At 54.2% G+C, this 57,671-nt stretch carries 40 protein-coding genes, 1 tRNA gene and 1 pseudogene (2 of these 42 only partly in view); 10 read left to right on the top strand and 32 right to left on the bottom strand.

From position 1 onward, the window contains the following. The 17 genes from AC4G46_RS01185 to AC4G46_RS01105 form a co-directional block, all read right to left on the bottom strand. Positions 1-599, bottom strand: partial view of an MATE family efflux transporter gene (locus AC4G46_RS01185; protein WP_491126321.1) — the 5' end (the start) only. It extends 805 nt beyond the left edge of the window; only the first 599 of its 1,404 coding nucleotides appear in the window; it begins with the start codon at positions 597-599; its stop codon lies beyond the left edge, outside the window. A gap of 63 nt (positions 600-662) precedes the next feature. Then, the gene (locus AC4G46_RS01180; protein ID WP_491126320.1) at positions 663-2,438 is read right to left on the bottom strand and encodes a hypothetical protein; all 1,776 of its coding nucleotides are present in this window, start codon (positions 2,436-2,438) and stop codon (positions 663-665) included. A gap of 54 nt (positions 2,439-2,492) precedes the next feature. Further along, complete coding sequence (locus AC4G46_RS01175) at positions 2,493-3,197, bottom strand: hypothetical protein (protein WP_491126319.1); 705 nt, start codon at positions 3,195-3,197, stop codon at positions 2,493-2,495. Further along, positions 3,197-4,108, bottom strand: coding sequence for a sugar phosphate isomerase/epimerase family protein (locus tag AC4G46_RS01170; protein ID WP_491128761.1), 912 nt, complete (start codon positions 4,106-4,108; stop codon positions 3,197-3,199). The genes AC4G46_RS01175 and AC4G46_RS01170 overlap by 1 nt, the downstream gene beginning before the upstream one ends. An 87-nt stretch (positions 4,109-4,195) precedes the next feature. Continuing rightward, complete coding sequence (locus tag AC4G46_RS01165) at positions 4,196-5,068, bottom strand: carbohydrate ABC transporter permease (RefSeq protein WP_491126318.1); 873 nt, start codon at positions 5,066-5,068, stop codon at positions 4,196-4,198. A 24-nt stretch (positions 5,069-5,092) separates the two neighbouring features. After that, positions 5,093-5,995 (bottom strand): ABC transporter permease, encoded by a 903-nt coding sequence (locus tag AC4G46_RS01160; RefSeq protein WP_491126317.1) that lies wholly within the window; start codon positions 5,993-5,995, stop codon positions 5,093-5,095. 84 nt (positions 5,996-6,079) lie between these two features. Then, positions 6,080-7,687 carry an extracellular solute-binding protein gene (locus tag AC4G46_RS01155; RefSeq protein ID WP_491126316.1) on the bottom strand — a complete coding sequence of 536 codons (1,608 nt, stop codon included), beginning with the start codon at positions 7,685-7,687 and terminating at the stop codon, positions 6,080-6,082. Positions 7,688-8,119: 432 nt separating this feature from the next. Further along, positions 8,120-10,369, bottom strand: a complete 2,250-nt coding sequence (locus AC4G46_RS01150; protein WP_491126315.1) for a helix-turn-helix domain-containing protein — start codon at positions 10,367-10,369, stop codon at positions 8,120-8,122. 746 nt (positions 10,370-11,115) lie between these two features. Continuing rightward, the gene (gene iolE, locus AC4G46_RS01145; RefSeq protein ID WP_491126314.1) at positions 11,116-12,012 is read right to left on the bottom strand and encodes a myo-inosose-2 dehydratase; all 897 of its coding nucleotides are present in this window, start codon (positions 12,010-12,012) and stop codon (positions 11,116-11,118) included. Between the two features lie 77 nt (positions 12,013-12,089). Then, on the bottom strand, positions 12,090-14,057 hold the full coding sequence (iolD, locus tag AC4G46_RS01140; RefSeq protein ID WP_491126313.1) for a 3D-(3,5/4)-trihydroxycyclohexane-1,2-dione acylhydrolase (decyclizing): 1,968 nt from the start codon (positions 14,055-14,057) through the stop codon (positions 12,090-12,092). A 24-nt stretch (positions 14,058-14,081) separates the two neighbouring features. Next, entirely contained in the window at positions 14,082-15,542 is a 1,461-nt protein-coding gene (locus AC4G46_RS01135) for a CoA-acylating methylmalonate-semialdehyde dehydrogenase (RefSeq protein WP_491126312.1), read from the bottom strand. Positions 15,543-15,631: 89 nt separating this feature from the next. Continuing rightward, complete coding sequence (gene iolC / locus AC4G46_RS01130) at positions 15,632-16,639, bottom strand: 5-dehydro-2-deoxygluconokinase (protein ID WP_491126311.1); 1,008 nt, start codon at positions 16,637-16,639, stop codon at positions 15,632-15,634. A gap of 532 nt (positions 16,640-17,171) precedes the next feature. Continuing rightward, complete coding sequence (locus tag AC4G46_RS01125) at positions 17,172-18,182, bottom strand: LacI family DNA-binding transcriptional regulator (protein WP_491126310.1); 1,011 nt, start codon at positions 18,180-18,182, stop codon at positions 17,172-17,174. A gap of 241 nt (positions 18,183-18,423) precedes the next feature. Then, a complete protein-coding gene (gene iolB / locus AC4G46_RS01120; RefSeq protein ID WP_491126309.1) occupies positions 18,424-19,257 on the bottom strand; it encodes a 5-deoxy-glucuronate isomerase in 834 nt (277 codons plus the stop codon). Positions 19,258-19,294: 37 nt separating this feature from the next. Beyond that, positions 19,295-20,341 carry an inositol 2-dehydrogenase gene (gene iolG / locus AC4G46_RS01115; protein WP_491126308.1) on the bottom strand — a complete coding sequence of 349 codons (1,047 nt, stop codon included), beginning with the start codon at positions 20,339-20,341 and terminating at the stop codon, positions 19,295-19,297. 623 nt (positions 20,342-20,964) lie between these two features. Beyond that, positions 20,965-22,089, bottom strand: a complete 1,125-nt coding sequence (locus AC4G46_RS01110; RefSeq protein ID WP_491126307.1) for a glycoside hydrolase family 88/105 protein — start codon at positions 22,087-22,089, stop codon at positions 20,965-20,967. After that, positions 22,089-25,253 carry an alpha-mannosidase gene (locus AC4G46_RS01105; RefSeq protein ID WP_491126306.1) on the bottom strand — a complete coding sequence of 1,055 codons (3,165 nt, stop codon included), beginning with the start codon at positions 25,251-25,253 and terminating at the stop codon, positions 22,089-22,091. The genes AC4G46_RS01110 and AC4G46_RS01105 overlap by 1 nt, the downstream gene beginning before the upstream one ends. A 156-nt stretch (positions 25,254-25,409) precedes the next feature. Between AC4G46_RS01105 and AC4G46_RS01100 the strand changes: the two genes are divergently transcribed. Next, positions 25,410-26,324: a helix-turn-helix domain-containing protein gene (locus AC4G46_RS01100; protein ID WP_491126305.1), complete on the top strand. Its 915-nt coding sequence runs from the start codon at positions 25,410-25,412 to the stop codon at positions 26,322-26,324. A gap of 294 nt (positions 26,325-26,618) precedes the next feature. On the opposite strand, the gene AC4G46_RS01095 is transcribed toward AC4G46_RS01100, so the two are convergent. Beyond that, positions 26,619-26,702: transfer RNA gene (locus tag AC4G46_RS01095), tRNA-Leu, on the bottom strand. Positions 26,703-26,835: 133 nt separating this feature from the next. Here AC4G46_RS01095 and AC4G46_RS01090 point away from each other — a divergent pair. The 3 genes from AC4G46_RS01090 to AC4G46_RS01080 all read left to right on the top strand — a co-directional run bounded on the left by AC4G46_RS01090 (position 26,836) and on the right by AC4G46_RS01080 (position 30,402). Further along, on the top strand, positions 26,836-27,855 hold the full coding sequence (locus AC4G46_RS01090; protein WP_491126304.1) for a hypothetical protein: 1,020 nt from the start codon (positions 26,836-26,838) through the stop codon (positions 27,853-27,855). Positions 27,856-27,972: 117 nt separating this feature from the next. Then, positions 27,973-29,754, top strand: coding sequence for a helix-turn-helix domain-containing protein (locus AC4G46_RS01085; protein ID WP_491126303.1), 1,782 nt, complete (start codon positions 27,973-27,975; stop codon positions 29,752-29,754). 36 nt (positions 29,755-29,790) lie between these two features. Further along, positions 29,791-30,402 (top strand): hypothetical protein, encoded by a 612-nt coding sequence (locus tag AC4G46_RS01080; RefSeq protein WP_491126302.1) that lies wholly within the window; start codon positions 29,791-29,793, stop codon positions 30,400-30,402. Here the strand turns inward: AC4G46_RS01080 and AC4G46_RS01075 are convergent. The 3 genes from AC4G46_RS01075 to AC4G46_RS01065 all read right to left on the bottom strand — a co-directional run bounded on the left by AC4G46_RS01075 (position 30,360) and on the right by AC4G46_RS01065 (position 37,716). Further along, the gene (locus tag AC4G46_RS01075) at positions 30,360-31,271 is read right to left on the bottom strand and encodes a helix-turn-helix transcriptional regulator (RefSeq protein ID WP_491126301.1); all 912 of its coding nucleotides are present in this window, start codon (positions 31,269-31,271) and stop codon (positions 30,360-30,362) included. The genes AC4G46_RS01080 and AC4G46_RS01075 overlap by 43 nt on opposite strands. Before the next feature lie 72 nt (positions 31,272-31,343). Further along, positions 31,344-33,719 carry a bifunctional diguanylate cyclase/phosphodiesterase gene (locus AC4G46_RS01070; RefSeq protein ID WP_491126300.1) on the bottom strand — a complete coding sequence of 792 codons (2,376 nt, stop codon included), beginning with the start codon at positions 33,717-33,719 and terminating at the stop codon, positions 31,344-31,346. 250 nt (positions 33,720-33,969) lie between these two features. After that, on the bottom strand, positions 33,970-37,716 hold the full coding sequence (locus tag AC4G46_RS01065; RefSeq protein ID WP_491126299.1) for an alpha-L-arabinofuranosidase family protein: 3,747 nt from the start codon (positions 37,714-37,716) through the stop codon (positions 33,970-33,972). A gap of 235 nt (positions 37,717-37,951) precedes the next feature. On the opposite strand from AC4G46_RS01065, the gene AC4G46_RS01060 reads away from it, so the two are divergent. Then, positions 37,952-38,368: a hypothetical protein gene (locus AC4G46_RS01060; RefSeq protein WP_491126298.1), complete on the top strand. Its 417-nt coding sequence runs from the start codon at positions 37,952-37,954 to the stop codon at positions 38,366-38,368. Positions 38,369-38,458: 90 nt separating this feature from the next. Here the strand turns inward: AC4G46_RS01060 and AC4G46_RS01055 are convergent, their stop codons facing one another. The 4 genes from AC4G46_RS01055 to AC4G46_RS01040 form a co-directional block, all read right to left on the bottom strand. Beyond that, entirely contained in the window at positions 38,459-39,052 is a 594-nt protein-coding gene (locus AC4G46_RS01055) for a lysozyme inhibitor LprI family protein (RefSeq protein ID WP_491126297.1), read from the bottom strand. Between the two features lie 182 nt (positions 39,053-39,234). Further along, positions 39,235-42,021, bottom strand: a complete 2,787-nt coding sequence (locus tag AC4G46_RS01050) for a glycoside hydrolase family 3 C-terminal domain-containing protein (protein WP_491126296.1) — start codon at positions 42,019-42,021, stop codon at positions 39,235-39,237. A gap of 138 nt (positions 42,022-42,159) precedes the next feature. Continuing rightward, a complete protein-coding gene (locus AC4G46_RS01045) occupies positions 42,160-43,281 on the bottom strand; it encodes a saccharopine dehydrogenase family protein (RefSeq protein ID WP_491126295.1) in 1,122 nt (373 codons plus the stop codon). Positions 43,282-43,361: 80 nt separating this feature from the next. Beyond that, complete coding sequence (locus tag AC4G46_RS01040; protein WP_491126294.1) at positions 43,362-44,075, bottom strand: class I SAM-dependent methyltransferase; 714 nt, start codon at positions 44,073-44,075, stop codon at positions 43,362-43,364. A 178-nt stretch (positions 44,076-44,253) separates the two neighbouring features. Between AC4G46_RS01040 and AC4G46_RS01035 the strand changes: the two genes are divergently transcribed. Beyond that, positions 44,254-45,465 carry a helix-turn-helix transcriptional regulator gene (locus AC4G46_RS01035; RefSeq protein WP_491126293.1) on the top strand — a complete coding sequence of 404 codons (1,212 nt, stop codon included), beginning with the start codon at positions 44,254-44,256 and terminating at the stop codon, positions 45,463-45,465. Between the two features lie 257 nt (positions 45,466-45,722). Here AC4G46_RS01035 and AC4G46_RS01030 read toward each other — a convergent pair whose 3' ends face one another. Continuing rightward, positions 45,723-45,914 carry a hypothetical protein gene (locus tag AC4G46_RS01030; RefSeq protein WP_068722900.1) on the bottom strand — a complete coding sequence of 64 codons (192 nt, stop codon included), beginning with the start codon at positions 45,912-45,914 and terminating at the stop codon, positions 45,723-45,725. 271 nt (positions 45,915-46,185) lie between these two features. Here AC4G46_RS01030 and AC4G46_RS01025 point away from each other — a divergent pair, with 271 nt between their 5' ends. Together AC4G46_RS01025 and AC4G46_RS01020 are read left to right on the top strand one after the other, a co-directional pair. Then, on the top strand, positions 46,186-47,502 hold the full coding sequence (locus AC4G46_RS01025) for a putative DNA modification/repair radical SAM protein (RefSeq protein ID WP_491126292.1): 1,317 nt from the start codon (positions 46,186-46,188) through the stop codon (positions 47,500-47,502). Positions 47,503-47,507: 5 nt separating this feature from the next. Further along, a complete protein-coding gene (locus tag AC4G46_RS01020) occupies positions 47,508-48,326 on the top strand; it encodes a TIGR03915 family putative DNA repair protein (RefSeq protein ID WP_491126291.1) in 819 nt (272 codons plus the stop codon). A 52-nt stretch (positions 48,327-48,378) separates the two neighbouring features. Here AC4G46_RS01020 and AC4G46_RS01015 read toward each other — a convergent pair whose 3' ends face one another. After that, positions 48,379-49,221: an aldo/keto reductase gene (locus tag AC4G46_RS01015; RefSeq protein WP_491126290.1), complete on the bottom strand. Its 843-nt coding sequence runs from the start codon at positions 49,219-49,221 to the stop codon at positions 48,379-48,381. Positions 49,222-49,379: 158 nt separating this feature from the next. Between AC4G46_RS01015 and AC4G46_RS01010 the strand changes: the two genes are divergently transcribed. Further along, positions 49,380-50,564, top strand: coding sequence for a PQQ-binding-like beta-propeller repeat protein (locus tag AC4G46_RS01010; protein ID WP_491126289.1), 1,185 nt, complete (start codon positions 49,380-49,382; stop codon positions 50,562-50,564). Between the two features lie 124 nt (positions 50,565-50,688). Here the strand turns inward: AC4G46_RS01010 and AC4G46_RS01005 are convergent. From AC4G46_RS01005 to AC4G46_RS00990, 4 genes and pseudogenes are all read right to left on the bottom strand, one after another. After that, a pseudogene (locus AC4G46_RS01005) lies at positions 50,689-51,165 on the bottom strand (SDR family NAD(P)-dependent oxidoreductase); the annotation flags it as partial. Continuing rightward, the gene (locus AC4G46_RS01000; protein ID WP_491126288.1) at positions 51,131-51,274 is read right to left on the bottom strand and encodes a MerR family DNA-binding transcriptional regulator; all 144 of its coding nucleotides are present in this window, start codon (positions 51,272-51,274) and stop codon (positions 51,131-51,133) included. The gene AC4G46_RS01000 and the pseudogene AC4G46_RS01005, both read right to left, overlap by 35 nt. Before the next feature lie 124 nt (positions 51,275-51,398). Beyond that, the gene (locus AC4G46_RS00995; protein WP_491126287.1) at positions 51,399-53,519 is read right to left on the bottom strand and encodes a pectate lyase family protein; all 2,121 of its coding nucleotides are present in this window, start codon (positions 53,517-53,519) and stop codon (positions 51,399-51,401) included. A 304-nt stretch (positions 53,520-53,823) separates the two neighbouring features. Beyond that, complete coding sequence (locus tag AC4G46_RS00990) at positions 53,824-55,077, bottom strand: mechanosensitive ion channel family protein (protein ID WP_491126286.1); 1,254 nt, start codon at positions 55,075-55,077, stop codon at positions 53,824-53,826. A 192-nt stretch (positions 55,078-55,269) separates the two neighbouring features. Between AC4G46_RS00990 and AC4G46_RS00985 the strand changes: the two genes are divergently transcribed. Further along, positions 55,270-55,665, top strand: coding sequence for a VOC family protein (locus tag AC4G46_RS00985; protein WP_491126285.1), 396 nt, complete (start codon positions 55,270-55,272; stop codon positions 55,663-55,665). 311 nt (positions 55,666-55,976) lie between these two features. Here AC4G46_RS00985 and AC4G46_RS00980 read toward each other — a convergent pair whose 3' ends face one another. Further along, positions 55,977-57,671, bottom strand: the 3' portion of a protein-coding gene (locus tag AC4G46_RS00980; RefSeq protein WP_491126284.1) for a rhamnogalacturonan lyase family protein. Its footprint extends 3,567 nt past the window's final position; only the last 1,695 of its 5,262 coding nucleotides appear in the window; the start codon falls outside the window, past its right edge; it ends in the stop codon at positions 55,977-55,979.

The raw sequence follows: 57,671 nt of genomic DNA, 5'->3' as shown, positions 1-57,671 counted from the left end.
AAGTTCAGCAGCACATAGATCAGGTTCATAATCAGGGACAGCACCAGCGAAGCCCTCGCCCTGCCGATCCCGCGAAGCGCACCGCAGACCGCCTCCACAACCGCAATCCCCAGATAGGACAGGCTGCTGCCAATCAGATACGTCCGGGCATTGGCCATAACGTCGGGTGAGGCCGCTCCAAACAGCAGATGCAGCAGCGGACCGTGAAACGCAATTCCGAACAAACCGATAAATAAGGCCATCAGGGAGACGGACGACACCGCCCCCGCTGTGGCCTTGGAAACCATAAGATCATTGCCGCTCCCCTTGTACTGGGCAACTACAACCGTTCCCCCGGTAGATACCGCAATGAACACACTGATCAGAAAAATATTAAGCGAATCTATCATATTCACCGCGCTGACCGCCGCCACACCGGACGAGCTGATCATCGCTGTGTTCACCAGATTCAGGCCGACAACAAAGGCCTGATCGACCAAAATCGGAATAAATAATGAGATCATCTGGCGGTAATCCATCGTATCTCCGGAAAAATACTTATCGAGCAGCAGGCTGCCCCGCTTCACCTTTACCTTACCCTTTACTCCAGGCTCTGGCATAACCGTTCACTTCTTTATATTAGAATTTTGAATCTTGTCATTCTAACATACGAGGCTCAGGAGTCAAGGCTGTTCACCATTTTTACAGGTTTTCCCCCTTTGCAGGGAAGGAGACAGGGTTATGGTAATCTCTTTATCAAACGGAGTCATCAGGTTGACCAGCACCGCTTTGCAGTTGTTCCGCAGCTTCGCCTCACGTACTGAAGTCGCCAGATGCCCTGCCTCACCCCCGGTCAGCTCAATCCAGTCCTCCCCGCATTCATAGCGGAGAGTACCGCCGCTCCAGAGATAACAATCTTCCTCTACAGCCTCCAGTTCGCCTGAGGTGAAGCTGCCTTCCTTGCCAAAAATAAAGGACAGCTGGCTCATGACCTCACCCGGCTCCTCACAATGCAGGCGAATCGTCCAGCCGGTACCGGTACGGACTGCCTCTGTCTCTGCGCGGAATGTCTGCTCATGGGTAAGCGGGCGGATATGGTGCGGAAGCAGATACCATGGACTGACCGGCGCGCCGGCCGTTTCAGGCAGCCGCTCCGTTTCCACTGGTCCGTAGTATCCCTTCTTCTGCTCTCCTGTAAGCCGGTAGCCATGAGGCAGCCTGCTCAGCTCCTGCATGGGCACAAAGCCCGGATTGAAATAGGAAGCCAGCTGCACAGCCAGGAGCCGCACCTCACCATGGCGCATCGCGAAGAAGGATGGAGTCTCTGTCATGAGCGTTACGCTGGTATCCCCGTCCCGGTAGCGGGCCACCGGAGCCCCGAAATCGGTATGCAGCCGGCTGTGTGAAATCTGCCCCTGATGGCCTGCTGCCTCCATGCCTGCAAGGTATCCGTGCCGCAGAAACTCACCGTTCAGAACGGTCTCGTACCGCTCAGGGAGGACAGCCTCCGCCGCTGGCGGCTGCTGCAGCTCAGGCTCCAGCAGCATCCGTACCAGCGCGTTCACCGAGCAGACGCCTGGATTGCTGAGCGCCCGCCCAGCCCATTCGGCCATGCCGGCGAATACCGGATCATTATCCTGCCGGGCAAGAATCGCGTACGGCAAATAATACGGGGACAGGTCATGCACATGCCCCAGATCCTGCCGCCCGGAATAATCGGTCACGACCTCGCCCGACGGATGGACGAGGTAGACCATCATCCGCAGGTTCAGGCGGACCGGGTCCAGCAGCTGCGGGCGGTCCAGCAGGCGGGCGGCATGAATCAGCATAATATCGCTGACTGCGCTGTAAATACCGTTGCTTCGCTCGGTCCACTCGCCGTCCGGCGTAATATCCATGCCTTCGGCCAGCCACTGCTCGGCGCGCTGGACAGCCTCCGGCAGTCCGAACAGCTCATGCAGATAGGCCAGCGCAGCGCTGATTACCCAGCGGTGATTCGGCGTATGGCCGCCGCCTGTAAGCATAGCCGGAATGGTGCGCTCCAGAAACAGCCGCATATTGCCAAGCACAGGCGCAAGCGGCGCCCAGTCCTGCCGGGCCAGCAGCTGATACAGCTGGGCATAGCCGACAATCACGAAGGCGGTATCGGGCGGGGAATGATAGTTCGTCCAGCCCGGGGAGATCGTGCCGTCGGCATGCTGGCCGCGCAGCACGAACTCCGCAGCCAGCCCCAGACGTTCCAGCAGCTGCTCATCGCGGTAGTATTGTGAATCGGGATTCGCCAGTGCAGCGCCCCAGTAGCACATCTCGGTCGGCGTCCCGGTCGTATGATTGACCCAGGCAACACCGGTGAATGGATCAATCGTACCGCCGTAATAGCGGCTCTCCGGATCAAGCACCTGCCGGGCTAAGCCTTCTTCCACTGCTCTATCGTTACTGTCCACCAGTTGCTTATACATTGTCATTCCTCCATGATAGGCATTTAACATTCCGCAACGCCGGCGGCGCCGGTATTACAGCTGCTCCAGCTCTTTCCGGACACGTTCCGGTATTTCCGCAAACAGCTTGTTCCACGAAACGAACAGCTCCTCCCGGTCATTATACTCCCAGTTTTCGTAGTCTAAGGAAGGAGTAAACCGGCAGGTCTGCAAATAATCATGTACCTTCTGATCCATTCCTTCGTCCGAAGCCAGCAGGCCGCGGAAGCAGTCACCGAAGATCAGCCCGTCCGCCCCTGCCGCCTCCTGCGTACAAGCGGCGAAACCCGGCAGCAGCTCAAACACCTCAGACAGCGGTGAAAGGGCATGTTTGCCGGGCTGCACATACAGGCTGGCGCGTGTACCGCTCAGATTGGCCCGGCCGCGCACCAGCCCTTTCAGATATTTGCCGTGAAAGCTGGCTTCGACGTCCGCAACCTCACCGTTACTGCCGATATACACCCATACATGCTCCAGATCGTACAGATGCTGAATATCGTAATCATAATAAATAGCGTATTCTATGACAGCCGCAACATCCGGCCGGCTCACCTTAAGCCTGCGCCGGAAGGAAGGGGAAGCCCCGTCCTCCCGCAGTACCGTCACGCCGAAACGGACGGGGTAAAAAGGCTCGTTCCGGTCAAACAGCAGACGCGGAGCATAGGCGGCCGCCAGTCTGCGGTCTTCCGGGCTTAACTCACCGTCTTCATTACGCGAATGACGTTCTTCTGCATTCTGCATCAGAGCGCCCCCCGTTCCGCCAGCTTGGCCGTAAGCAGACGGTGGCTCTCATGAATATCCTCCGGCAGGCAGGCCGCCTTCAGCTCATATACTTTCACCTGTGCCCGCTCAATCATCGGCAGATAAGCATCATAGAAATGCATATCCCCGCTGTTCACATAGGGGCACCAGTGATCCGAGAGCCCGATGGTCTCATGGATATGGACGCCGACAATGTCATTCATCAGTCCGTCCATTTCCCCCACACTGTCATAGAGCCCCAGCCGGTCCATCATTATCGCATGTCCGGTATCATACCAGATGCCGACGGGCGCGCCCTTCAGCGCCCGGATAATTCTTTTGGCCTCAGCCAGCGTCGGAATCTGCTGCGGCCGGGAGCGTGTCTCGATGCCGAAGCGGATGCCGCTCAGCCCCTTGGCGGCCGCTTTATCGCATACTTCGTACAGGCTCTCGGTAATCGTCCGCACATATCCGGCACTGTAGGTCTCCCGCCGCTCCAGCAGCTCCGCCCATTTGCTGCGGAAGGCGCGGGAATCCTTGCCCTCTCCGCTGTAGAGCTGCTCCAGCTCCTTGGCAATATCATTCGGGAAGGGAACCTCCCCGGGATGGACAACTACAGCCTCACCGCCGTAGCGCTGAGCATACTCTGCAGAGCGGACCAGCAGGTCGATGGCCCGCTGCCGTTTCTCCTTATCCTCGAAGCCGAGCAGCACGGAATCCGTACCGTAATCAGGGTCCGGAACATGAGGGAAGGTGTTGTGAACACTGGAAATGCCGATCTCCCCCCGCTCAATCATCGGCTCGATCGTCCCCAGCATCTCTTCAGTCACATTATAGTTCAGCTCCACCCTGCGGAAGCCGAGCCCGAGGATTTCCCTCAGCAGCCCGTCTCCTGTCGTGTGGCGCTTCATATTCCAGCAGGTTGAGAATGAAAATGCTCCTTTGTCGTCCAAAACTGCGTTCTCCTTTCCTGTTCTGCACGAATATAACCAGCTGCATTAACCTTTAACGGCACCCAGCATAACGCCGCTGACAAAATACTTCTGCAGCCACGGATAGACCAGCAGAATCGGCACCGTTGCAAATATAACCGTCGCGGCTTTCAGACTCTCCGGTGTCAGCCTTGTGCGGCTGGCACCTTCCATTAGCGTCAGCTCGGAGACCATATTGTTCTGTACCATCTGGTACAGCTTGAGCTGCAGCGGATACAGCTCCGGACTATTAATGTACATCAGGGCATCCTGGAAACCGTTCCATCTGCCTACCGCATAGAAGAGGGCCAGCGTAGCAAGCACAGGCATGGACAGCGGGAGGACGATACTAGTCAGTGTACGCAAGAAGGAGCTGCCATCGATTTCAGCCGACTCTTCCAAGCTCTGGGGAATATTATTGAAGAAGGAAATAAGGATAATCAGGTTAAATGGACTGACCAGACCAGGCAGAATAAGTGCCCAGGTGGAATCGAGCAGACGCAGGTCGCGCATCAGCAAATATTCAGGAATAATCCCGCCGCTGAAGAACATGGTAATAATGATAATAACCATAAACGTCTTGCGGCCCTTCAGATAACCCTTGGTCAGCGGATAGGCTGCGGCAATGGTAAAGATCATGCACAGCAGGGTTGTCGCTGCCGTCAGCATCACCGTATATCCCAAAGAGCGGATCATTGCATTATCCGAGAACACCTGACCATAAGCATTCCAGTTCAACTCAATCGGAAATATCGTGACTTCACCGGAAGTAATGGCCCGGTTAGAACTTAGAGATACTGCGATAACATGCAAGAACGGAGCCAGACAGAACAACACGAACAAGGCTACACAGGTAACAATGACAATATCAAATATCCGGTTTGAAGTACGTTCACTCATAGTACTCCGCCTCCTTCCTCTTTATCAGATGATGCCGTCGCCGGTCATTTTTTTCGAAATATAGTTGGAGCCTAGAATGAATACCAGTCCGACCACAGCCTGGAACAACCCGACTACGGTAGCCAGGGTGTATTGCCCGGACTCCAGACCGATCCGGTAGACAAAGGTACTCAGCACATCGGAGTATTCACGCACTGCCGTATTCCCGATAACGTACGGGCGGTCAAAGCCGATGCTGACCATTTTGCCCAGGTTGAGGATAAGCAGGGTTACAATCGTCGGCTTGATACTTGGAAGCGTAATATACCAGATCTTTTTCATTCGTGTTGCTCCGTCGACCTCCGCCGCTTCAAACAGCTCTCTGTTTACACCGGTGAGCGCTGCCAGATAGAGAATGGTTCCCCAGCCGGCGCTTTGCCAGACCCCTGTGAAGAGGTAGGTGATCAGCCACGGACCCTTTTCAGTCAGGAAGGGAATCGGGCTAAATCCTAGGCCTTGCAGCACCTCGTTAATCATACCGGACTGGTTGCCGAACAATTGGTAGACAATCCCTCCTATAATGACCCAGGAGATAAAGTGAGGGATATAGAGTATCGTCTGTGAGATTTTTTTGAACCATGCACCCTTAATCTCATACAGCATGATTGCCAGAATGATTGGGGCAGGGAAAGAGACCAGCAAATCCAGGAAATTAAGCATAAATGTATTGCGCAGTGCGGTGTAAAACTCACTCATATTAAAAACTTCACGGAATGCGTCGAACCCGATCCACTCACTGCCGCCGATTCCCTGGAACAAATTGAAATCCTTGAAGGCAATCTGTACACCATACATCGGCCCGTAACGGAAGATAATAAAGTAGATAAGTGGCAGTGAAAGCAGCGCGTACAATTGCCAATACCGCTTCAAGTAGCTCGCTTTACTCAAGTCGGTTCCCTCCTTGGGAAGAAAAACCGGACGGAGCGGCGTACCAGCTCCCTCCGGTTCTCTTTTTATATTTATTTGTGGTGCCTACAGATCCTTCAGTGCCGCTTCCAGTTCCTCTTTCAGCTGTGTTCCGCCAAGGGACATGAAGTCCTTCATTTCCTGCTCGTACACCGCATCGAATTGCTCCGGTGTGGCCATTGCTGTTTTAACGATAATTACGGCCAGCTTGTCATTGAGGGTAGTACCGTACTTGGACTCCGCTTCAATCGGTTTACCGAAGACGATCGGACCAACGGTATCGGTATTGGCGATATCGATGGATTGCTTCAGCATTTCCTGGTTGCGTTCAGGGAAACCGCTGATCCATGCTTTTTCATTCGTTGCCTGGTCGCCGATGTTCTTGCCGTTAGAGATGATCGCCGTGTCGCCGGCGTTGAACAGACGGTCAGCAAATTCTTGGGAGACATCTGCCTTAACTACAGGGATCCCGTCAACCAGATCATAGTTTTCGCCTTCAACCCCGCTGTAGATATCGATCAGATTGTTGTCCGAAGCCATCCAGTCCAGATATTTAATAGCTTCCACAGCACGTTTGCTACTCTTCGGAATCATGATGTACATGCCGTTTGAGGCATAACGTGATTTAATGTGCTTGTTGCCCTCATTTGCATTCGTCAGAACGTCTACGGCAGTCAATTTGCTGCCCTCTACATTTTTGTACAAGTTATCCAGAGTACCTTCATTGTAGAAGATATTGTCCACATCTTCAGACCAGTAGCCGACATTGCCGTTCTGGACATCCTTGGCCAGCTGTGTTTTATCTTCATCCAAGCTGAAGTCTTTACTGATCAGCCCTTCATTGTAGAGCTTGTTCAGGAACTGCATCGCATCCTTGAAGCCCTCATGCAGCGGCAGCTCGTAGCGCTGGCTGTAAGTCAGGTCGCCCTTGATCGGTTTGATGAAGGAATAGATCAGTGTTTCGAACTGGGCCGGAGCGAGCGCCATACCCATCGGGATATTTTGGCTTCCTTTACCGCCCGGGTCCTTCTCTTTAAACGCTTTCAAAGTAGTGTAAAGCTCATCGGTTGTCGTTGGTACCGGCAATCCCAGCTTATCCAGCCAGTCCTGGCGGATGTAGGATGCGTAACGTCCTGTAATCGCCCGCTTGCCCGGAATTGCCATCTGCTGGCCCTCCAGCTGTCCGAACGCCAGTGTATCTTCACCGAGGAATGTTTTCAGAGTCGTTCCATACTGATCCAGCAGCTCGCCGACATCAGTCAGGCCGCCCTGCTGGGCGTAACGGTAGAACACACTGGAATCATAAGTGAACACAATATCTGGCACATCCGTGTTGCTCGCCATCAGTACATTCAGCTTGGTGACTTCCTCAGAGCGCTGCACCGGAACAAATTGAACATCAATGTTGTTCGGGTCGCCGAACCGTTCCTGTATCAGATTAGATAAGTAGTTGTTTGTAATCGTATAAGGCTCAGGACTGTTGCCGCGGTCAAAAATCTCCACTTTAAGCGTAACACGTTCTTTGCTGCCCCCGTCGGTGGCTGTGCCTCCGTTTGACGATGTGTTTGCGTTTGAATCAGAGGAACAGCCGGCCAGCAGGGACATCCCCATTACTGCGCTCAATCCGATCCCGAGTGCCTTCTTCAGAACTTTCTGGTTTGCATTCACTGTCATTGTGCCATCTCCTTCGCCTCTGCAGGCTATAATGGTGACTTAATGAAACTTTATGAATCCCCCAACCTCACATCTTAACTCCCGTCTTGCCTTTCTTCGGAAAAGAATGCTTTTTACGCTTATGCCGCCTTACTGCCTGGCCGCTTAACGTTCCGGGATGACCACAGTATTCCACACTTTCCTGAGGTCTGACAATAAACCTGTTTCGGATCGCAAAAACACCTGAAATTCGGACTTCCGGTTTATCGGACCAACCATTTTCGTATGATAAACCGCTTTCAAAAGGGCAAAATAAAGACCGTATCCCTGTCTGGACGCCCATTTCAGAGGCATTCAGACAGATGATACGGCTGATTGCAGATGGATGTATTCAGCTGCTCCGCCTGCAGGCAGTGCCTGTTACTTCATTCCGGTCCGGTACAGGTTCACCTGTTAGGCTTTGCCCGATTCCCGGCGTTTAAGCTGGCGGTAATCTCCCGGTGTAATGCCGGCAACCCGTTTGAATACTCTCCCAAATGTAATCGCATTGGCATAGCCAACCTGAAGCGCGATATCCTGCAGCGGAAAATCAGTTTCTGCCAGCAGCTGTTCAGCCTCTTTCATCCGCAGCTCTGTTACGAAGTCCACGAACTTCATTTTAAATTCGGTTTTGAACAGATAGCTGGCATATTTGCCAGACACCTGAAACCGGTCGCTCAGATGCTTCAATGAGAGATCAGGATTAGTAAAATTCTCCTCAATATAATTTTTCATCTCGGTGACCATCGCCCGGTAGCTCTTGGTTTCACTGGCCGAAACATACGTACGGAACAGATCGGTTAGATACTCCAGTAAAAGATTTTTCATCTCATCCAGCGACTCGGCTTCTTCAAGCCCTTTTAGCCGGATAGAAGCTGTCTCCGCCGACAGCTCATCCTGCAGCTCCTCTGACATCACGGCTACCTCACGGCTAAGCATCTGCAGCATCGCCTGAATTAGGGAACGGATATCATCATCCTGGAGGAAATTTTGCTCAAATGCCTCAAAAATCCGCTCCAGCTGCTCCCGCCATTGGCCGCTCGACATCCGGAACTGCTTGACGAACTCTGCAATCATCTGCAGGTAAGTATAAGTCTCCAGCAGCGGCTGGCGTGCCTCCCCGTATTCAGCCAGGGCGACATCCTCATTCCTTAGCAGCTTATGCTGCATGACATGCTCGGCCGCGGCATAGGATTCCCGGATGGTACCCGGACCGGCTGCCGCCGGGCCGATGCCGAAGCTGAGCGAGATCCGCAGGTTCTGCTCCACCCATGAGCGGCAATCCTCCGCAAAAACGCGGATCCGCTCGGTCATTTCCTCATCGCTGCCGGTCGCCAGAAACAATACCGCTACCCGCCGTGTTCCGACCCACTCTGCCCAGGCCTGCAGCTCGGCGTTACGCGCAAGCTCCTGAAACACATTCATCAGGGCGAACTTGAGTGTATTCTGATCCCCCCGGGTATAACGCTCCTCAAAAACCCGCTCGTAGCGGTTGATTTCACTGAGCACCACTGTAAAACGGGAGGAGGCGTCAGCACCCGTAAGCGGGGACAGCTCCTCCATCCGCCCGATGACATCATCCAGCCGCTCACTGTGCAAGAGATCTGTGAACAGCTTGCTGCGCTGCAGCAGCAGGTTTTCCCGGCTTTTGCGGTCATAGTCGGTCATATGGTTGATCAGATCCTCCAGCACCCCGTCAATGAGCATCATTTCGTCGGGCCTGTCTTTCGACTGATCCATCTGCCGGATCTGATGGCCTTCAATGCGGTTCATAATCACCTGAATCGGTTTATAGTTGCGCCGGGTCACATAGACCAGGTAAAAGATTGCACAAATCACTGTTCCGATGGCAATTGCCACCCACAGATACGAAATGACCGACACCCAGCCGAACAGATTCCCCGCCTTAATTCCGCTTGCAAAGGTCCAGCCGAGCCGTTTCAGATGGAGCGTATTCAGCTGCTTGCCGCTTGCCGCCCCCTCATGGTCTGAATGTGCCTGGTAGACAGCCTTGCCGTCGCCGTCCAGAATCGTCACAAAAGAAAGCTGCTGATTGACCATGCTGTCAACAAGCTGCTCAATCCCGCTCATTTTTACATTAATAACCAGTACTCCCTCAGAGCCGAAAGGCAGCGGCATCGCTTTATTAATAGTAAGCACACGTATCGGAGTACGCTGTACCAGTTCCGTTTTGTAGGTGCGGACAGGCTGCCAGCCTTCCGGCAGCGGGCCGGAGGTGACCTCTCTGATCCAGTCCTCGTCTACAAAGCCGGAGAGATCCTTTAATCCAGTTTCTGTTAAAACGCTTTCATTAATCTTGTCATACAGATAGACAGACTGAATGTAGGAGGACTCCTGAATGAGGCCGCGCAGACTCTGGGCAACCGCATAGACAGATCCGGTATCCGGCTTGCCGGCGTTATTAAAATACTGCTTGTAGACATCACTGCGCTCCACTGACTCCAGCACGGACAGTTCCACTTCACGGATCGTCTTATCGATATTATCCATGAGGTAGCTGGCTGAGATCCGGTCTGCCTTTTTCGTTTCCATCCGGGAGATATCATTAATAAATACAAAAGAGGCAAAGATCAGAATCGTTACGGTGAGCAGGAAAATAGGAAAATAAGAAAGCAGCAATCGGCGATACCAGGTACGAAACAATAGACAACCTCCTCCACAACCGATAGGATACCAGGCCACAGTCCGGCCGTTCAGGTGCATATGCTGCCCAGAAGGCAGCTGCTTATAATTAGGGCTGTGTCCTTTCAGGGACAGAGCCCGTTTCTGCAGGAAAAAGATGAAACCTTAATAAGGTTAATCAATATAAAGGCTTATGAATCACAGACGAGCCTATGTTCGGATTTCTGCCATTATAGCACATGCTCCCGGGGCCCGGCCAACGGGTAAAATCGGCATTTACTGGATATGTTTTCTTCCCCGCTCTGTATGACAGACACTATAGGAAGAAACCTGGTGCACCCGCAAGATTCCGCTGTGGAGGAGAGCCGGTTAGGGTGACGGAATCAGTGCGGGACGGATAGTTAGGATCTATCTGGATAGATTTGGATAGATTGCAGACAGCCTCGTATGGATTAGAAAGTATGTATGGGAAAGCACAGAAAAGCGGGACTTCAACTGTTTCCGATCACTTCCCGCACAGCAGAAAATCACCCTGACGGGTGATTTCTCGCTGATTCAGTGCTGTAGCCCCAGGTTAGGCGCCGCTAAGGGGATTTTTCCCATTAATGAGGCTTTACAGCCCAGGGTTGGGCGCCATTAAGGGGATTTTTCCCGTTCGTGCGCGCTCTGGGGCACAATCTGCCTATCCGCAGCTATTCTCAATAGCTATTGGAATAAGCAGACAAATTGTGCTCCCTCCCGCCGGCCTTCCGGCAGCAATCGCTGACTTAGAGCCCGCTGGTTTCCCGGATATACTTTCGCGCCTTGATCGCATACTCCAGCGGGTCGGCCAGCGCCGGGTCCTGCTCCGCCTCAACTACGAACCAGCCGGTATAGGATGAATCAGCCAGTTCAGCAAAAATATCGGCGAATTCGATGCAGCCATCCCCGGGAACAGTGAACGCACCCGCTTTTACCGCCTGCAGGAAGCTGAGCTTCCCGGCAATTACACGCTGGACCACATCGGGGCGGATGTCCTTTAAATGAACATGCTTGATCCGCGGGAGATGGGCGCGCAGCACCGCAAGCGGATTTTCTCCCGAGAAGGCCAGATGTCCGGTATCGAACAGCAGAGACACTTCAGCCGGATCCGTGAGCTCCATCAGCCGGTCGATTTCCGCAGCCGTCTGCACACCGGTGCCCATATGGTGATGATAGACGATCGCCATGCCTTTTTCGGCGGCCAGACGGCCCAGCTTGCCCAGGCCTTCGGCTAGCAGCGCCCACTCGTCCTCTGTAAAGACCGGCTTGGCATCGAACAGCGGCGTTTCCATCTGCCCCTGGATGCTCCTGCCCTGCTCGGAGACGACAATGACCTTGGCTCCCATGGCATGCAGAAAATCGCGGTGCGCCACAAAAGCTTCAGCCGTCTCTTCGTACGGCTGCACCGTCAGATGCGCGCTGAACCAGGCGCTGGCAATCTGCAGGCCGCGCAGCCCGAGCGCCCGGTGCAGCACCTCCGGCGAACGCGGATACTTGTTGCCCACCTCGCTGCCCTGAAAACCGGCGAGTGCCATCTCGCTGATGCACTGCTCAAAGGTATTGCCCCCGCCCAGCTCAGGCATATCATCATTGGTCCAGGCAATGGGCGCAATCGCCAGCCGGACCGCCTCTTCTTTGAACATCAATGTTCTTCCCCTTCCATTATGACAGGTATGGCCGGCTCCGGCCGGCGCTTCAGCCCGTTGCAGTTCCGGCAGCGTCAGTAGCTGCGCGCCTTCTCCAGCCCGCTCAATCTCTGGCCGTAGGCCGCCTGCACGCTCTCTTTACCGGATACTTCCGCTACACCGACATGCCACCACGCACCGTATCCGTGGGTCATCGTCTTCGGCAGCACCTTGATGTCGATCAGCGTGGATTTCTCGCTCTTCCTTGCCGCCTCCAGCGCGCTGCGCAGCTGTTCGGCTGTCGCCGCCCGGAAGGTCTCCACCCCGTAACCGGCAGCGCTCGCTGCATAGTCAATCAGCATCAGCTCACCGCTCAGCTGGCCGTCCGCTCCCCGGCGGCGGAATTCCGTCGCCATGCTGTTCAGGCCCTGCTCCATCTGCAGATTGTTGATGCAGCCGAAGCCTGCATTATCCAGCAGGATGACGTTGATCTTCTTGTTCTCCTGCAGGCTGGTCACAAGCTCCGAATGCATCATCTGGTAGCTGCCGTCTCCAACCAGGGCGTATACCTCGCGCTCCGGCTCAGCCAGCTTGATGCCGAGTGCACCGGCAATTTCATAGCCCATACAGGAGAAGCCGTATTCCATATGGTAGGTATCCGGCACAGCGGATTCCCACATCCGCTGCATATCTCCCGGCAGACTGCCTGCCGCTCCGATAGCAATCGCGTCCTGCGGAATGAGCTCATTAATGACGGCAAGCACCTGCGTCTGTGTAAGCGAGGTATTCAGCACCCCGGCATACTCAGGCAGCTTGTCGTCAAGATGACCGGCAATCTCAGGCACAAACGGTTCCGGTTCATCTCCCTGCACAGCTGCAGCCGCACCACCCGGCCGGTATTCAACACCGGCCAGCCGCGCTCTTTCTGCCGCCCATGCCTGCTTTGCCTCCGTGATCTCATCCGTGTAAGCGGAACGATAGCCGCGTTCCTCCAGCGCAGCAGATAGCGCTTTCAGGCCTTCGGCAGCATCGCAGACCACTGCCAGCGCATCCAGCTTGGCTGCATGGTATGGCGACGCGTTAAGCGTCACAAATTCCACGCCGGGATGGGCGAACAGGCTCTTCGAGCCTGTAGTGAAATCGGTGAACCGGGTGCCGGCGCCGATAACCAGATCTGCCTCCGCAGCCAGCGTATTGGCGCAGCCGTTACCGGTAACGCCCAGGCCGCCCAGGTTGTAGACGAAGTCGCTGGCGACAGCGCTTTTGCCCGCTTGCGTTTCCCCGAACGGAATGGCGAACTTCTCCGCGAAATCGCGCAGCGCAGCTCCGGCATCACTGTAGCGGACCCCGCCGCCGCAGACCAGCAGCGGCCGCTGCTTGCTGGCGATCAGCTCGGCCGCCGCAGCAATTTCATCCGGATGCGGCAGCCGGCGGGCAATCTTATGAACCCGTCTGCGGAAGAAGTCAGCCGGATAATCCCAGGCCTCACCCTGCACATCCTGCGGCAGCGCGATTGTCACCGCTCCTGTGTCTGCCTGGTCAGTCAGCACCCGCATCGCGTTCAGCAATGCCGACATCAGCTGCTCCGGCCGATAGATCCGGTCCCAGTATTTGCTTACAGCCTTGAAAGCATCGTTAACCGTAATCGACAGGTTGTACGTGTGCTCCATCTGCTGCAGCACCGGATCGGGCTGACGGGTAGCAAAGGTATCGCCGGGCAGCAGCAGTACGGGAATCTGATTCGCCGTCGCTGTCGCGGCAGCTGTCAGCATATTAGCCGAGCCCGGGCCGACGGAGGCCGTACAGGCCATAATCCGCCGCCGCCGGCTCTGTTTGGCAAAAGCTGTCGCCGCATGCACCATCCCCTGCTCATTACGGCCCTGATACACCTTCAATTCACCCGGGTCCTCCTGCAGCGCCTGTCCCAGACCAAGCACGTTGCCGTGGCCGAAAACAGTAAATACACCTTCTACGAAGCGCTCCGGCCCGTCGCCGAAATCGACATACTGCTCATTCAGAAACTTCACCAGCGCCTGCGCCGTTGTTAATCTGATCCGTTCCACTTAAGTTCCACCCTCCCTCTATCGTTACTGCCAGCGGGCAGTGACAACTTTTTTGCGCGTATAGAATTCAACTCCGTCGGTGCCGTTCGCATGGAGATCGCCGTAGAAGGAATCCTTCCAGCCGGAGAACGGGAAGAAGGCCATCGGAGCCGGTACGCCTACATTGACTCCCAGCATGCCGGACTCGATATTTTCACGGAAGTAGCGGACCTTCCCGCCATCATTGGTAAAGATACAAGCCCCGTTCGCAAAACGCGACGCATTGGCAAGCTCCACCGCATCCTCCACACCTTTGACCCGCACAATGGATAGGACCGGCGCAAAGATTTCTTCCTGCCAGATCCTCATCTCTTTGGTGACTCCGTCAAACACCGTTGGTCCGACAAAATAGCCCTGACCCGCAGCCGCTGCATCCTCCCGCCCGTCTCTGAGCAGCTTCGCGCCTTCGGCTACGCCCTGCTCGATGTAAGCAACCGTTTTGTCCTTATGCCCCTGGCGGATAACCGGTCCCAGGAAGGTGTCCTCCTCCAGCCCGTTTCCGATCGTCATCTTCCCGCACTCGCGCAGCAGGATCGAGATCAGCTCATCAGCCACATCTTCTTGTACAGTGACTACGGAACAGGCCATGCAGCGCTCTCCGGCAGAACCGAAGGCAGCGTTGATAATCTGTGTAGCAGAAGCCTCAAGATCGGCGTCCGCCAGTACAATGGAGTGGTTTTTGGCCCCGGCCAGCGCCTGAACCCGTTTCAGATGCTCTGTTCCTTTTTTATAGACATATTCCGCTACCGGCTGTGATCCGACAAAAGAAATCGCCTTAACGCCAGGGTGCTCCAGCAGGCCGTTAACCACATCATGCGCTCCGTTGACCACATTGAGCACACCTTTTGGCAGCCCCGCTTGTTCCAGCAGTTCCGCCAGACGCGCCGCCAGCAGCGGGGTACGCTCGGACGGCTTCAGCACAAAGGTATTACCGCAGGCAATCGCGAGCGGGAACATCCAGCAGGGAACCATCATCGGAAAATTAAACGGTGTGATCCCGCCGATGACACCGATCGGATAGCGGTACATTCCCGATTCAATTCCGGTTGCAATATCCGGCAGCTGCCGGCCCATCATCAGTGTAGGCGCACCGGCTGCGAATTCGACACACTCGATGCCGCGCTGTACCTCGCCGTAAGCTTCTTTATAGCTTTTTCCGTTTTCCAGCGTAATGGTTTTTGCAAGTTCCTCCCAATTTTCAACCAGCAGCTGCTGATATTTAAAAAGAATCCGCGCCCGCCGCGGCACCGGGGTCTTCGACCAGCCGGCAAAAGCCTCCTCAGCCGCAGCCACCGCCCGGTCCACATCCTCTCTGCCGGACAGCGGAACTCTGGCCAGCTCTTCACCGGAAGCCGGATTGAACACCGGTTCCGTCTGCTCGCTTTTTGCTTCGACCCATTCTCCGCCAATATAGTTTTTCAGCACTTCTACGTTTTGCTGTGCCATTCTTTGTCCACTCCTTCATCTCTGTTGATGTTTGATGCTGCTGATCAATCACTGTATAGAAACCGTTGCATATCTGCTTCTAAGGCTGACTAAGCACCGGAGACCACTTCTTCATTGGTCTGCAGGAAGGCTTCCAGCTCTTCCAGGGTCGGCATAGCATCCGAGCAGCTGTGCCGCGAGATTACAATCGAAGCCGATGCGCTGCCGCGCCGCATAGCTTCACTGACACTGTCGCCCTGCATCAGACTGTGGATGAAAGCCGAGGCGTAGGAGTCGCCTGCGCCGAAGGTTTTCAGCACCTTGGCCGGGAAAATCCCGCTCCGGTGATTAAGCCCGTCTGCCGTATAGGCAATCGAGCCGCTTCCGCCGTGCTTGATTACAACCAGCTTCGCCTGCTGCGAGAACCAGCGGGCCGCCGTCGCTTCGTCATCTGCATCTGTCACATTGTACAGATTCTCCATCATGTTGAATTCCTCGCGGGTACCGATGATGCAGTCGCATTTCTCTGCGGCCAGATTATAGTAGACAGCCGTTTCAGCGGCGGATTTCCAGGTATAAGGGCGATAATCGAGGTCAAAAAAGACCGTTACATTATGCCTGCGGGCAAATTCGAGCGCCAGAAACACCGCTTCGCGGGAAGGGCTCTGTGCCAGTGCGGTGCCGGAGATCAGCAGCGCTTTGGACTGGCGGATGTAATCCTCCGAAATTTCGTCTGTATTCAGCAGCAGGTCAGCAACGTTATCGCGGTACATCAGAATGCTGCATTCCTGCGGACTTTTTATTTCTGTAAAAGCAAGACCCGTCACAGCACCAGTATGATCAACGCATACCTGGCTGTCGTCAATGCCGTCCTTTTGCAGATAGCTCCGGATAAACCGGCCCATCTGGTCATCCGCCAGCTTCCCGATGAAGCCGGTGCGCATGCCCAGCCGCGCCGTTCCGATGATGATATTGGCCGGAGAGCCGCCGACATATTTGGTGAATGTCATGGTCTCTTCCATAGGTCTTCCGGTTTCATTGGCATTGAGGTCAATACAGAGCCGGCCGACGGCGACTAAATCGAGCGGACGGGCGGGATCGAACTGTAGATCGTTCATAGTGACGCCTCCTTGAAAAAGCTTCAGAAGAAATGAATGATAGTAGCTTGGATATAATAGGAGCAGGGTGAGCGGAACAGAATGTTAAGGGTTCATTAGGAACGTTGTTGTTCTTAAAATACCGGTCTGTCAGGGAGGGAAAGGGTAAGCGCTTAACCTAATTTTATAAATAGTATAGGCCAGAATATCGGGTTTGGCAATCCTAAATTTGAAAGCGATCTCAAGTTTCTTGTTAACTCACGCAAGAGCCATGGATTAACAATGTTTTCGCATAAAAAAAGACCCGTCCGCCACCTTCATGGGGAGAACCGGGTCCTGAAACATTTGCACTTGGAGCATTGGTTTTTGGGCATTTGATCTTGGGGCAGTGGGTCTTGAAGCAATGGGTCTTGAAGCAGTTGCTCTCGAAAAACGGAGCTGACTGCAGCAATCTGGTACAGTTCTCCGAAGCAGGTCACCGGCACCGCGCTCTGCAAGAGTGGCCCGGCAGCCGAGCGGACAAACCCGGCTTATAGAAGCCGTTTCTCCTGCCTTACCCGGGCGCCGGCCCGGTTGAATGGCGGATGACCAGCTCCGGCATCAGCATGATTTTGCGTCTGGGGCTGTCGGGATTATCTATGGATTCGTTCAGCAGAATCATCGCCTGCTCGGTCATCTCGCGCAGCGGCTGGGCGATGCTGGTCAGCGTAGGGTGACAGATCTCCGCCAGCATCGTATTGTCGAAGCCGATAACGGATAAGTTGCGGGGAATGGACAGGCCTGCGCTGCGCGCCTCCTTCAGGACACCGATCGCCAGCAGATCGTTGCAGGCAAATATAGCTGTCGGCCGCTGCCCTTCAGCCTGTCCAAGCATAGCCGCAGCCGCCCGGCGGCCGTTATCCAGGGTAGCTGACGTATGCGTAATATTGTCCGGATTGTCAAACGGGACACCGGCATCCCTTAGCGCATCCAGAAAGCCCTCCGCCCGCAGCTTGCTACCCGGCAGATTGTCGGAAATGATGCCAAGCTTCCGGTGGCCCAGGGACAGCAGATACTCTGTCGCCTGATATCCGCCTTTATAGTCATCTACAGTAACGCTGCTGCTCTCCAGGCTGCGGATCTCCGCTGAGAAAAGCACCAGCGGTACCCTGTCAGCCAGCAGGCGGCGGATCATATCCGGCTTCCCCGTGTGGGAGGCGATAATCAGGCCGTCCACTCTTTTTCGCAGCAGCAGCGAGGTATATCGGGCCGCTTTTTCATCATCACGGTCGGTACTGCAGACAATCAGGTCACTGCCCTGCTGCTGGGCGTAGTCCTCGATTCCCCGGGCCGTTTCCGCAAAAAAAGGATTGGCAATATCGGGAATCATCAGCCCGATCGTCCCCGTCCGGCGGCTCGTCAGCGCAGAGGCTACCAGGCTCGGCTGGTAATTAAGCTCCTCCATGACCTGATTTACCTTTTCCCGCGTCTTGTCGCTGATCCTGCCGTTATTATTGAGCACCTTGGACACCGTAGCAATGGAGACTCCGGCTTCCCGCGCCACATCATAAATTGTAGGTTTCATTGTTTAAAACCGCCTTTACGTTCTTGCCGTCTTATACTTCGATTATAGGGAACTCCTCCAAAAGTGTCTATTCGCCGGTATTGTCATTTCACCCTCTGCCGCTGCGCCCCGGTCCGCTGTCTGCTTCAATGCCACTCAGCAATGCTGCGCACTATACGCTGCGCCGTGCCAGCATTATCAGATGCAAAAAAGGAGCCTCCGCCCTGCGGAAGCCCCTTAATACTGCCTCTATCCTACGGGCCTATTCCTCCTGGCCTGCGGGAGTATGCCCGGCCGGTTTGAACAGCCATTCGTGATCGGGATCGTTATGGAATACCCAGGTCCGGACCGGGCCTGCCATCACATTGAGATAATAGGAATCATAGCCCGGCGGTGCTGATACCGGATGGTAGCCTTCCGGAACAAGCACAACGCTGCGGTCGGGCACGGCCATCGTTTCATCGAGGCTGCGGTCGTCGTTGTATACCCGCTGCACCACAAAACCGTGAGCCGGGTTCACCCGGTGATAATACGTCTCCTCCAGGTAAGACTCTGCCGGCAGGTTATTCTTGTCGTGCTTATGCGGCGGATAGCTGGACCAGTTGCCGCCGTCCGTACGCACCTCTACTACCAGCAGACTCTCAGCCTCGCTGCTCTCCGGCAAAATATTGACTACACGGCGTGACATGCTGCCGTAACCGCGGGCTTCGGCTCCCGTATCGGACGGTGCAATCAACCGGGCCGGATACTTGCCCGTGCCCGGGGCGAGACAGACAGCGAGCTCCAATTCTGTCAGAGCCGTCACCTCATAGCGTCCGCCCGCAGGAACATAGACCGCATACGGCGACAGATCCTCGAAGACTGACATGCGCTCTCCTATACCCGTAAACAGCTGGTCATCTGCCTTCACATCCGCTTTTCCGGAGAGCAGCACCAGGCAGACCTCATTGTCTCCGGTATCGCGGCTCAGTGTATCACCTGTCTGCAGCTGATACACTTCAAACCCCACATACTCCCAGCCGGCGCTCTCCTTGCTGACTGCTGTAACAAGCCCGTCCTTGCCGGGTGCGCCAGCCTTGATCAAATAATCAGACATCCTCACAGCTCCCTCCGTGTTCAAGATAAGCCTCTGCTTACAGGGCTTCTATCTCCGGGCGCTCCTCACCGGCACAAACCTTCAGCTTCACCGGAAGCCCGGTCCGGTGCGATTCCAGGGCCGCCTCAGCAATGAGCTGGGCCTGCTGTCCGTCATAGCCGCTGCACACAGCCGGCTCCCGCAGAATGATAGACTGGGCGAATGCGGCAACCTCATCGGTGAATGCCTGGTTGTAACGCTCCAGGAAAAAATGCAGCGGCTGGTCGCGGGTAACCGATGAGGCTGTAGACACCTCAACAGTGGTCGGACGGCAGTTGTCAGCCGTTGCCGCTCCCTGGGAGCCGAACACCTCTACCCGCTGGTCATAGCCGTAGACAGCCTGCCGGCTGTTATCGATCACACAGATCGCGCCGCTGGCGAAAGTAAGCGTAATGACAGCTGTATCCACATCGCTGCAGCGTCCGAACATCGGATCAATCAGATTGGCGCCACGGGTATACACTTCAGCTACTTCCTCACCCATCAGATAACGGGCCATATCAAAATCGTGAATGGTCATATCCATAAACATTCCGCCGGAGGAGAGAACATAGGCTTCGCCGGGCGGCTGCGGATCACGCGAGGTGATCTTCACAATATACGGTCTGCCCAGCTCGCCCGCCTGTACCAGCTGCTTGAGCTTGCGGAAATTAGGGTCCATCCGGCGGTTAAAGCCCACCTGGAGCAGCACGCCGGCTTCCTTGGCAGTCTGCAGCGCCCGGCTTGTTTCTTCCGAGGACATGCTGATCGGCTTCTCACAGAAAATATGCTTTCCGGCCCGCGCCGCCCGCTCAATCCACGAGGCATGCGTGTCTGTCGGTGTGCAGATGAACACAGCGTCGATCTCCGGATCATTTAGAATAGCTTCCCCATCCGTAAAAGCAGCGCCAAGCCCCCGGCTGTCCGCCCAGGCAACCAGTTCCTCGGTCATATAAGCCTCTGAAATAGATTTCAATTTATAAGACGGCATCACACGCAGATTATCGGCATGCAGGCGTCCGATTCTGCCGGCGCCGATAATGCCTACTGTTACTTGATTGACCATGCTCGCTTATCCTCCCTCAAGGTAAGCGCTTAACCTTTCCGAGATCAGTATACTTCAAGCCGCAGCAGGCTACAAGTGTTTTTTGATCTTGTTCTTTATCCGCCTTTTCATCTGCTATATAACGGACCGTAGCGCCGTTTTCACTCGAAAGATCCGTTCCACCCGGCTAACGTAAGGCTATTATTTCCCCAAAAGAACTCTCCCCCCCCAGCTAACGGACCGTAGCGCCGTTATTCATCAAAAAAGGCATCCTAATCCTGGCTAACGGACCACAGCGCCCTTATTCCTTTACCGGCAGCCGCAAACAGGAATAAAATCCGATAATAACGCCTCTGGAGTCCGTTAGATTATGGATAGAGTCCCTTTTGCCGAAATAAGGGCTCCTCGGTCCGTTACCAGCCGATGCATCTTATAAATCCAGTCAAGGCGAGCTGATTCAGTACCGTAAGGATTGCTTGTCATTACTGGCCATACTTTCTTAAGACCGCACAGTAAACACCCGTAGCCGCCGGGCCTCCCCGGCGGCTGACGTCTGCTTTTTATCCTCTTGCATTACCGCCCGCTGCCGCCACGCAAAGATCCGCAGACGATAACGGAGGCCTGCCATGTCACGCCCGCATGTCTCAGCAATAATGCAGCGCTTCGCCCAGCGCGACCAGTGTCATGGCCTGGCCATAGGCCATCGGGGCGATAATAATGCCCTTGTAATCGTCTCGGGTTTTGCCGATCGGCGTACCACCGGAGACGCCAAGCACGGTTCCTTCATCGTCGATCCGGTCCAGCACGGCTTGAATCGCTTTCAGCGCCGACTGTGCATATTCCTCAGGCAGCAGCCCTCTGCGCACGCCATGCAGAATGCCGGCGGCAATGGCGGCCGAGCCGGAGGTCTCGGTGTAGCTGTCCGGGTCGTCCAGCAGCGTATGCCACAGCCCGTCTGCGCTCTGGCAGTCCAGCAGCGCTTCCGCCTGTGCCTGCAGCACCTGCTGGAGGTAAGTAAACACGCCGTCCTCCAGATACGGGCGCATCAGCTCCAGGTATTCCGGCAGCCCCAGGCTGAACCAGCCATTGCCGCGGCACCAGAAGGCTTCGCTGAAATTATGGCGGCCGGTGAAATGCCAGCCGTGATAGAACAGCCCTGTCTTTTTGTCATACAGATATTTGATATGCAGCAGCAGCTGATGCAGCGATGTCTGCCGCCACTCCGGCTTATCGTATTTTACACCCATCTTGGCCGTGAACAGAATGGCCATGAACAGCGTATCAATCCAGATTTCATTCTCATTAAGCGTTAATTCGCTTTTGTCGGCTCCGGTTGTGACATGCTGGTAACCCTGCTCTACAGTGCGCGGCAGCCCGTTCATCAGCCACTCCACCCACTCCAGGCTTAGCTCCTCCGCCTCATCCAGCTCCATCAGCGACAGCAGCGGGGCGGTTGTATTGATATTCCGGCTGGGCAGCCCCTTCTCCATCTGCCGGGCCATCCACAGCTTGGCATAAGCCGGATAACGCCCGTCGGCAAAATGCCGGTCCAGCTTCTGCAGGCCATACAGCCCGACGCCCTGCGGCCAGTCCCACTCCTCCATGCCGAAATCACGGGCGAAGTAGCCCCGCCGCCCCGCATCCTCACCTAAGGTTTGCAGCTCTGCTTCATTATCCGGCCGGTCCAGATTCAGCAGCTTATCTGATACACGGTTCAGCTTTGCAATAATCTCTGCTTTATCCAGCTTTACTGCTTGCATATTCATCATTATTTCCCCTCTCCTGTCTGCTCCAGGCCCAGCCTGATCCGGAACGTTCTGATCTCATAAGGTCTGATCTGAAAATTCAGCTCTCCCGCCTGCCATTCCCCTGCCGGCTCCTCCATCAGATTGCATTCCTGCCAGGCAGCGATGCGGTATCCGCTTTCAATCTGCACCTTACTGCGCGCACCGGCATACTCATGCAGACGCAGCACTACATCAGCGACGTCCTCGGAACGTTTTACCGCATCGACCAGCACATATCCCCCGTCAATGGAGAAAAGCGGTTCTACCTGCAGCCGGCCCGGCACAGTACGCAGCGGATTGTTCAGCTCCCACGCCTCCCGGACCACTCCGCCCAGGGTAAAATCACCCTCATGCGGATACAGCGCATACGTAAAGGCATGATGTCCCTGATCCTGCTCGGGATTCGGGTGAACCGCAGATTTGAGCAGCGTCAGCCGCAGCACACTGTCCTTGATGTCATAGCCGTATTTACAGTCGTTAAGCAGCGCCACACCGTACCCCTGCTCGCTGACATCCGCCCACTGGTGGCCCACGGTTTCAAACCGGGCATAATCCCAGCTTGTATTCCAGTGTGTCGGGCGTCTGACATTGCCGAACTGGATATCATAGGTTGCTTCAGTGGTATGAACATCCACAGGGAAGGCCACCTTCAGCAGCTGGTTATGCCCGTGCCAGTCCATTTCTGTGCGGAAATCAATCCGCGCGGTATCCCGGTAGAAAATAATATCCTGGGTAATAGTGGTGCGGTTATATGTCCAGGCCATACGCAGCACCGCCCGCAACGGGCCGTTTTCGATGAGTTCGCATGCTGTAAGCTGCGAAATTTCGGTCATTTTTTCCTGATAAAAAATATCGATATCCCACGCTTCAAAATCCAGCGGCTTATCCTCGAACACCTGCAGCACATTCCCGCGCCGGTCCGGGGCCAGGATCTCCCGGCCGTTGCGGCGGTCACGCAGCGAGGTGAATTGCCCCTGCTTATTCCAGACCGCTTCAATCAGCGGAGTGGTAAGCCGGCCTTCAGCAGCATCAGCAAGTGGAGTTTGCCCCTCCAAACGGCCGCCTGCTGCCTGCTCAGGTACAACCTCCAGAACCGCCGTACCAAAAGCAGGCACGGAAGGGATATATACCAGCCAGCCGCCGTCCGCAGTGCGCTGCTGCTCCAGCTGCCCGCCGCCAGCATTCTGAATTACACTGGTATCTGAAATATTGCCCGGCAGCTCCAGATAACGCGGGCTATCCCAGTTCGAGCTTCCAAGCGCAGTAAGGAATTGCTGCTCTCCGGAAGCTTTTCCCTCTCCATCTGCCGTTTCCCCCGCACCGTTGATCAGAGCAAGTGACCGGGCCTCTCCTTCGGCATATTCCTGATCACTGTCCTGATAGACCTCTTTGATCGAGGAGCCCGGAATAATATCATGGAACTGGTTGCGCAGCAGAATCTCCCAGATACCGCGCAGTTCCTCAGCAGGATAAGACTCTGCCAGATTGCCGCGGCTCACGCCGGTCAGCGTATACAGCCATTCCGCATCGCGCAGCAGGAGCTCAAGGCGGCGGTTATATTTTTTATTGCTGGCCTGCGAGGTGTAGGTTCCCCGGTGGCACTCGAAGTACAGCTCGCCGTTCCAGGTATGCACGAATCCGTCCGTTTTTTCAATCCGCTCATGCAGCCCTTTGAAGTAATCGCCTGCACTGCCCGGCTTAATCTTGGGCATACCCGGAAGCTTATCGAACCGCCGCCGCAGCTCCAGCATGTCCCTTGTCGGCCCGCCGCCCCCGTCACCCCAGCCGTAGGCAAACATCAGGTGGTCGTTAATCTCCTTATCCTGATACGAATTCCAGATGCCGCGCAGCAGACCTGCTGTCATCCGGCCGTTGTAGGTGTAGGCATCGCCGTCTTTTTCCGAGGTAGTAATAAAATGAGTCAATATTTCAGAGCCGTCCATCCCGCGCCACCAGAACGTATCATGCGGCATCCGGTTGAACTGGTTCCAGCTGATTTTGGTCGTCATAAAAGTATCAATACCCGATTTGCGCAAAATCTGCGGCAGCGCCCAGCTGTAGCCGAACACATCAGGCAGCCACAAATACTTGCTCTCAATGCCGAACTGTTCGCGGAAATAACGCTTACCTACGAGAATCTGGCGGACCAGCGACTCGCCGGATGGAATATTGCAGTCCGATTCAAGCCACATGGCACCCTCCGGCTCCCAGCGCCCTTCCTTTATCCGCTCCTTGATCTGTCCGAACAGCTCGGGGTAATCCTGCTCCAGATAGGCATACAGCTGCGGCTGCGACTGCATGAACTGGTATTCCGGATATTCCTGCATCAGCCGCAGGACGGTCGAGAAGGAACGGGCCGCTTTTTCCCGGGTATGCTTCAGCTGCCAGAGCCAGGCGACATCAATATGGGTATGTCCCAGCGCCGTAAGCGTGACATCAAAGGTCTGCGGCATCGCCTCCACCGCCCCGTTCAGGCTGGTGCCTGCCCGGTACATGGAGCTGACGTGCTCTTCAGAGCCCGGCTCAGACCAGTCAATCTCGCGGAATGCGGCATCCAGCGCCTGCTTTAGCCACTGCTTCTCCGGCTGGTCCCGGCCCAGATAGCGGAAGGTATCCAGTGCCGCCTGGGACATATAGAACAGATCATCGATCCGCTCATCCAGATATCCGATCATCGCCTCGCTGATCTTATGCTCCTGTACCCTCGGTGCTCCTCCGCCCTCAAGGCCGGACCACAGCCGGAAGACAAGCTCGACAGCCTGACCGCCAAGCTCATCGCCAAAAATGACCTCACGATGATTATTATCAACCCCCTGATACGGTGAACCGTTTACAAACAGCAGCGATTCAAAACCGGAGTTATTAAAACTCCCCGATTTACCGAAATCAAACAGGCCTGCGATCTTGAAGCCTTCCTTCTTCTCAGGCAGTACTGCCACCGCACGCAGCCAGACATACCGGTCCCGCCCGCGCCACTGATCATTCAGCCGGATTGTCCCCTTAAAGGAGACCTCTCCCGGATAAACACCATTTTTGCCGTCCTCATCCTCCGCGAACTCCAGCTCGGTAAGCTCACTCACTCTGACATATCTGTATTTGCCGACTTCGGCCTGCCGCCGGATCAGCTTTTCTTCCGTTAAAAACATGCTCTCACCCCTTGTATCCGTTTTCATACCGCCAATATATCAAATCCTCGCGCTCAAAAACTACGCTTTATTTGCGTGAATGGGGAGTATTTATTGCATCTTTTGCTTTTTCAAACCTATAATGGAGTAAATAACGGAGAGAGGCGGAGAGAGGACATGCTTGAAAACGGCTTATTATATGAGCAGGGATATAGCGTTAACATTAACACGCCCGGCGATCCGCTTTTTTACTACTTTGACTATGACGAACGGTCGCACAACATCAATATGGAGTTCCAGCATGAGCATGATTTTTATGAGATTCATATTCTGATGGATTCCCGGGCCACCCACGTCATTGACGGCAAAATCCACGCCCTGCGCAAGTACGACATCGTCCTGCTCCGTCCTTATCTGCTGCATATGACCCAGTATCCGGAAGGCCCTCCGCATAAGCGGCTGATCATTAACTTTGCCATACCTGCCGGCATACTCGGTTTGGAGAACGCTTACAAAAATATGCTGCTTCCCTTCTCCGAAGAGGTGCCGATCTACCGGCTGACGGGGGAGCCGCGCAGTACCGTATTCGATCCGCTTAACGCCATTTTCACCCTGTCACACAGTGATTCTCCGCTGGGGCCGGTGCTGGTTCATACTCTGTTTCAGCAGTTTCTGTGCGCCTTATGCCAGCAGCAGGATAAGAACACCTATGTGCTTGAGGAAGCCGGTAGTAGCGCAGCGCAAAAAATATACTCCATCACCGCCTATATTAACAGCAATTACAGCAGCGAGCTGTCGTTGGATTCTATTGCTACGGAGTTCTACACCAGTCCTTATTATTTATCGCATCAGTTCAAAAGAGTCACCGGCTCCACTCTGACCGAGTACATCCAGAACACCCGGGTCCGCAAAGCCCAGCATCTGCTGGTCCATACCCGTCTCAAAATATCCGGCATTGCCGAGCAGTGCGGATTCACCAGCTTCTCGCAGTTCAACCGGATCTTCAACAAGCTGGCCGGCATGTCGCCGTCTGCCTTCCGCAAGCAGCAGCAGACGGCGCCGGGAAACGGCTCGGCCTTGTTGTCCTACTAATGGGGGAGCACAGGCCGTCCACCTCACCTCACCCCGAGCAATCTGTGCTATCGGACTCCAGTAACCTTATCTGCCGATATTAGCCTCGGAAATTACCGTTCGAGCACAAATAAAGGCGCTACAGTCCGTTAGCCGGACAAACTGTGCTTTTTCGGCAAAATAAGGGCTCTGGTGTCCGTTAACGGGTTAAAGACAGCCAGCGCCCCACCGCCCAGCTAACTCCGCAACCAACCCGATATAATGAAAAAAGCTTCCGCACTGCCCAAGGGCAATTCGGAAGCTTCTTTGCTGTTATGCGGTCGAGAGGACTCGAACCTCCACGGTATTGCTACCACACGGACCTGAACCGTGCGCGTCTGCCAATTCCGCCACGACCGCAAATCGTTTATCGCGGCACAAGAATGAATATACCATGGATTTCAGGATCGTGCAAGCTATTTTTTAAATTTCATAAAAAAACTCCAATGCTTCTTCCTGCGGCCTGCTATATATTGAGGATGAGGTGATGAATATGAATAGACCATATGTAACAGTAACCAGTCCAAATCTGCTTGCCGGCATGCTGAAGGAGCTGGATGAACGGCTGCCCGGTTTTACTGCCCTAGCGGGAGTCTGCGGAATAACCCTGAACGGAGGATGCTCACGGGGATATGCCGATGAGTTGTCAGAGATTGATCTGGTTTTTTATCTGGAGGCAAGGCAGTATGCACAATGGACCGGCGGATGTTCCCCGCTGCCCCTCGGCATAACCAGAATTGGCGGCTGCCTCTATGATATCAAGGCTGTAAGCCTGGAAGAAGAGCTGGAGAAAAGTTGGGACAGTACCGCCCTGTGGGATCTATCCTATGCCGGGATACTGCATGATCCCGAGGGACATATCGCCGGACTGATCCGCACGAAGCTGGCCGAACGCCCGGGGCGGCTGCAGGCTGAAGGCGTGATGTTCAGCTGCTGGTGGCATTACCGGCTGGCCGGCGATATCTGGCTGCACCGGGGAGACGGCGTTCAGGGTCATGCCATGCTGAATACAGCAGCTGCCCAGTTAATCGAAGCCTTATTCACCGCCAACGGTGAGTATGTGCCGCATCCGAAATGGCTGTTTCATCTTAGCCGTACACTTCCGTGGACACCGGCAGGCTGGGAAACAGGCCTGATGCGGATTATGGATACCGGTGACTTTTCTCCGGAAAGCCTGAAAAACCGGCAGGCGGCTCTAGACCATTACTGGCACGAAATCGATACTTATCTCATCAGTCTGGAATGTCCGGGATACCCGCTTAATGTGATGCACAAAACCTTTTATGACCTGCTGAAGCTCCTTCTGTCACATGACACCCTCCCTGTAGAAGTCTGGACAGTCAGGGCGGGCCTGTCCCTGCTGTCGGCAGAGCCTTTTATCCGGTTTACCTCGGTTGCCGGGGACCGGATCACAGTGAATAAACACAAATTCCTCTCTATATCCCCGGGCGAGCTGTACCCTTGGCATGCCTCTATCCTTAATCAGCTTCAGGGCGAGCTGAAGTCTACCTAGCGGTCAACCGGCAGTTGATTTTCTGCGGCGATCCCCCTGCTCTAATCGCTGTTCATTATACCGGATGGAATTATAATGGAATTACGACGTCGAATTTGAATCCGGGAGAAAAAAATAATGATCAACAGTGAACAGGTCGGCAGACGGATCGCCATACTACGGAAGGAAAAAAAGCTATCCCAGGAGCAGCTGGCTGAACAGCTGCATGTCAGCGCCCAGGCCGTATCCAAATGGGAGACCGGCAAATCCCTGCCTGAAACCTCTACCCTTCCGCTCCTCTCTGCCGTTCTGGGGCATTCCATTGACAGCCTTCTGCTGCCGCAGGAGCTTGCCGTGCTCTCCGCCGTCTACACCGACGGTGATGAACAGCAGGACGTCACTCATTGGGTAAACCAGCTCATAACCGGAAACACGCTCACTTTAAGCCTCGGTGACCAGTTTTTCCAGGGATTACTGCACAGTGACCGGGCTAAGCTGCTCCTTGTCAAATACGGGACCCCCTCCGGGATTTATTTAACGTTTGTACTCAAGGGGCAGCTTTTGCAGATAGATTTACATTCACAAGACTATCCTTTGGGCAAAAGCGGGCTTACCTTTGTTCATGCCGCATACGGCAATGAACGGGCCGGGCGGGATGTGCTGCAAAAAATGAAGCACTATGCTTATTTTGAATGGACGCAATTTACGGTCGATCAGGAGCTTTTTCCAAGCACAATGGGGCATGAGGACAGTGAATATCTGCTGCTCGTCTATCTGAATGCTGACGGGATTCATGCAGTAAGCTGCGCCGAGGAGGAACGGATTCATTACACCTCTGACCGGACCCGGCTGTTTGCAGCGGAATCAGGCCGCCGGCATTGCATCATCGAAAAGGTACACCGTCTCGGCTTCGGCAGAGGAATGGACTGCTCATGGGCGGGGGCGCTCTACACCTCCCTGTCTGTCATGGGAATCGAGACCAGCTATGAAGCAGTAATGGGCGTTTCAGGGGCTTGCTGGAGAGCCGCTTTTGCCCCGGTATGGGATTATAGCGCAGCTGACGCTCTCGCCGCCTATGACTTTACCCCGCCGGTCGTTAAAGCTTACGGCCTGCAAGCAAGCTGGGCAAACCGGCTGACATCCGAAGAACGTAAACAGGAGAAGCTCACTGTCATGGAAAGCCTCCATCATCAGCGCCTGCCGGTCGCTCTGAACCTGAGGGTGGCTCCCGAGTGGGGAGTCATTACAGGCTATCTCGATAACGGAAACACGCTGCTGTGCCGCAGCTATTTCGATGAGGAGACCTTTACAGAGCTGAAGGATGATCCCGAGTTTCAGGAGGCCATGGAGAGCAGCAAGGGTTATCTGTACGTAGACCATTGGCCGTATAAGCTGCTCTATCTGGAAAGGCACGGTGATATTGCGCCGGCACTGGATAGCCTGTACGCTTCACTCCGGATCAAGCTTGAAGCTATGCAGGCAAACGGGCAGCCAGGCTACCATACGGGATATAAGGCGCTGGCTTCCTGGCAGGATGGCCTGCTGGATGAGGACTGGTATACAGCTGCGGATGCCGGGACATTCATACGCCGTTATAGCGTCAATCACTTCTGCATGATGGCGCTCGCTGATGCCCGGAGAAGTGCAGCCGTCTATCTGAAGGCCTCACTGGGTCTGGTGCAGCATCCGTCAGCAGCTGCGCTTATGAGCGAGATGGCCGCTGACTATGAACAGATGGATGCACTGCTGAGCTCTTACTATAGCAACATGCCTTTACCGGCCGTCCTTGAAGCGCATGCCTCCCCTAAGCAGCTCTGGAACCGGGAGAGCCGCAGGCGGCAGGCAGAGCTGCTGCATACCATCTCCGGAATTGACCAGCGCGGCGATGAGCTGGCAGCGATGATACTGGAACAGGCCTAGTTACAGTAGACTGCTGCTAATGGTTAAGGAGCGGTATTGGGGCCCAACGGCCTTGGTCCGTCCGCCTATTTCGGCGGTATCAGAGGCATTTTTGCCTCTGATTTCGTTCATCCGCCTACTTTCGGCGGAATCAGAGGCATTTTTGCCTCTGATTTCGTTCATTCGCCTACTTTCGGCGGAATCAAAGGCATTTTTGCCTCTGATTTCGTTCATTCGCCTACTTTCGGCGGAATCAGAGGCATTTTTGCCTCTGATTTCGTCCATTCGCCTACTTTAGGTGGAATCAGAGGCATTTTTGCCTCTGATTTTGTTCATTCGCCTACTTTCGGCGGAATCAGAGGCATTTTTGCCTCTGATTTCGTTCATTCGCCTACTTTCGGCGGTATCAGAGGCATTTTTGCCTCTGATTTCATCCATTCGCCTACTTTCGGCGGAATCAGGGGCATTTTTGCCTCTGATTTTGTTCATTCGCCTACTTTCGGCGGAATCAGAGGCATTTTTGCCTTTGATTTTGTTCATTCGCCTACTTTCGGCGCCAAAAACAAAAATCAAAAAGCCGCCCAACAGGCGGCTTATTCTTCATTCTTCATTCCGTATATCCGTTCTCACTCCGAACCGGCCTTCTTCACCGGCCGCAACACGGCATAGCCGTAGCCTTCCGGATAATGGCGCTGATAATCCTGCTTCACTTCCTCGTCCCACACATAGCCCATTTGTGCAGGATCGTAGTTCCAGGCTACCTCCTCCACTGTGCGCATTACTGCCCCGTTATCCTGCAGGTAATCAAAAGGCGGGTGGAAAAAGACCAGGTACTCCGAAGCCGGAATGTCGCGGCACTCCATCCCCTCCGGAATCTCCCCGGTATAATCAGCCGGCACCGGGATTCCGTAAAGATAGCCTTTGCGTCCGTTCACGTAGAACCATCCGGCCGTCTGACCCAGCTGCCCCTCCAGCGTATGATGGGACATGCTTTCCAGCGTTCCCGACACCTCGTCACAGTTATGTCCGTTGTTCCAGAATCCGCCGTAGTTGACCGAATCCGGGTCCCAGATGCCGATAAATTTATGTTCCGGTATGAACTCAAGCTTAATCTCTGCTGCCTGCAGATGAATCTCCCGCATTTTTTCCCGCTCCTTCATCAAGTAGTGATAAGGAGAGAATACCTCGGCACGAATGGCCAGCGGAATGGGGCTGCGGGCTGTACGGTACGCTCCGGGCGTCAGCTTAAAAGCCTTCACAAACGCCCGCGAGAACGCCTCCTGCGATGAGAATCCGTACTTTACGGCTATATCCAGAATGCGGTCATCCGTATCGCGGAGCTCCAGGGCGGCACGGCTGATCCGCCGCAGCCGGATATAGTCCCGCACCGTCATTCCGGTCAGGGCATGAAACTGCCTGGTGCAGTAGTACGGCGAGTAGCCAAGCTGCTCTGACATCCGCAGCAGGGTTGGCGCGTCCGTAAGATCACCGTCAATCCAGTCAATCATCCGCTGGACCATCTCATTCCATTCGTACATTGAAGCCTCTCTCCTTTCACTATGGATCATAGCAAAAAAGGAAATTGCCGATTTGATCTCATTTGCAGTATCCTACCGTGTGTTTACGGAGGATTCCCTTGTGGAGGCAGCGGAGGCATAGCCTGAAATAAACTCCTTCAAAGCCGAAACTGGCAGCGGTCTGCTGATAAAGTAACCCTGAAGCTGGTCGCTTCCAAGGGCACACAGCAGGTCAAACTGCTCTTTCAGCTCCACCCCTTCGGAAACGACCCGCAGGCCAAGGTTGTGGCTGAGTTCAATGATTGCGCGGACGAGTGTATCGTCGGAAGCCCCCGGCTGAATGCCGGAAACAAACGAACGGTCAATCTTGATAAGATCTACCGGGAAGGTCCGCAGATAGCTCAGCGACGAGAAGCCGGTGCCAAAGTCGTCGAGCGAGATACAAAATCCCATGCTGCGAAGATTAATGAGCGAGGAGATAATGTCCTCGTCCGACATCAGCACCGTCTCCGTGATTTCCAGCTCCAGACTATCTGCCGTAAGCCCGTTGTCTGCCAGCGCCTCCGTCAGCTGCTCCGGCAGACCGAGCTGCATGAGCTGCACCCCCGAGATATTGACAGCTGCCTTTAGCCGGATGCCTTCGTCCCGGAAGCTGCGGAGGTCCGCACAGACCTTACGGAGCACCCAGTTACCGATACCGTGAATCGAGCCGCCGGCTTCTGCCAGCGGAATGAACTCCGCAGGTGACACCGGTCCGAGCGTTGGACTTGTCCAGCGCAGCAGCGCTTCAACCTTGACGACATCAAGCGTCGATGCCGAGAGAATCGGCTGGTAATGCAGCTCCAGCTCGCCATTATCGACAGCGGAGAGAAGCTGTCTGCCGATCACCTTTTTGCGGCTGAACGCCTCTTCAAGCTTCTCCGAATAACGGCAGATGTTGTTCCGTCCGTTCTCCTTGACCTGAAACATCGCCAGATCGGCAGCCTTGACGAGAAGTTCAGCGTCCTCTCCATTCTGCGGATAGATGCTGACCCCGATGCTTGCCGTACTGTGAAATAACTGGCCGTTCAGTGTGTGCGGTTCAGCCAGCACCCGCTGGATTGTGGAAATCCGGGCCTGAATATCCTCCGCACCGGAAAAACGGGAGAGAAGAATGGTGAATTCATCCCCGCCAAGCCGGGACACAAGATCATCCGGCCCGACAGCGCCGGTGAGACGATCCGCGATCTGCTTGAGAACCGCATCCCCGAAGTCATGCCCCCAGGTATCGTTGACCGCCTTGAAATAGTCGAGGTCGATGAACAGCAGCACAATCTGCAGGCCCTGCCGTTCTGCTTTGCGGATGGTCCGGTTCAGCGTCTGAAAAAAAAGGGCGCGGTTCGGCAGCTGGGTCAACGGGTCGACCATAGCCTGCCGGTGCAGCTCTATCTGTGCAGTTTCGAGCGAGGAAATCATCCGGTTGAATTCCCCCTCTACCTCACTGAGTTCATCCCCTCCCTTGATGTCGAGGCGGATCGACAGATCCCGGCTTTTACCGATGATCCGGATACTGCGGACCAGCGCTGTCATCCGGGACAGGATAGTATGCTTAACGAACAACAGGCTGAGTATGCATATACCAAAGGTCGAGATAATGAAGAACAGCGTAAAATTTGTCATCGCATTTTTGCCGATTTGATAAATATGGCGGGGCTGCTCCATGGAAATTACGATTCCCGGATTGCCGAACAGATCGTCTATTATTGCATGACCTGACAGCCGGTTTCCCGGCAATGGGCTCACCCAGATTTTCTGCCCCCTGCTCTCCTTCAGCAAGCCGTTTGAGACTTTCTCCATGGTTATACCGGATGGGCTTAACGCCCCGATCCGGCTGATTTCCGTATCATCCAGCATCCGGCCGGCCACCGCCATCCCGGCGGCGGGACCTGTCATGTCGTTGTGAATAACCGGCTGAAAAGTAATCAACATAGGCCCGTTATTCAGGATGGCAAGTCCGGTGTAGGAATTCTCCAATTCGGTAAAAATGTCCAGCTGCTCCCGGATATCCCCGAAAAGATTGACAATTTCCGGCGTGACAGGTGTTACTGCCTCCTCACTGGAATCATACAAGCCGCTATAGACCAGATTGCCTCTCCCGTTGGTCAATGCCATGAGATCAAACCGGTTGCCCTTAAAAGTCTCCCCGTCATAGTTACTGAGAATGTAAGGGTTCTGCGGATCCTCGAACGTTTGGGAGGAGACATAGTCATAGGTCTCGTCCCAAACTGAGTAATTTAGCATCGTTTCGTGCATACCCTGAAGCTCCAAATCGTAGGTCTGGATGATATCCGACATGCGTCCTTCCAGCGCTTCCTGGTCCAGCTCTGTGAACTGGTCCAGAAAAATCTCCTGTGAAGTAAGATAGGTAGAGGCCAAGGTGAGCAAGGCAACGGTTATAATAAACAATGTAATCTTGGTACGCAGCTTCATGATAATCTCCCCGGAAGTCGTATTCTAAACAGCCTCGTTATAATGTCAGATAGTGAAAGTGCCAGTACGAATAATAACACGGCTAACCTAACAGGTCTGCGTGTCTTCTCATATCCATAGAAGCTTAACATTCAGGGGTTTCACTTCGTGTAAACCTGACACTCAACGTAATAGCTCTCATTATTAATATCGACGATACCGCCAAGATTCCATAGACCATACCAAAATAAAGCTGTGAAGGATGTGTACCTTACCCTTCCAGATCGAACACCAGCACATTGACCGAATTCGCCGGCAGATTCAGCACTATCGGGCCACTGTCCACCGTAATCTGCTGCTCCTGCGGCACAATCCGCTCGTTATGCTTCTGATTCACATTAGGCACATGAACAAGCGAGGTATCGCCGCTGAGGGTAATCAGCTTCGCAGTGCCGGAAACGTTCAAATCCAGCAGCTTCAGCTCTGTCGCTTTTGCCACATCATCAGGATTAACCAGCTTTATATACACATGCTCCGCATCTCTGGTAACCGAGTTAAACACCTCGCTGTTGTAAGCCTCCAGCTTATAATCCAGCACCCTGCTGCCCGTCTGCCCGTCTGTGTATGAACAGAGCAGTCTGCTGCCGTCCGCGCCGCCATAGTTCACTGTAATGGTATAATCGGTATTATCCTCTATCCCCTCATAGCATGCCGCCCGCAGATTGCCCGCCGCTGTGCTGGAGGAATAATCCCCGAGAGTGTAAGCCTCCACGCCCTGCTTGAATACCTTCAGACCCGTGGCATTTCCGCCGTAACCGACAGCATATTCGAGAACATTTTTGTTCTCTGCAGCAATCTCTGTTAATCCCACGCCGACATAGAAGCCGTCCGCACCCTGTCTCCGGGAAGCGACTACCTCCACGGTATAATCAGACCAGCTGTCGTTCAGGAAATAGAGCCCGCTGCGGCCGCTGCTCTGCCCCTTCAGCAGCACACCTTCTCCGCTTTGCACAACATGCTCTGCTGAACCCGGGATAACCTGCCAGCCGGGATGAAGCTCCCCGGTAAAATCCTCATCCAACAGCACGCTGCCGTCCTTATTAGAAGTAACGGTGACCCGCTTTACCAAGAGATCCACGCTGCCTGCGGCAATCTCAATCCCGCCATGCGGAACGAGTGCAGCCGGTTTGCCTTTGGCATAGGCCGAGAAAGAGGTAGCGAGCACCTTGTTGCCCAGGTACTTGGCATACAGCTGCTGCACATAATAGTTCGGCGTGAACCAGACGGTCTCATCATCAAACCAGATGCAGTCCGGGGTCCAGCGGTAGGTTCCGTCGGTCAGCACTTTGTTGAACAGCGGCGCATAGGCGGCCAGCCGTACAACGTCAGCGTTATTTTCAAACCCGGTCATTATTGCGGCTTCGGCGACTGCACCGGCCAGTGTATTTTTATCCGTGGATGCATATTCCCCGACAAACACCTTGGAGGTCGCCCTCCAGTCTATGCTGCCATCCGCCTGATACGCCCGGTAGTAATAGTTGTAACGGTCAGCGTTCTTGAGCAGATATTCATTGGAGCGGTAATAATGCTCATCGGCAATGGTGTCCATATAGTCCGGCTGATTCCGGTACCAGGTCACTGTTTCTTCTATAACATTATGGCCGTCTGCAAAAGCCACCTCCGCCGTTCCGCGCAGATTGCCGCTCAGGAACTTCCAGCCCTGCTGGTAAGCATCATCATCCGCCTGGGCGCCGACCGTGGAGATAATGTGCAGCTCATACCCTGGATAATGGCGTTCCATATACTTATCAATCGCCGCCTTGAATACCTCAAAGTTAGCAAAGAACTCCGTGCCCCAGTTCTCATTGCCGACACCCAAATAACGCAGGTCAAACGGCGCTTCGTGGCCCATTGTTTTGCGCATCAATGCCCATTCATTGTTCGCAAAATCCGTGCTGAGCGCAAAGTCGATCAGATCGGTAAAGTTTTTTATAAAATAGTCCCGCAGCGCCCCGCCTGCCGGATGGGCATAGTCCGAACGGGCCTGGCACAGCACACCGCAGGCCATGACCGGAAGCGGGGTCGCGTTCAGATCCTCAGCCAGCTGGAAATACTCCATATAGCCAAGACCCATAGTCATCATGTAGCCCCAGACGTTAAAATTCTCCTTGCGCAGCTCCACGGCCCCGACCGAATCCTTCCAGTCATAGACGTTCTCCCAGATGAAGGAGCCTTCGGAGATACAGCCGCCCGGGAAACGCAGGAATTTAGGATGCATATCGGCGAGCGCCTGCACCAGATCTTTTCTCAGCCGGTAGTTCGGGTTGCCGAGATAATTGGCATGGGCCGTCTGCGAGCCCGCTTCCTCACCTGCTCCCCACACATCGCGCGGCATAAGTGACACCATATCAATGGAAATCTCACCGTCAAAAGTGAGCGCAAGCTGCCCCAGCACAGCGGCCGTACCCGTCAGTGTAAGCTCCTTCTCCGGCAGCACGCCGTATTTCTTCCAGCTGTTCCCGCCTTCCACTTTTACAATAACCGCGTCACTGACAGCCATACCGTCAGCATCCTGCAGCTGAAGCGTAATTGTCCCGCCGTTTACCGCCTTGGCCCAGATTGTGAAATCGTATTTAGCACCCTTAACGACTGACATTGCACAATGTCCGTTAGAATCCGCGAACCCGCGGTTTCGGATCGTTGCTCCGTCCGCTACCGTTACATAAACGGCATTTACTTCCTTATCCGCGATTCCGAAAAAGTCGTTCAAGCCCCCATGGTGCTGCGGACTCATCAGCTCCGTATCTCCCGACCAGGCAAACAGCGGCTCCCGGTTTCGTCCGGTAGAGCAGCCGCATTCGCCGGAGACCTGCGAGTATGTATCAAAAGCAAAAGACTCAAACGAACGGTTCTGCACCAGCTCTGCATAAATGCCGCCATCGGCCGCATTATTGATATCCTCATAGAACAGGCCGTACATCACTTCACTGATATCCAGCACCTCACGGTCCCCGTGTACCGTCAGTGTGTAGGGCGGCAAGTGTGCGGGAAGCACGGAGAGGCTGAAGCTTTTCTCAGCAGAAACAGCACCTCGGCTCAGCACCGCAGTAAGGGTCACCGCCTCTGCTCCGCTGATCTGCTGAATGACTCCGTGATCCGATAACACAGCAGGCCGGCTTGATGTCCAGGCCACCTGTACTTTTCCGCCCATCAGCGACGGGGGCAGGGACAATTTGCTGGTTACAATCGAATTCAGGACAGGCAGATACTTGTCTCTGGCCAGCTTCACGATCTCCTTGTCCGTCAGCGACTCGCACATCACCTCAATGACCTCGTCCTCCGACAATCCGGCATTATAAATCCGCAGATCCGACAATGCCCCGGCAAAATCAGCATCCACCTCATACTGCGAACGCCCGATAAAATTGCGGCTGTAGTTATCCGGGTCTGCGAAAGTAGCAAACCATCTGCGCAGCTGGGCGTAATTGCCGCTTGAAGTCTGGCTGATGGAGCCGTCGGCCGCCGCCTCACCATTGATATAGACCACCGGACCGGCGCTGCTCAGCGTCCCGCCCTGCGTCCCGGTAACAGACAGTGCAAAATGAATCCATTCCCCCGTAGCATAACCACGTCCCGGATCAGCCGACAGATCGCCCCCCGCTGTCAGTGTACCGCGCAGCCCGCGGGTCAGGAACAGGTAAGGTCCGGCTTCGCTTTTACCGAAATCAAATATACGCTCCCAGACATTCGTCCCCTTGCTGAAGTTGACCCAGGCAGCCACCGTTAAGCCATTGTTGTCGCTTACATTTGTAAGCAGGCCGGCAGGCAGCTGAATATAGGAAGTACCGCTGGGTCCTCCTGCAAACCTGGCAGCCGTTCTTCCGCCTACTTCGGTTACTACTGGTACTGTTGTGCCGGAAGCTGCGCCGTCTTGTCCCTGTCCCGAGCTGTCTCTGCCGGCATTTGCGGCATCATCGAACTTATAATGGGCGATAAGCTGATCACGAAAATTTGTCATTGTGGACTCTCCCAACCTTTATTTAATATAAATATAAATTAATTCATATAAATAGATACTATACTGCTATACTACTCTATCCGGCGCCCATTTCTCAACTGTTATTTACCGCTTATAGTCATATGCCGCATTGCCATCTCCCTGTAAAAAAGCTTGCAGGCGTATACACATCAGCACAAGCCGTATCCGCATCCCTGTGTACTATAAAGTAAACAGGAAGGCGAGGTGATCCTTGATGGGAAATTCAGCAAAAGTCCGCAGGCAGGCCAAGCAGCTGAAGGGCCGCAAGGTCTGCGTTACGCTTCATGACGGACGGACATATGTGGGATGGATAACCGGCTGTGAAAAAGAGGCGGTAGTCCTCTCCGTCGCACCGCGCACCCGCAAAAAAGCGGGAAGAGCCTCCACCGCCCGCGGCAAGCAGGCGGAGGTGTCCGCTTTTATGCCGCTCCTGGGGCCGCTGCTTGGCGGCCTGGGCGGAGCGGGCGGCGCCGGCGCCGGACTCGGCGGGCTGGGCGGGCTGATGGGCGGCGGGCTGCGATTCTTCGGTCTGATCCGCCGGGCGATGCCGGTCATGAAGATGGGCTATGGCATGATTAAGCAGATCCGGCCGTTTATGACCGGGCTGAAGGGACTTATGAATAAGGAATAGCAGCTATGGCTTGTAAACCAGCAAAAAGGCCGGACAGCGGTCTCCTGGAATCAGGAAAACCACTGCCCGGCCTTAATCTATCCGGCAGGCTTATTTCATGTACATATTCACAAGCTCATAGCTTCTTTCTTTTGTAGTGCTTGCCAGCACAGCCACATATTCCAGCGGCTGCATCGTGCCGCCTTCATATTTAGCCGCCGCTTCCTCCGCTGTTTTATCCCGGTAGGTGATCCACTCCAGCTGCTTCTCCTTGAGGTCAGCCATTTCGCTCTCGGAGAGCAGGCTCTTGAGCGCAGTGTAAACCTCGTTCAAAGCCTTATCCCAGCGCTCATATTCCTTCGTTGCAGCCTCGGTCATGGAGGCCGTTACCCCGGAATCATATTGCTCCTGCAGATCGCTGAGCCCGGCTTCCACAGCGTCCAGCTTATCCAGATACTTCTGCTTGACGGCGGAAGCCGCCGGTGTCTGCTCAGCATCCGCTGTTGCCGCCGGGGCCGTTGTTGCCGTTGCCGCGGCTGCCGTTTCTTCCGGTGCAGCGGTAGCCGGAGCCGTTGCTGCCGGCGCAGCCGTCTCCTGTACGGCCGGGTCTGATCCGGCCGGATTGGTATTCTGCTGTGCGTTATTCCCGCAGCCGGCCAAGGCCAGGCTGCACATTATCGTTGTTAGCAGTATTGCTTTTTTCATATCGCACTCATCTCCCTTGAAGTAATAGTAAAGTGTCAAATCCTAAGCGGCTGTATCTCTAAGACGGAACCGGGAGCCGGATAGTTGCTTACCTTTTATATAACCAAAAAAAGCAAAAGGCACTCGGCCGGGGCCGGAGTGCCTTTTGCTGCAAGGGTGGAAATAACGCTTAGAGCCTTATCCTACACCAGTTTAAATTCGATAGCTTCCACCTGCATTCCAGGCTTCACATGCTCCAGGGTCAGCTCATACAGGCCGGCTTCCAGCTGCGCCTTAACCAGCTTCAGCTGAATCCAGCGGCCTTCAGTGCCGTTCGTCTGAACGGTTGTCACCGTCCGGCCGTTCAGGTTCAGGTTGCATGCGCTCTGGGCCAGCTCGGTATCCGGGGACATGACACGGGCGAACAGCCGGTATACACCGGCCTGCTCTACGTTCAGGACGGCCTTGCCTTCTGCAGTCAGTGTGACCTGTCCCTGGGCGGACAGCGTCTGTGCCTGTTCTGCCGCCAGGGCCGGCACAGCTGTAAAGGACTCAACCGTCTCTTCGATCACTTGCTCTCTGGAGGAGACCGGTGACTGAAGGATGAACTCGAGAATGTTAACCGCGCTGCGCTGCAGCTCTCCGCGGGTCAGCGTACCGTTCGCCAGCGCCTCAATGGTGTTATCGCCGTAAGCGTTGGTTTCCGCCCCGTAGTTGCTGACAACCATGTACAGGTCATTCTGGGCACGGACCATCCAGTTTGTGTACTTCCGGTCAGCCGGACCGCCCTCGGCACAGTCGTTCATTACTGCCCACCAGTCGGTCATCACGATACCCTTGAAGCCCCATTCACCACGGAGAATGGTTGTATTCAGGTCATAGTTGGATGCCGCCCATTGTCCGTTAACCGGATTATAGGAGGTCATGATTGAATTCGCTCCGCCCTCTTTGACCGCAATCTCAAAGCCCTTCAGGTAAATCTCACGCAGGGCGCGTTCCGATACAACAGCATCCACCTTACTGCGGTATTTCTCCTGATTGTTGCAGGCAAAATGCTTCAGCGTCGCACTTGATCCGCCCTTGCGGATCCCGCGGGTGCAGGCTGCGGCGAACACCCCGGAGATCAGCGGATCTTCGGAGAAGTATTCAAAGTTGCGACCGTTCAGCGGGCTGCGGCGGATGTTGAGTCCAGGTCCGAGCAGCGTATCGATGTTGTTACGAAGAAGCTCCTGCCCCTCCATCACATACAGATCCTCCACCAGCTCCGGATTCCAGGTTGCCGCCAGCAGCGTTCCGATCGAGACCTGAGTTGCCTTCTGCCCGCTGTCCATACGGATACCGGACGGGCCGTCAGATGTACAGGCTACCGGGATGCCATAACTGTACAGCGAATCGGTCACACCGCCGAAGGCCGAAGCCGTGCCCGGTGTAACAAGCGGGCTGCTCATCCCCTCGCCTCTGACCAGCGCAGCCAGGTCCTCATCGCTCAGCTGGGCGATGAACGCAGCCAGGCTGACCTTGCCTTCCTGCACATCGCGCAGCTTATAGCCCTGGTCGCCGGTCTGCTCCAGACTCTGGGGCAGGTTCTGCTCAATACGCGCAGCCAGTGAAATCTTCTGCTTCGGCGCCTCCGCATAAGTCAGCTCATAGGAGCCGTCCGCCCGTCGGGCGCCCGGCATCATTCTGGTGAAGCTCTCCGAAGGCGCCAGCGCCTCCTGCAGCTGCTCCACTACTTCGAGTGCTTCCAGCACATATCCCTCTTTGCCTTCAAAGCCGACAGGCACAGCCTGCTTTACACTTGTCCCTGCGTACAGCCGGTAGGTTCCGGCTTCCAGCACATAGGCCGACGGATGTCCTGTTACTCCGGCATCATCATAGGACGCCATAGTCCGCAGCTCGAAGCCCAGGGCAATCGTCTCGGATTCACCCGGATACAGCACCCCGGTCTTACCGAAGGCCGCCAGAACCTTTGCCGGTTTACCCAGCTTGCCCTGCGGGGCTTCGTAGTAAGCCTGTACGACTTCTTTTCCGGCATAAGTACTGCCAGTATTGGTTACAGTTACGTCAATCCACGCATAGGTTTTCTCGTCCTTGGTAAACAGCTTGGCTTCTTTCGGTTCTACACTGAAGGTAGTATAAGAGAGCCCGTAGCCGAATTCGAACTGGACCTTATCCGGACAAAACGTTTCAAAATACCGGTAGCCCACATAAATATCTTCCTGGTACAGGTTCTTGAATTCGTTGCCATAATTGACCGTCGACGGATAATCATCAATGGAATACGCAATGGTATCTGTCAGTTTGCCGCTTGGCGTAACGTCTCCGGCCAGCACATCGGCAATCGCATTGCCGCCTTCCATCCCGCCCTGCCAGGAGTAGATCACAGAAGAGATCGGATTGGCATGGCTCTCATCATTCAGCCAGCTCATATCAATAATGTTCGATACGTTCAGCACGACGATGGTCTGTTCAAAATAGGCCGTCACCTGCTTCAGCATCGTCTTCTCATCCTCGGTCAGCTGGTAGCTTCCCGCCGCATCCGCATTATCCTGGTCTTCGCCGGCAGTGCGTCCGATGACGATGATCGCCTTATCTGACACGCTTCTGGCCTGCTTCACCAGTTCATCCGTCAGCGGCATTTCCTTCTGGTGCCACGGTTCGGCCGCCCAGCCGCCCCCGCCGTTGTCGAACGGATGCTCCTGAATCCATTCCTCATAGACTGCAGCCAGCTCTTCATTGACCTTAATATTCTCCTTGCTGCGCAGCCCGTCCAGCAGATTCGTGGTATATGCCACGTTCACGCTTCCGCCCGATCCTGTACCGCTGCGGTAGTAGTTCACTTGGATTCGCCCAAAAACTGAAGCGGTTTCGTTATCACGCAGCGGCAGTACATTTCCTTCATTACGCAGCAGGACGGCACCCTCTGCAGCTACGATTCTGCTGAATTCAGCAAAGCCTTCCAACGGAATTCCGATTTTATCAGTGCTCAATTTGTTTCCTCCCGGTTGTAAGATCCCTATCCTTTGCAGGTTCTCCCCTTACTATAAAGAATACCCTTACAATTATCAAAGGTTTGATTGGATTTACATCCATTTTTCTGCAAAAAGAGGGCCGCAGCCCTCTTTTTTTCAAGACCGCCGATACCAGCAGCTGATCCCGGTGATCGTGTTATAGCCGCTGCCGCCGGACTCCTGGTTCTGCAGCTGCAGCGAGAGGCGATCCTGTTCCAGCTTCACCTTGAACAGCTGCTCCAGATGATGAATTCCCGGCTTGGTATTCCCTTCCGAATAGATGGATTCGGCCACAATTGCAGCTACCCGGGCTGTAATCTCCGCTTCCTTCAATCCGTGAACCACATATTCGAAGCGGGCCGGAGCCCCGTTCTTCAAGCCGGAGCCCTCTACCTTGACGGCATATTGCTCACTGCCCCAGCGGATGCGGCCAAAACCGGCTACAGCCGCCCGCCGCAGCCGTCTGCCCTTCAGGAGCCGGAGCAGCCCGAGCTTCTGCAGCAGCGCAATGCCTGCCGTGGCCGCCCTTGAATCAAAGCACAGCCTGGTTGATACCGTCGGGATGCGCAGCGTCCGGGCCAGCGTCTGCTGGTCTGCGAACGGAAAGCGGTAGGCCCGGCGCCTGCCAAGCCCTGTCCCCCAGTCTGTCAGCAGGCCGTCCGTAAAGCTGTCTACCTGCACCCTGCTGCCCTCCTGCATCACCTCAAACTGTGCCGGCAGGTTGTCTACAGTCCATTCAATTGCCGCCTGGCCATGGCTGTCGCCGAGCCCCAGCAGAATGCCAATGTCCAGCTGCCGTACCTCATCCAGTGAGCGGACGGCTTCACCCGCCAGCAGGTTGGTCAGTCCGGGAGCCAGCCCGACGCTTAGCACTGCAGCCGCTGTATAATCATGTCCTGAGCTGCCCAGCAGCTCCATCCGGCTGAAGAATCCGAGGCTTGCCGTGACATCTATATAATGAATTCCCTCTCTCAGACAAGCCTCTGCAAAGGAAGTGTCTTGCTGATCCAGACACATCACAACCAGCTTCACCTTCTGCAGCTGCTGCGCCGGGAAGGCTTCAGCCGCGTCAATCCGCATTGGCCTGATCCGGCCTCCGGTGCTCCTGCTGAACCTTTCTGCACGCTCTGAATTGCGGCCTGCGGCGTAGACAACACCCGGAAATCTGCTATCCAGCAGCGTACAGATTTGTCCGCCCACATGACCGTATCCGCCTATTACAACAATTTCTGTCCTCATTGCATTTGCTCCTTAACTTATCTGATAGTGGATTGCTGATTGGTGTGCCCTATTCATTCTGCAGCTGTTCTTCCGGAAGCTTACCGCTTGAGCGCCATCCATCCGTCGATCAGATAGGAGCCGAAATATTTCGTTAAAGACATGAATCCTGCCTGCTCCAGCAGCAGCTCCATTTCCTCCGCCGGAAGCGGATGGGAGGTCACTCCGAAGGAAGAAGCGAAGGCCTCCCATTGCTCCTGCCCTACCCCGTTACGCAGCATATGCAGCCTCCAGCCGGCCATCTGCACACGCCAGGCCTGCGAAGCGGGGTCGCCGTTAATGGCCGAGATAAACAGCGGCGCATTAGTTTTCAGCCGGGCTGCAATGGCTTGCAGCAATGCCAGCTTGTTCTCGCGCCCCTGCACAAAATGCAGCACCAGCATGCAGGTTGCTGCATCATACTCACCGCCGCCGCTCCATGAGCGGAGATCGGCCTGATGCAGCTCCGCCTGATCTGCCAGCCCGGCTGCAGCAATCCGCTGCCGGGCCGTCTCCAGCATGGAAGCTGAAGGATCCAGACCGCAGAAGCGCCAGTCCGGATGGCTCCGTCCGAGCGTAACAATCTCCTGGCCGCCGCCTGCACCCGCGACCAGCAGCCCGGGCTGCCCCCGCTGGTCCAGCTGCGCCGTCAGCAGGCTATCCATCAGCTCATACTGCAGCTGATAGCCCGGTATTTTGCGGCTGATATTGCTTGTATACTGATCGCCATCCGCCTGTTCCCAGGGGTTAGCTGTCCCAATCGTAGCCTTGTTCATAGAATCCCTCCGTTTGATGATCTGCTGCGGTAAGCTATAATAATAACTACTAATCATTATCAGAGCTGTACCGGCTGCGCACCATCCCACATAACTGGGATTTATCACAACCCCCGGGCAGACACAACCAATCCATGTACCGCGAAAGGGCCGGAGTATGAAAGAAGCAACTGCCGCAATGGCTAGACTTTTGCAGGAGCTGGATCAGCAGCAGCAGCTGTCCTCCCTGATGTACAGGGAGATTATGCTGACCCGGATCAGAACAGGCCTGAGCTTTGACGCAGCCTGCTGCACGACCGTCGATCCGCAGACCCTGCTTACTACAGGCGCTATTACCGAGCAGGGACTTGAGCGCATCCACGGCGCCCTGCTCGACAATGAATATTTGCATGATGACTATAATAAGTTCACAGAGCTGGCCCGCTCTAACGCTGCAGTTTCCTCAATATGGGAAGCCACAGCCGGCCGGCCGGAGCTGAGCCGGCGTTACCGTGAGGTGCTGCAGCCCGCGGGCTTCGCGGACGAGCTCAGGGCTGCGCTCAGGATAGGCGAAGCCTGCTGGGGATTCCTGATCCTGTTCCGCAAAGAGGAACAGGGACCGTTTCAGCAGGAGGAGCTGCAGTTCATCCGCGATATTGCCCCGCTGATTGCGGGCCGCCTGAAGGCCAAGGCGCTGAGCCCGGCCGCCCCTGTTGAATCCGGCGGGCAGCCGGAGGAAGGGATTATCATTCTGGATGACCGGCTGGAGCCGGTGAGCCTCAATCCGGGCGGGCGCTATTGGCTGGAGCAGCTGCAGCGCATGGAGCAGCAGTCCCGGCCCGCGCTGCCCGGGCCGGTCAGGGCGGTCAGCCTGCGGGCGCTGGCCGCAGAGCATGAGGCAGAGCAAGACGCTGCCGGTGGTGAGCAGCCGGCCGGCAGACGGCGGACGGGCGAGCAGCTGACTCCAGGCGGACAGCCGCTAGCGGGCGGGCAGTCCCAAGGCGGACTGCCCCGGAGCGCCCCGGACCGGAGTGAACTGCTTCGGAGCGGATCGCCCGCTTCCGGCGAATCCGCAGCGGCAAGGGTTTGCCTCCGCGTCCCTGACGGACGCTTCATCAACATCACCGCCAGCAGGCTGGACGGCCCATCCGGTCTTGTCCAGCTCGCCGTTTCCTTCACAGCGGCCAAGGCTGGCGACCTGCTGCCTATGACTACCGAAGCCTTTGGCTTCACGGAACGGGAAAAAGAAATCGTCCATCATCTGTCCGGGGGACACTCAACCAAGGAGCTGGCCCAGCTCCTTCACATCTCTGCCTACACCGTACAGGATCATCTGAAATCAATCTTCAGCAAGGCCGGGGTAAGCAGCCGCCGGGAGCTCATCTGGCTGCTCTACTCCAGGTATCAGTAATCCGCTTGACCTGCTGCACAGCAAAAAGGACGCCCTCAAGCCAGTCATAAGACGGCTGCTTGGGGCGCCCTTTTTTATTCTAATAAGGTTAAGGCCCTTCTTTACCCTTTCTCCTGCCCGGCTACAGACAAAAATGCAAAAAAAGAAACCCCTCTTTGGCAACCCGGAAGCCGGCCAGTCTGCCGCCAGTCTTTCGTAAGGAGAGGTTTACTTGCCGATGATTCTTAATAAGTTCGTTTATCCGCCTTGCACAGGGTTTATTTTCGCCTGGTCGTTTTCATCATCCGGTTATACATAATCAGTGCAGCAATAACCATCCCGATCATAGCGATACTGCTGGCCGACTCCTCTGACATGCCGAACAGCAGACAGATTGTGGTTACCAGCGACCTCGTCACCAGGACAACCAGAATCAGCATGATCGGCCGCCAAATATTATATTTCCTCATTCCCGCACCACTCCCATTCTAATTTTGGCAAAGCTCTTTCTATCTCTGTTAGTTGCTATTATAGCATAAGCAGGAATGCGGTTACATTTCTGTGCGTCCCCCATCTAATAAAACTTCCTTCCCCTCTCCGGTCATGAACAATAAAAGCTCCCTTTTACGGCAAAAATACCCGCATAGAACTCCTTCAGCCACCTTGATAACAGGTATTTTTTTGAATTTTGACAGGAACATTTGTTCGGTATATAATTTTGCTAATGAGGAGTGTGTAACGATGGATATGATGGAGAAGCTAGAAATTTTGACAGAATCGGCCAAATATGATGTCGCCTGCACCTCAAGCGGTTCACAGCGCTCCGGCCAGGCCGGAAGCCTGGGCAACGCGGTCAGCTTTGGAATCTGCCACAGCTTTGCCGCAGACGGACGCTGCATTTCGCTGCTCAAGGTGCTGATGACCAACGGCTGCATCTATGACTGTGCTTATTGCATCAACCGCAAGTCCAATCCGGTACGCCGGGCTGCATTTACCCCGCAGGAGATTGCTGACATTACGATGCAATTTTACCGCCGTAACTATATAGAGGGGCTGTTCCTCAGCTCCGGCATTATGCGCAGTCCCGATTATACAACCGAGCAGCTGATTGCCGCCCTTGAGCTGCTGCGCAACGAATATCACTTCCGCGGCTACATTCATGTAAAAGCCATTCCCGGCGCAGACGACGCCCTGCTGTCCCGGCTGGGGATGCTGGCTGACCGGATGAGCGTCAATATCGAGCTGCCCTCCCAGGACAGCCTGCGCAAGCTGGCTCCGGACAAGAGCAAGCAGTCCATTTTGCAGCCGATGGGCCTAATTACGAACAAGATTACCGAGAACAGCACGGAACTCGTTAAATATAAGCATGCGCCCCGCTTCGCACCGGCGGGACAGAGCACCCAGATGATCGTCGGCGCCACGCCGGATACCGACTACCAGATTTTGAACCTCACAGAGGGATTGTATAAGAAATATAAGCTCAAGCGGATTTTTTACTCTGCTTATACTCCGGTAGTCGAAGACTCGCTCCTGCCCTCGCTGGATACCAAGCCGCCATTGCTGCGCGAGCACCGGCTGTATCAGGCGGACTGGCTGCTGCGCTTCTACGGCTTTGAGGCCAAGGAGCTGCTCGACGAGGCAGCGCCCAACTTCAACCCGCTGCTTGATCCGAAATGCAGCTGGGCCATCAATCACCGGGAGCAGTTCCCGGTGGAAGTGAACCGCGCACCTTATGAGATGCTGCTGCGCGTGCCCGGCATCGGCGTACGGAGCGCCCAGCGGATCATTAAGGCCCGCCGGGCCGGAACGCTCGACTTCCATGCGCTTAAGAAGCTCGGCGTTGTGCTCAAGCGCGCCCAGTTCTTCATTACCTGCAAAGGCCGGCCGCTGGAAGGCCTCAAGGTAGGCGAGCATACCCTGCTCCGCTCCCTGATGTCCGGGCAGGAGCTGGCCAAGTTCCAGCAGCCGGAGATCGAGCAGCTCTCCTTCTTCGACGACAGCTATTTAGCAGCCCTGCCGGAAGCCGGACGGGCTGCATCCTTTCGTTACGGAGGTTAAGTCCCATGTTCGCAACCACCTCTTTAGCCTATTCCTATGACGGCAGCTTTGAGGGCCTGCTATGCTGCGTGTTCGAGAGCTACCAGTGGAAGGAAACGCCGCTGGCCATCCACTCGGAGGGCAACGGACAAGGACTCCTGCTGGAGGCTAAATGGATCGAGACCGACAAGATTAAGGCAGACCGCGTGCTGCGCTCCATCCCGCTGAAGATTTCCCGCGAAGCCGAAGAGCTTCTCCGGCTTGGCTTCTGGTCTGCCGTACCGGACAAGGAGATGCTGCTGCTGAATTTTCTGTATCTGGGCTTTACCCACGGCCCCGCGGTAATGAACATGCTGGCCGACGATACGGTCTGCGCCCTGAACAAGGCCGTCCGGCTGCTCCGGCGGGAGGGCCATCACTATCTGGGCTTTGTCCGGTTCACCGTATACGGACCTGTCATGGCAGCCGTCATTGAACCACAGGGCTACATTCTGCCTGTGATTGAGGACCATTTCTGCGACCGGTTCCAGAGTGAGAGCTTCATGATCTACGACCGCACACACAGGATGGCGCTGATTCATCAGCCGGGCCGGCGGACCATTATTCCGCTTGAAGAATGGATTCCGCCGCAGCCGGATGAGACGGAGGCTGCCTACCGCAGCCTGTGGCAGAGTTTTTATCACGCTATCGGTATTAAAGAGCGCAAGAACGACCGGCAGCGCGCCTCCATGATGCCGAAGCGCTACTGGAAGCATCTCCCGGAGATGACCGGAATTCCGGCAGCCCGGCCGGTGCGTACCGCAAGGAAGCAGCCGACTTCGCGGCGGCCGCGTGAGCTGCAATAAAAGAGTGCCTTCCCGTTAATCAGGGAAGGCACTCTTTTTAAACTAAAGGCATTTACATTTCTTCATACTCCGCCGGGTTCTGCTCCCAGAGCCGTCCGTCCGGTTTGCTCATGCCTGAAATGACCTTCATCTCATCATCCGACAGCTCAAAGTCAAAGATTTCAAGATTCTCCCTCTGATGCTCCGCAGAGCTGGTCCGCGGAATCGGAACCGCTCCCAGCTGAATGTGCCAGCGCAGAATAGCCTGAGTCGGTGTTTTGCCGTGGGCAGCTGCGATGGCTGCAATCTGTTCATTCTTCAGCATGCTGTGGCCGCGTCCAAGCGGACTCCACGACTCTGTTACAATGCCATGCTCGGCATCCTTTGCGCGCTGCAGTTCCTGATTAAACAGCGGATGCAGCTCCACCTGGTTGATGCTCGGCGCGACGCCGGTCTCTTTTATGATACGCTCGTTATGCTCCGGCAGGAAATTGCAGACCCCGATGGAACGGATGTAGCCGCGCTTCTTCGCCTCAATCATCGCCTGCCAGGCTTCAACATATTTATCAGTCTTCGGATTGGGCCAGTGGATCAGATACAGATCGTAATAATCAAGGCCTGCTCTATATAACGACTCCTCAATCGTCTCCAGTGCCTCTTTATAGGCATGGTGGCGCCCCGGAAGCTTCGAAGTAATCCGCAACTCTTCTCTCGGTAATCCGCTTTTACGGACTGCTTGTCCGACCGCCCCTTCATTCTCATAATTAAAGGCCGAGTCAATCAGCCGGTATCCGGCTTCAATGGCTCCCGTAATTGCTTTCGCTCCATCTGCGCCTTTCAGAAAGGCCGTACCAAAGCCAATCGCGGGGATTTTCAGACCGTCGTTTAAAACCTTCTCTGCAATCTTTCGACTCATTTATAAAGCCTCCTTTGCCAGATTCACTTAAACATAGCACTTATGAATTACTAAGAGAAAATGCAGCCCAAGAAAAGAATATACTATATACATTGTCTACTTTATCAAGATATTATAAAATAATCAGGTAAAATTAACCATTAATATAGGGGGCTACTATGCGTACGAAAAAGCTTTTGTATATCATCATTATGGCAATGCTGACAGGGATCTTTATACTGGATGGATCGGTTACTGCCGCTGAAAACCCAACAACAAACAATCAGCTGCCAGCTCCCGCCTGGAAGATTGCACTAGAAAGCCAATTAGAGGGATTTCCCCAGGCACCCTACCACGTACCAAACACTAATACAGTCTATGTGAATTCAACTACTTCTGTTGCGTCCGAGACTAAAATCTGGTCTGTTGGGGTAGTATCAGCAGTTGATAAAACCAGTGGTAAGGAGAAGTGGTCCTATTCTTTTTATAAAAAAGGAATGGCCTACCCCTGGAATACTTCAATTACTTATAATAAATTGGGATCGGTTTACGCATTAGTAACAGACGGAAGAGGCACAAAGTTATATTCTGTAAATTCAGCAGGGAAACTCAACTGGATGATTGCCGTCCCTCAATCAACAGATATACATGCAATGAATGACGGGACACTATTACTTATTAACCCAAACAAGCAAAATTCAAATGGTACTTTTTCTCCTTGGGTCTATGCTTACAGTTCTAAGGGAGAGAAGCTGGGAGAACGTCCCTTAGGTGAAATTTTCACAATATTAGACGGTAAATATCTGGTTTCACAAATTGGTGACCTCAATAAATTTAAGCTTCAGGTATACGGACCAACATTAAATACGTTATTTACATATACCCCGCCTACTGGTGCTGTAACATATATTGATGAAGCAGCCTGGGTAATAAACGGGGAAGATATCCTGATTAGAATGAGCCTTCCCCAGACAGGCAGCAGGTTGATCGCAGTTAACGCCAAAGGAAAAACATTATGGGGACGTAACATTGCCGGAAATGCCTCTGTTCAATCCACCGGTCAAAATTATGTGGTCTACGAAAATGGAGAAATGGCTGTGTATGGAACAAAGGGATTGCTGTTAAAAAAAACAATGCCATTATCTGACCCTATGTACGTCATTTCACGCAGTCCGGATAACAAAATTATGACATTTTCTGAGGACTGGAAGAGCATATTTGATCCCTCATCATTAAAAATGATCTATCAAATCCCGTTTGATACGAAAGCACTTGAATATCACTATGCTGGAGACGGCTATCTGTACGCGGTTAAGGATTATTATCAGTTGCTCCAGTATAAGCTTCCCAAAATAGTTGAGTAATTTTTCAAAAGAAAGCAGCAGCCCTCAACCGGCTGCTGTTTTCTCATTTTTTCTGGATGAATGCACTACTAATAATGAGACCAACTCTGTCCAAAGGTTCATGATAGCTCCTATTCTGAACCGGTTACTCAACCATACCCTTACTAGCCTCATACATCTTCGCCGTATACTCATCCACCAGATCACGGGACATACGCAGGCGGTCTACCGAGGTTCCGTAGCCAATCTCTGCTTGTCCTTCTTCCAGCCCTTTAAAAATTCCGTCCGCAAAAGCCTCCAGCGGCTCCCCGTGCACATGCAGTCCGGCACCTCCCAGATCTGTGTTGACAGCCGGGGGCGCTACCTCGATAACCTCAACAGGGGTTCCGGACAGCTGGTGCCGCAGGCTGACTGTGAACGAATGCAGCGCCGCCTTGGTGGCGGAGTAGATCGGTGCAATCGCAAACGGTGTAAAAGCGAGCCCGGAAGTCACGTTGATAATCGCTGCTGCTTCTTTTTGCGCAAAAAATGGGGCAAACAGCAGAGAGAGCTGAAACGGCGCGTCCAGATTCGTATTAATTTCCTGATTAAAGTAGCTCCAATTGTCCCTGGCGTCTGCCCGCCCCGTCACGCTCGATCAGCGGGAGCAGCCCCTGTTTTTCATAATATCGTAACGTGGATTCCGGAATATGAAGCGCAGCTGCAGCCTCACCGATCGAAATTGTTTTCATATTGAAGGCCTCCAAATGTGATCTTTCCCTGTCGACACCCCTAGCATAAGACTTAAACCATGGTTTAAGTCAATGGGTACCTGAGGAAATAGAAAAAGCGGCCCCAAAGGGCCGCCCGTCCGCTCTACTCCAGCTTCATATAATACAAATTCGCCGTACTATCCTTCGCAATCGTATGTGACCCTGCCGCAAGCGGAATCGTTGCAATCCGGTTCGTGATCGGATAGCTTGTTCCGTCCACCTTAATCTGCGTTCCTTCGGCGTTGAACACCAGGGTTAACGTCGAGGCTTTGGCCGCTGTGAACTGGATGCTGGTCGAGCTCTCGATTTTCAGGCATTGGGTCAGGGTCAGGCCATTGTAAACTACCGTCCCCTTGCTGGTAGAGAGATTGCCCTGGATGTTAAAAAAGCTGCTTGTTTTCCCGGATGCCGTAAAGTCATGGACATACACACCCGTAGCCGGGGTGGCTGTTGGTACCGGAGTCGCTGTCGGCACAGGTGTTGCGGTTGGCGCAGGCGTTGCGGTTGGCGCAGGCGTTGCCGTCGGTACAGGAGTCGCTGTTGGTGCAGGTGTAGCCGTTGCAGTCGGCGTCGGTGTTGGAGTGGCACTGGAATTGCCACCTACAGAGACAAGCTGGGTAGCATAACCCCGGATCGCCGACATCAGCGCGGTATTAAGCGCATACGACGCGTCATCCACAGCATTGTTGAAGGTCCAGCTAAAGTCGCCGCCGCCCAGGCGCCCGGCCTTTGCTTTTACATTCTGCTCAACCGAGCTGACGGCATCAACCGCAGCGGCGCTTACCCCTGTATTTACGGACGTATCAAAGTTATTGTAGGCCGTTCCGCCTGTTAAGGCCTTATAGGTACCGGGGACGGTCTCACTTCTTGAGGATGCCAGATAAGCGTCAAAAGAGGTTGCATTAGCTGCAGCTGTCCCCGTGCCGGAGTTGGCATAGATCAGGCTGGCTGCACCCGTTACCTGATTGTTGTATGCCTTGATCATCCCGCCGTTTTCACCGGAGAAGGTGCCTTCCCCGAGTGCATCCGTGCCCTGCAGGGAGATCATCATCGGATACTTGGCATTGCGGAAGACGTTGGATTCTACGAAAGCGGAGCCCCCGCTTGTCATCCCCACACCATATTTGGAGATTCCGTCAAAATAGTTGTTATAAATATGAACCGATGCTACGCGGATACGCGGATGGCGGGAATCCGAGTGGTCGAACCAGTTATGATGGAAGGTAGCATAGAACTCCGACGGTTCGGTCAGGCCGACCAGCGACGATTTTCCCGAATCCCAGTAATGGTTGTAGGAAATGGTGATGTAGGATGAACCGTTCTTGAGGTCAGTTGAGCCGTCACCCTTGGCCTGATCCGCATCCCCGCCTGCCGCTCCGTAAAAAAGATCATTATTGTGCACCCACACATTCACATTGCCGCTATCCATCGAGACACCGTCGTCCGGGAACAGCATCAGCCCCAGGTTTCTTACTTCCACGTTACCTACATACCTGAGGAGCAATCCCCAGCCGTACGCATAAGCATCCTGGCCGATCCCTTCGATGGTGATATTCATTTCCGAGTAATTATTTTTGCCTTTGACCTGCAGATAACCGCTGCTGTTGAGCTGCCCGCTCAGATCGGAAGCCGTTACCTTGCCGATAATCCGGATCGCCAGCGGGGTCGTATCATAACCTTTTTGTCTAAGATTCAAAATATCGCCCAGTCCAACGCCGGTCTGCACCGTGCCTGAGCTGCTGGTTTTAACCGGGAGGGTTACCGTCTGAGCTGTCTGTGAGGTAACATAAAGGACCTCTGCGCCAGTTCTCAGCGTCCCATTGGCGTTATAAGCGCCGGAACCCGTACCAAAGGGAGAGCTTGGTGAAAAAGCAAATCCCGACCGGTCATGCGCTGCTACATTCAGCGTACCGGTTACGCTGCTGGCGGTTCCTCCTCCTGACAGTACAGCCTCTACCTTCATTACATAGCTCCCGGCGGCCAGCCCGACTGCATCCGCTCTCCAGTAGGAGGCGTACTTGCGGATTAACGGATTATCCAGCTGCTGATACTGCGAGTCCGCTGCGCTTGCCTGCTTCACATATACGTTATACCCTGTTGCACCGCTTACCGGCGACCACTCCGCATAAGCCGTTTCATTCCAGCCCCCGCTTACTGTAATGGACACGCCTGCTGCATGTGCCGTAGGGCTTGCCCAGTTGCCTGCCACCAAAGATAAGGCCATTGTAAATAAAAGCAACATCCCCGTTACTCTTGCCGTTCTCTTTTTCAATTCATTCCCTCCCATTAAATTAGGTCCTGAAACACCCTCAGCATATCCCCGTGTAAGCGGTTGCGAAACAATCATTTACTCATATTGGAATCGGTCATGCGGTATTCTGGGTTAATGATTATTTGACAGGAGGATGATCGTTTGAACCTCCGTTTCCAGACTGCGGGCGGGCGGGACCACAGCACAATAGCCTGAAAACTTATCTATCCTGTATTACAGAAAAAGCAGCCGGTTAGGGCTGCTTCTGACTCTTTTCTCAATAGCTCCGCGAGTATTCCGCTTTCTCTTTTAAATGAACAATATCATGGCCCGTCGGATTCTGGAACACCCGCAGCCCGAAGGTAGGGATAACCGCAAAAATGTGATCGAAAATATCCGCCTGCACCGACTCATACACACCCCACGTGGTATCATTGCTGAATGCGTAGATCTCCAGGGGCAGCCCGTTATCACCCGACGCCAGCTGGCGGACGAGCAGGGTCATATCCTTATGAATTTTTGGATGATTCCGCAGGTATTCCTGAATGTAAGCCCTGAATACGCCGATATTCGTGAGCTGTCTTCCGTTCACATTGCTCTCCATATTGACCTGATGCTCAATATTATAGGCCTTAATCTCACTTAATTTCGCTGTTACATAATCATTGAGATAGTGGATTTTCTGAAACTCCTCAATCATTTCCCGGGTGCAAAAGCACACGCTGCTTGTATCAATATACACACTCCGTTTGATCCGTCTCCCGCCGGACACCTGCATGCCTCTCCAGTTCCTGAAGGAGTCCGAAATGAGCGCGTAGCTGGGAATCATCGTAATCGTTTTATCAAAATTCATGACCTTTACGGTGTTCAGGGTAATATCGGTGACCTCACCGTCCGCATTATATTTGGGCATTTCAATCCAGTCGCCCACCCGCACCATATCATTGGAGGACAGCTGGACGCCCGCAACCAGGCCCAGTATAGAATCTTTAAAGATCAGCATCAGAACCGCCGATAAAGCACCCAGCCCGCTAAGAATGATCAACGGATTTTGCCCGATCAGATTTGCGATCACCACGATGGCGCCAATGATGAACAGAATGATTTTGGCAACCTGGATGTAGCCCTTGATCGGTCTGATCTTGGAGACGTCAAACGAACGGTAGATCGCGTCCGCCGCATCCAGCAGCGCATTCAGCACTGTGATGGTAACGATGATTAGATAGGTTAAGGCCGCTTTTTCAATTAAAGACTGATATAACGGAAATATTGGAGCCGAGTAGTAGATGATTAAGGCCGGCGCGAGATGGGACAGCTTGTGGAACACCTTTTTCTCCAAAATAATATTATCCCACGTATACCGGTTGTTGTTGACGATATGGATAATGACGCGCAGCACAATCTTTTTGACTGCAAAATTGGCCAATACAGAGAGCAGCGCTATAAAAAGAACCATGATTATATTCGAGAGATAATCTACCATTACCCCGCCGGCACCAAACGCCTCCAGCTGATTTTTAATAAAATTCATAGCTTCCTCCTGACTTCGTGCACTGGCCTATCATTATAAAGGAGTATTTGAGGTTACGCAAAAATCCGGTCTTCGCCTTACAATAAACCGCTGTGCTGCAAAAATACTCCTGGTTTATTTTATATATTCAGCAAAATCGGAAACTATAATAGAGAAAGGACAATGGAATTAAAAATACGGTAGGGATTACGGATGAGCCGGTTAATTCATTTTGAGATTCATGTAGATGACATGGAGCGTGCCAAGGCATTTTATGGCGGGGTGTTCAGATGGACGTTTGAGGATTGGAGCGAATACGCCGGAACACCTTATTTCGGGGCTATAACAGGGGATGCCAGTGAACCCGGTATCAACGGGGCTCTGATGAAGCGGCACGGAGCTGCTCCGGAGCCGGGACAAGCTGTGAACGGATACGCCTGTACCCTGGGAGTGGAAAATTACGATGCCACCGAAGCTCTCATTTTGCAGCATGGCGGCAAAGTTGCACTGCCAAAACACGCGCTGCCCGGAATGGCCTGGCAAGGGTATTACCTTGATTCAGAAGGGAATATATTCGGGATCCATCAGCCGGATTTGCAGGCAAAATAAAGGGTGAAGCTGCAAGGCTGCCCCTGAACACAGAAGCATTAAATGAACCCGTATCTTGGGCCTTTGGGTTAAGAGTACGGGTTCTCTTTTAGAATATACAATCGGCACAATCCTTGCCTGAAACTGAATACAAGCGCCGTCTCCCTTAATCTCTACTGTTCCTTCAACACCGTTCCCCCAGCCATCGTCAGTGCAGGAAAAGCTTTCCTTATAAGCACAAAGAGGAAGCAACCGCTAAGCGGTGCTCCCCCGTTAAATAGCATTATTCCACGTAACACCAAACACCAACATTTTAATCTAAAATGACTGCCTTACAGCTCCAGATTCAGATCAAGCACGATATTCAGCATCCGCATGATAATCGTTACCGACTGATCGCGGGTAGCTGTATCGTCCGGTGCAAACTTACCGCCGCCCATACCGGATACGATACCTGCCCTGCTAAGCTGCTCGATACTGTCTGCAGCCCAATGATTGCTAAGATCCGAGAATTGTGCTGCGCTGGCAGGTGCACTCATATCCAGCACACGGGCCAGAATTGCAGCCATCTCAGCGCGGGTGATCTGCTGATTAGGAATGAAATGACCATTACCTGCACCGTTTACAATCCCCGCGCGATGCAGCGCTCTGATATAGGCATCTGCCCAATGACCATTGGTGTCGGAGAAGGATCCTGCTGCTCCGGTCGTATCAATGCCCAACGTCCGGACGATCATCGCAGCAAATTCAGCCCGGGTTACATGATTTGAACCCTTGAACTCGCCGTTAAGCGTACCTTCGACGATCCCAAGCTGTGAAGCTAACCGGATTGCTTTTGCAGCCCAATGCGTCTGTGGTACGTCAGAGAAGCTGAGCGGCTGGTTTGCTTGCAGTGCCTGCTGCAGCTTAGCCTTAGTCTGCTCTGCGTTCACAAGGATGCTCTTAAAAATCGGCTTTTCCGGAGTAGGTGTCTGCACTGCAGAACCGGTACCTGTTCCGGAGCCTGCTGTAGGGCCCGGGGTTGGCGTCGGAGTAGCCGGATTGGATCCCGGATTCGATCCCGGAGTAGAGACTTCTTGTGTCGTCACCGTAATCTTCAGCTGTGCAGACTTCCCTGCACTGAACACGAAGGTCAGGACATCACCATTAGACAGTGTTGCCAAATAACTTCTCTTGATTGTAACCGTCTGTTTGCCATCCGGCGTTACAGCAGCCAGGCTATAGTCGGTGTCAGCAAGTGCAGTATCGCCTTTTTTGATCCCGGTAAGCGTGTTGCCGTTTAATGTCACCGTTACCGTGAGGTCAGCCCCCGCGTTCGTATAGTACGTTGCCTCTGTTACAGAGAGAACAGAATTCTCCGCCGGGGTAACGTCCACTTCTGCAGTGTAGTAGATATTAGACACCGGAAGCTGCATGTTCTGAACCTCATCACGGATGTCTTCACCCAGGTAAAAGCTCAAATGCGCCGGCTGGTTGTACATAGCGTTCTGAGAGTTAGCAGCCAGGCGGTACTGCGGATCATGCATCAGTGTGTAGATTACATTATCCGTCGGAATATCCGTCGTGTAGATTCTCAGCGCATTATTGTCATTGGTACGGACAAGAACCTCATCACGCCAGTCACCGAAAATATCGGCAATCAGGCTCGGATTCGCCTTGGTTCCGTTGTTGGAATAGGTTCCGGTCAAGGTCTGCAGCGTCGTAAGCTCACTTTGCTCCGTTGTTACATCATAATTAAACTTCGTGATCGCCGGAGCTGCTGTTGAGTTGTTGTTATCAGGCCCGTCAAAGAACTCGCTCAGCAGATCTCCATCCCAATACAGGATGAAGTTAACAGGTGCCTTGTTAGCAACGCCGATCCCGCCGACATCAGCAGTAATGACTTTGCCGTTCATAATATTGTACATAGGCGTCCCTATTGCCCACACTTCAAAGCCCGGTAAAGGAGTTACATTAGCTGCAACGCCGCGTCCAACATCGCCTAAGTTCGCTGAATAGGTCCACACTGCTTCCCCTGTGGAACCGCG

It is taken from the genome of Paenibacillus sp. fava2, from assembly GCF_058313675.1.
This window is presented reverse-complemented; position numbering and strand designations above follow the sequence as displayed.

Coding starts and splice junctions, on each gene's coding strand:
- AC4G46_RS01000 (WP_491126288.1), bottom strand. CDS start 51,274: ATGAAAACAATTTCGATCGGTGAGGCTGCAGCTGCGCTTCATATTCCG.
- AC4G46_RS01025 (WP_491126292.1), top strand. CDS start 46,186: ATGGATATGATGGAGAAGCTAGAAATTTTGACAGAATCGGCCAAATAT.
- AC4G46_RS01175 (WP_491126319.1), bottom strand. CDS start 3,197: ATGCAGAATGCAGAAGAACGTCATTCGCGTAATGAAGACGGTGAGTTA.
- AC4G46_RS01165 (WP_491126318.1), bottom strand. CDS start 5,068: ATGAGTGAACGTACTTCAAACCGGATATTTGATATTGTCATTGTTACC.
- AC4G46_RS00990 (WP_491126286.1), bottom strand. CDS start 55,077: ATGAATTTTATTAAAAATCAGCTGGAGGCGTTTGGTGCCGGCGGGGTA.
- AC4G46_RS01060 (WP_491126298.1), top strand. CDS start 37,952: ATGGGAAATTCAGCAAAAGTCCGCAGGCAGGCCAAGCAGCTGAAGGGC.
- AC4G46_RS01020 (WP_491126291.1), top strand. CDS start 47,508: ATGTTCGCAACCACCTCTTTAGCCTATTCCTATGACGGCAGCTTTGAG.
- AC4G46_RS01010 (WP_491126289.1), top strand. CDS start 49,380: ATGCGTACGAAAAAGCTTTTGTATATCATCATTATGGCAATGCTGACA.
- iolE (WP_491126314.1), bottom strand. CDS start 12,012: ATGTTCAAAGAAGAGGCGGTCCGGCTGGCGATTGCGCCCATTGCCTGG.
- AC4G46_RS01015 (WP_491126290.1), bottom strand. CDS start 49,221: ATGAGTCGAAAGATTGCAGAGAAGGTTTTAAACGACGGTCTGAAAATC.
- AC4G46_RS01105 (WP_491126306.1), bottom strand. CDS start 25,253: ATGTTTTTAACGGAAGAAAAGCTGATCCGGCGGCAGGCCGAAGTCGGC.
- AC4G46_RS01110 (WP_491126307.1), bottom strand. CDS start 22,089: ATGATGAATATGCAAGCAGTAAAGCTGGATAAAGCAGAGATTATTGCA.
- AC4G46_RS01090 (WP_491126304.1), top strand. CDS start 26,836: ATGAATAGACCATATGTAACAGTAACCAGTCCAAATCTGCTTGCCGGC.
- AC4G46_RS01170 (WP_491128761.1), bottom strand. CDS start 4,108: ATGAAGCGCCACACGACAGGAGACGGGCTGCTGAGGGAAATCCTCGGG.
- AC4G46_RS00995 (WP_491126287.1), bottom strand. CDS start 53,519: ATGGCCTTATCTTTGGTGGCAGGCAACTGGGCAAGCCCTACGGCACAT.
- AC4G46_RS00985 (WP_491126285.1), top strand. CDS start 55,270: ATGAGCCGGTTAATTCATTTTGAGATTCATGTAGATGACATGGAGCGT.
- AC4G46_RS01030 (WP_068722900.1), bottom strand. CDS start 45,914: ATGAGGAAATATAATATTTGGCGGCCGATCATGCTGATTCTGGTTGTC.
- iolC (WP_491126311.1), bottom strand. CDS start 16,639: ATGAACGATCTACAGTTCGATCCCGCCCGTCCGCTCGATTTAGTCGCC.
- AC4G46_RS01035 (WP_491126293.1), top strand. CDS start 44,254: ATGGCTAGACTTTTGCAGGAGCTGGATCAGCAGCAGCAGCTGTCCTCC.
- AC4G46_RS01070 (WP_491126300.1), bottom strand. CDS start 33,719: ATGAAGCTGCGTACCAAGATTACATTGTTTATTATAACCGTTGCCTTG.
- iolB (WP_491126309.1), bottom strand. CDS start 19,257: ATGTCTGATTATTTGATCAAGGCTGGCGCACCCGGCAAGGACGGGCTT.
- AC4G46_RS01085 (WP_491126303.1), top strand. CDS start 27,973: ATGATCAACAGTGAACAGGTCGGCAGACGGATCGCCATACTACGGAAG.
- AC4G46_RS01045 (WP_491126295.1), bottom strand. CDS start 43,281: ATGAGGACAGAAATTGTTGTAATAGGCGGATACGGTCATGTGGGCGGA.
- AC4G46_RS01040 (WP_491126294.1), bottom strand. CDS start 44,075: ATGAACAAGGCTACGATTGGGACAGCTAACCCCTGGGAACAGGCGGAT.
- AC4G46_RS01065 (WP_491126299.1), bottom strand. CDS start 37,716: ATGACAAATTTTCGTGATCAGCTTATCGCCCATTATAAGTTCGATGAT.
- AC4G46_RS01055 (WP_491126297.1), bottom strand. CDS start 39,052: ATGAAAAAAGCAATACTGCTAACAACGATAATGTGCAGCCTGGCCTTG.
- AC4G46_RS01125 (WP_491126310.1), bottom strand. CDS start 18,182: ATGAAACCTACAATTTATGATGTGGCGCGGGAAGCCGGAGTCTCCATT.
- iolG (WP_491126308.1), bottom strand. CDS start 20,341: ATGGTCAATCAAGTAACAGTAGGCATTATCGGCGCCGGCAGAATCGGA.
- AC4G46_RS01180 (WP_491126320.1), bottom strand. CDS start 2,438: ATGTATAAGCAACTGGTGGACAGTAACGATAGAGCAGTGGAAGAAGGC.
- AC4G46_RS01135 (WP_491126312.1), bottom strand. CDS start 15,542: ATGGCACAGCAAAACGTAGAAGTGCTGAAAAACTATATTGGCGGAGAA.
- AC4G46_RS01155 (WP_491126316.1), bottom strand. CDS start 7,687: ATGACAGTGAATGCAAACCAGAAAGTTCTGAAGAAGGCACTCGGGATC.
- AC4G46_RS01075 (WP_491126301.1), bottom strand. CDS start 31,271: ATGTACGAATGGAATGAGATGGTCCAGCGGATGATTGACTGGATTGAC.
- AC4G46_RS01100 (WP_491126305.1), top strand. CDS start 25,410: ATGCTTGAAAACGGCTTATTATATGAGCAGGGATATAGCGTTAACATT.